Origin of the sequence: Vibrio sp. 1-Bac 57, from assembly GCF_037546855.1 — a bacterium.
Taxonomy (GTDB): domain Bacteria; phylum Pseudomonadota; class Gammaproteobacteria; order Enterobacterales; family Psychromonadaceae; genus Psychromonas.
In genome coordinates, this window is record NZ_JALAAC010000034.1 from 1 (window position 1) to 45,988 (window position 45,988).

A 45,988-nucleotide genomic window follows, 5' to 3' on the forward strand; every position below is an offset into this window, starting at 1 on the left:
GCCTTTCGAACAATGTCAACGTCTTATTTTAACTTAATTTCAAACCGAAGCTTGAGTCGTTATTTGCGCTTGTTTTGTTCTCAGTTCAAGTTAGTCGCTGTTGCGTCATCCCTTGTCTGTGCGGCGTATTATAGGGATCGCGAAAGCATTGGCAAGCGTTTATTAACGTTTTTTATGAATATTATTCCGAATGCTTAATTAACAAACAAATCGATTAAAATAGCACGTTTTACGATGCTATTTTGTACTGATCAATTTGTTTAGGCTGTTACTAGGATACAACTTAGAGGAAACGACTTTAGCGACTAGGGTGCCAACAAACAATGACAGCAAAGAAATGGCGATAACGAGAGGTTCACTATTGGTAAACAAGTAGCTAATTGAGCTACCTAGGACAAATGCTATCAAAGGAATAATATAAACAATCATTGAGCTTTTAACGATATCTTTATTTTCAATTAATAATTGTATCGACTCGTTAATTTCCATTCCTTCTTTATACGGCATCGATAAATGATGAGAACGATCACTTAATCCTTTTGCTACAACACCAACTCCACAATTATCATTACTGCTACATGATTTACAAGCTGACTTTGAAATACACTCTACCACCGCTGTCTTTTCACCATTAATTATTTTGATATCAATAATGCGGCCGGTTTCTTGAATCATTATTTTGCAGCCTTAATCGATGCAGCAATTTTCTCAGCAGTAAGCAGTGGAATTTCACCTATGACATTCACTTCAATATTTTCTTGTTGTTTTGTATATAGCAACGTCCCACCTCGCTGAATAATATTCTGCTGTTGTGTTAACGTACTCTTCTTTGTTGATATGTAAACAGAGACAGAAACAATACCGTCATTAATCATGATATACGAGATTGGATCTGTATCATGCAGCATTAATTTATGCTGATCGTCTTTTATAATTTTAAAACCCGGAGGCAACCAAGTTAACTCCCAAGGAGCCACATCTTTAACGGTTGTTTGAGGTAAGTGCAAAACATCAGGTGCTTTCTGATCACTCATCCTTTTAATCCAAGGATTAATTGATTCAGTGACATTCAATGAAACAACCATAGTTTGTTCAAGTATCAGGTTAGATTTGTTAATCGTTTCCAATCGTAGTGGTAAATAACTACCTAGATCCAGCCAAATAATATAACTATAACGATACATATCTTTGCTTGTCATTCTAATAGCAATAGATCTTTTACCTGCAATTCTACTTTTTCCTAAGATAAGGTATTCGTAGTTTTTGTTGCCGCTCTCAAAATTAAAGTTAGCAATATTTGCAAACACACTATGGTCTCGATTTGTCACTAAGCTATAAGCTTGATTACCCTGTTGGTAATAACTTATTTTACCGTCAAATTGTAAGGACTCACGTATTCCGCCATTTAAATAACAAAAATAGGCAATACGTTGTCCGTCAAGAACACCATGAATAAGTTGCTTAGGCTCTATTTGATTTTGTGCAGTATTAAGATAGAGCAGCTCATAATTTAATTCTTTATAAGCTTGCTGCATCTTTTTTAAATAAGTTAACGCTGATGGTTGAACTTGTTTTGTTATGATTTGTTGTGTCGCTTCTTCTTGATTCGCATATAATTGCGGCGAAACTAAGAATACAATTACTGAAAATAGTACAACTAAAAATGATCGATGTTTCATCGTTTACCTTAAGGCTGTACTTGCAACTGCAGCTGATGATCTTTAAGCAGCGCTTCTAAATGTTCATTACGCTCTTTGATATCACTTTTAGTTTGTACGGGTTTAGCTTGTAAACTCACTGGTGCAGCAGCGCCACCAAAAGGTACGGTATTAAGTACAGGTGTCACACTTGGATCTGTTGCTACATTTTGATTGATCATTAAACTACTGACCACCACAACGCCAGCGACTGAAGCTGCAATTGCATATTGCCCAAAGCGTTTCATAAAAGGCACAACATTGCTTTCTACCTTTTCAGGTGTAGCAACCGGTACAATTTTATTATCTTGGGTTTCATTAACAATGACCGCCATTACGCTGTTGGTGATATCAATTCGTAAATCCAAGCCTTCGCTTTCATCACGCATTACATCGCCGATTAATTGATATCTTGAAAACTGTTTCTGTGACTCAGTATCATCAAGAATATGTTTAATCACCATGTCATCATGCAACTCATTATCAATGAGTGTTGATATATCTTGTGAGTATTCTTTCATTATTAATTCCAATTAATGTTCTAATAAAGGTTTTAACTGTTTATCTATCGCTTCACGTGCTCTGAAAATGCGAGATCTAACGGTACCAATTGGACAACTTTCAATTTGCGCAATTTCGTCATAACTCATACCTTCTAGTTCACGTAATGTAATTGCTGACTTTAACTCGTCAGGCAAATCTCCAATCACTTTTAAGATCACTTGCTTTACTTCCTGAGAATGTAAAATAGCCTCAGGGTTTGCATCATCTTTTAAAGCTCCACTGCCATCATAGCTATCAGCCTCTTCTGCATCGATGTCTGATGCTGGCGGGCGGCGGCTTTGACTTGTTAAATAGTTCTTAGCTGTATTCACTGTTATTCGAAACAACCAAGTATAAAAAGCACTATCACCTCGAAAGTTAGGTAATGATTTATACACTTTAATAAACACTTCTTGTGATACGTCTGGTATATCACCAGAGCTACGTACGTAACGTGTTAATATATTAGCCACACGCGTCTGGTACTTACGTACTAATAATGCAAATGCTTGCTGCTCACCATTTTGTATACGCTGTATTAATTGTAAATCTAATTCACGCTCATTCATTGAGCTTTTCTACCTATATTTATAGTGAGCTATCGATTCTCACAGTTATGACTTTTATAAAAAAAGAAAGTTCCAAATAAATTCAAAACAAAGGGATTTTTGGATAAACTCCATAAGTACTCGGAATTGTTAGTTAATCATTTTATCCAAAATAGAGCATATAATGCCATGGCAGAAAATAAAACAACAACTGAACATCAATATACTTGTGACGTTTTAATTATCGGAGCAGGCGCAGCCGGTTTATCTTTGGCATTAAAAATAGCCACTCACAGTAATGTGAGAGTATTAAGTAAAGGTAAGCTTTCAGAAGGATCAACCTACTATGCACAAGGAGGTGTCGCTGCTGTTTTCTCAGATGATGACAGTACCGACTCGCATTTTGAAGACACACTTGTCGCTGGCGCAGGCTTATGTGACGAAGACGCTGTTCGTTTCACGGTTAATAACGCGAAAGAAAGCATGCAATGGTTAATCGAGACAGGCGTCAATTTTGATACCGAGGTCAATGACCAAGAAGAAACACAATATCATCTAACACGAGAAGGTGGTCACTCTCACCGACGAATCTTACACGCAGCCGACGCCACTGGCCGAGAAATCGAAGAGTCTTTACTCGCTGCAGTCAAGAAGCACCCTAGAATTACTTTAATGGAAGGCTTCAACGCCATTGATTTGATCACCACTCGAAAACTAAACCTTCCCGCCAATAGAGTATTGGGTGCTTATGTATGGAACCGTACAGCAGAACGTGTAGAAACAGTAAAAGCACATTTTGTCACCCTCGCAACCGGTGGTGCAAGTAAGGTATATCAATATACCAGTAATCCTGATGTATCAAGTGGTGATGGTGTCGCGCTAGCTTGGCGTAGTGGTTGTCGCGTAGCCAATATGGAATTTAATCAATTTCATCCCACTTGTTTATATCATGCCGACGCTAAAAATTTCTTACTCACTGAAGCATTAAGAGGGGAAGGAGCATTATTATTGCGTCCTGATGGCACTCGATTTATGCCAGACTTCGATGAGCGTGGCGAGTTAGCACCGCGCGATATTGTTGCACGTGCAATAGATTACGAGATGAAGCGTTTAGGTGTTGATTGCATGTACCTCGATATTAGCCATAGACCTAAAGAATTTATTGTTAAACACTTTCCTACAATATATCGCCGCTGCCTACTACTCGGTCTTGATATTGCACACCAACCAATGCCAATTGTCCCAGCTGCGCATTATACCTGTGGCGGCGTGATGATTGATCATCATGGGCAAACTGATATCGATGGCCTATATGCCATTGGAGAAGTAACGTATACCGGCTTACATGGTGCAAATCGATTAGCCTCAAACTCACTGTTAGAATGCATTGTATACGCGCATGCTTGCGCCAAAGATATCCTTAATCGTATCCCTTTTTATGAGAATAGGAAGTTTGCAACTATTCCAGATTGGGATGATAGCCAGGTTGAGAATTCCGATGAGCAAGTTGTGATTCAACATAACTGGCACGAATTACGTTTATTTATGTGGGATTATGTTGGTATTGTACGTACCGATAAACGCTTACAACGTGCATTACATCGTGTTGAACTACTGCAAAGCGAAATATCTGAATATTATAGTAACTTTAAAGTTGGCAATAATTTACTTGAACTAAGAAACCTAGTTCAAGTAGCCGAATTGATTATCAAAAGTGCAATACAAAGAAAGGAGAGTCGGGGTTTGCATTACAACTTAGATTATCCTGAGCAAAATGATGATCCAAAACCAACCATTTTAAATCCAGATAAAAATTAGTGCTAACTGGTGCTGTTGATAAGCCGGGCAAGTAATCGATACTCGCTATCAGTGACACTATCATGAAACACAATAAACCACTTCCTAGGTTTATTGTGTTTGGGTTTGTTGTGTTTATCGCTCACTAATAATGGATCATTCACTTCTACACATAATAATAAGATCCAGCCATTATAAAATGAGCGCGCACTTATATCGCCGGTAACCTTAATGGGTTGATTAACTTCAATCTCACCGCTTTCAGATAATCGACTTGAAAAAGGCAAAAAGGGCAAGGAGTAAACAATATAGAAGGCCGTACTCAAATAAGCCAATAGACATAAAAGACTAACCCACCCTATTCCCCATAACAGGATAAACAAAAAAGCGATGGTCAAGAAAAAGATCATCGCCAAGGCTTTGGCGATGAATGAGGGTTTATTATGAATATTATATTTTAACGCGTTTGAGGATAACATCGACAATTTCTGCAAGTTCAGGATCAGGGCAAACTTCATGCCCCATAAACCAAGCAAATAGTTCAGGGTCTTCACATGTTAATAAACGATGAAAATATAATTTATGTTGATCGCTTAACTCGCTATAAGCCTCTTTTACAAAAGGCATGAACAATACATCAAGCTCTAACATACCACGACGACAAGCCCATAATAAACGAGAAAGAGAAACCTCTTCTGGCATGACTGATACTTCCTTTTAAAAATATGAAAAAATGGAGGAATTTTTTATAAAGTGCACAACATCATAACAACAACATTTTATTAACAGCAACTACTGACAAAATAGGTTGTGAGCTATAACATTGTAAAAAAACAAATTCGTCCAATAATGAGGCCAAACATGCTAACACTTAGTCAACTTGAGAACATTAGCCAACTACCCGACTTAGTTCTTTGCCCACTTAATAGCTGGGATTTAATCAGTGTAACAGGTGAAGACCGTGTTGCCTTTTTACAAGGCCAATTAACCTGTGATTTAGAAAAATTAATCCCCGGTGAACAAACTTTAGCTGCCCATTGTAACCCGCAAGGTAAAGCATGGAGTGTTGCACGGGTTATTATTTTAGAAGACCGCATTTTATTAGTTCAACCCAGCTCCGTATCAACAGTACAATTACCGGAATTGAAAAAATATGCCGCGTTCTCAAAAGTAACCATACAAAAAGAAACAGAGTACCAAGCATTTGGTTTAGCGGGATGTAAATCTGCGCAATATATTGCAGAACAGGTAGATACTGCTGCGACTCATGATACTAGCCGATTACTTGATAGTGGCACAGTACTAATAAAGCAACCTTACCCTTCATTACGCTATTTAGTGATCATGAAAAATGATGCAGCCGAAGAATTATTACTCGACTTAAAAGATAAAGCTGTTGTCTTCGATGATAGCTTATGGAATGCCATGAACATTGCCGCAGGCACAGGTTTTATTCAAGCAGAAACGTCTGCACAATTTGTACCGCAAATGCTTAACCTACAAGCACTAAACGCAATTAGTTTTACAAAGGGCTGTTATATCGGCCAAGAAACCGTGGCTCGAGCTAAATACAGAGGAGCGAATAAACGCGCCTTATTTATTTTAACCGGACGTTCACCAGAGAGTCCAAAAACAGGACAAACAATCGAAGTATTATTAAATAATAATTGGAAACGAGTCGGTACTATTATTTCTGCATGCCAATATGGAGATGATCATATTGAGCTGTTAGCTGTTCTACCAAAAGATACCAATCCTGCAGATGTTTTTCAGGTGAAAGAGATTGAAGGCTCTACTCTTTATTATGCTCCACTTCCTTATCAAATTGATGAAGATTAAAAATCAAACTGCCTCTGGCATTCCGGAGGCAGTCATTATTTTCTGATACTTCAAGTTGTCAAAACCATACCTGTTACCATGCCAAATACATTATTTTTTTAAACCTGAGTGCTAACCAGTATATATTTCCAACAACATGAATTAATGCTATTATGGTCACACTTTTTTTATGGTGAAGTGTGATAAACACCAGTAATAATGGAACATAGCTTGAATCAAGAAATCATCCAATTACGTGACAAATCAGACGAGTTTTCTCGGCTACGCGTAAAATCTGCTTTAGCATTAATGAAAAAAGATGAAGCGGATGTTTTTCAAAGTTTTCCATTATTACTCCACTTTAATACCCCTTCAATGCCAGGTTATATCGAAGGCGATGTGCCGACCGGTATTTGCCAGTTTAGTCCAACCAAAAAACACCAACTATTAGCTCAACAATTATTTGCTACCGAATTGCCTGATAATGAAGCGACACATTGTGAAATTATTGGTTTATATGCGATGGGCAGCACGTCATCTATTGGGCAATGTTCTGAAAGTGATTTTGACGTTTGGATTTGTTATTCACATACACTGGATAAAAAACGTGTTGCCCTTCTTGATAAAAAAGCATGGGAAATAACTTACTGGGCGGAAAGTTTAGGCGTCGAATTAAACTTTTTCCTCATTCCTGATAATAAGTTTCGCGTTAATAATCAGTCAGAACTAAGTAATGAATCTTGTGGCACTTCGCAACATATGTTGCTCTTAGATGAGTTTTATCGCACTTCTTTGCGAGTTGCCGGTAGACGTATTTTATGGCGTCAAATCCCGCACCAACATGAAAAAAATTATGATGAATATGTGAAAGAACTTCATCAGACAGGGCAAATTAATATTGACGATTGGTTAGATTTAGGTGGATTACATCGCGTCCCCGCGGAAGAATTATTTGGTGCCACCTTATGGCAGTTGTACAAAGGTATTGATAACCCTTATAAAGCAACATTAAAAACTATTTTAATGGAGGCTTATTCTTGGGAATACCCAAACACAGAACTAATTTCAACCTCCTACAAAAAAAGTTTTCAAGAACAAGACTCCTATGATGAAGAGTTAGACCCTTATTGTTTAATGCTTAAGAAAGTGAGCGACTACTTAATCAGTATTAATGATTTACAACGTCTAGAATTAGTTCGTGTCTGTTTTTATTTTAAAACAGAAGAGATGATATCTAAGCCTTCTTGTAATGATAATAGCGCTTGGCGTCGTAGTATATTAAACAAGCTGATTAAAGAATGGGGTTGGACTGATAATCAAATAGCAGATCTAGACAATCGCAATAATTGGAAAATTCGAGAAGTACAACAAGCCAATGATTTACTGCTCGACTCGCTAATGCTCAGCTACAGTAATCTCATTAAATTTGCACGTGACAATAATATTAGCGAATCAATTAGTGCCGAAGATATTGGAATTTTATCACGCAAGCTTTATGCCGCACACGAAACATTACCTGGTAAAGTAGATATAATTAACCCAAATATTTCACCTAACTTGATGGAGAATAATCTCAGCTTAATCCAAATTCCAGAACACCGAAAAAACAAAGCGGGTTGGTATTTATTTAACAGTACGTTAGATACCTTTGAATTAGCAACGACTCCTTGTATTGGTTATTCTCCATATTTATCAAAATTAGTGGCTTGGAGTTATGTAAATGGACTTTATGATGAAGATACAATGCTGCATTTATACAACCAAGGCTCTGATTTAGTAGATAAAAACCTTAACCAATTTGGAAAAGATTTATATGCTGTTTTTCCTATATATGAACCTAAAGCAAGTGATAAAGCATTAAGTGCCCCCTGTGCGATTAAACATTTATCAATATTCTTAAATGTAGAAAAAGACCCGACACGGCACTGGCAAGACACTGAAGAAAGTGAGCTAAACCAAATTGATAATGTAATGGCTTATGGCGAGCATAAAGAGAGTTTAATAGGTAGTATCGACTTTATCTACCGCAACTCATGGAATGAAGTACGTACCTTACACTTTAATAGTCAATTCTCAGTTGTTGAAGCCTTGAATACCATTCTTTCAAAAATGCATCAAGATGCATCACCGCCAAATCAAATTGATTTATTTTGTTATAGCAGACACTTTAGCGAACAAATTTGCCAATCTTTTGGAAGTAAGTTAAATGAATTTATTCAATTACGCTTACATACTGTTCATACTCGCTCCGTACAAACATTATGGACCGGCGGTAGAAAATTTGGTTTTTACTTTGAACGTAAAGGCGTTTCACTACAGCACTTGGAAAGCGCAGTAGATATCTATAGCCACATTTCTAAAAAGAAACTATCAGCGAGCACGGTCAATTTAAAAAATACACATTTTGATCAAACAGCCAATGTGATCGAATCGCATATCAGTGAAGGTTTAATTCAATTCTTTTTTGAAAACTATAGTAATGGGTTTAATGTTTATATTGCCAATGCAGAAAATGATATTGAGACATTTTTAAACTTCGCAGGATCTAAAAACGAGTTTGTACAGAACGTAAATCGTTTTTATGCTTCCAACAGCCATGTTTCCAATCAACAAGATGATCAAATTAACTTTAACTTGCCACAGTTTTATGACATTACTCTCAATGAAGATAAAACCTTATCTTTAAATCCATTTAAAAGCGTAACACTGACAACTTCTAATGAAGATTTACTGTCTGCTCTTAGTAACCAATAACCCACTGTAAAGTTAAGCGTTCACTCCCTGCTCCTATTAATATAAAATCACCATTAGATTGCTAGACTTCTAGCCCTCTTTACGTTCAGATTGCTATGTTAAAAATCTCAGGGTAAAATGAAGCATATTTTTTAAAAGGTTATTATTATGTCAACAAAATGGAATGGTGAATATATTAGCCCTTATGCTGAACACGGCAAAAAGAGTGAACAAGTAAAAAAAGTGACGGTATCAATCCCTACTAAAGTCCTTAAAATATTGACCGATGAGCGAACTAGACGTCAAGTGAATAACTTACGCCACGCAACTAATAGTGAGTTATTATGTGAAGCATTTTTACATGCATACACGGGACAGCCCCTACCCGAGGACGATGAACTAGATAAAACACAAACAGCACTGACAACAGATACACCAGAAAAAGAATAAATATCTGATTATTAATAAATAATACCCTAACATACTGCTTCTTCTTTATTCAGGGTTGACCACTGAACTTTAATTATCAAGATATAATATGACAGTCTCAATTTAACGTTCGCCACCTTGCTGAGAACTGGCGAGAAGTTTTGTAAAAAAATAAACAATATCAACCTAAAGTTGTTCTCTTCACATGCACTAAAATAATTTACCCATTATCATTTTTGTTAACTACAATTATTGATGATAATTCAGGCCATAGTCATTAGCCGTAATAAGAACCATAAATTTATGCGGAGCGATGAATTATTTAATCAATTAAGCTTTAATGGAACAAAGTCATCAATAAGTCTATTCAATTAATAGAGATGCTATAAAGGTGGGTAATAGTGCAAGATTTTATTCAATATATTATTTTTGGAGGAGGTTTATTTGCCGCCCTCTCTCTTTATTATTTTACATTCCATCAATCACCTAATTTAGATAATTGGCAAGATCTGCCTTATTTGGAAGATTATTTAAAAAACCATCCCGATTGTGAAATTAAAGGCCAAAAAAATGCGAAATGCTGCTACTGCCATTCAGGTAAGGTGCAATATAAAGCAGCAAAATCAAATAAAGAACATCATTATCAACACTTTTGTAGTGCCTGTAAAAAGAACTTATTTAGAAGCCGTACGTTAAGCTAATTCAATTTTTGATACTTAAAAAAAGCCTCGATTAAATCAATAATCAAGGCTCAGTTTATAAAAATTAGGAGTAAGTAATTAAGTTAGAGACGCAACAGCCTCTTTAACCAAAAGACCAATTTTATCCCATTCACGGTTATCAATTAAATCAGCAGGTACCATCCATGTACCACCACAAGCAAGTACTGCATTAATATCTAAGTATTCATTAATATTTGCAGGTGAAACCCCGCCCGTTGGCATAAAGCTAACAGGATAAACAGCAGTCAATGATTTCAACATTGCAACACCACCTGAAGGGCCAGCAGGGAAGAATTTTAATGTTGTTAATCCCATTTCCATTGCTTGCTCAACCAGAGATGGGTTATTAACACCAGGGATAATTGGCATTTTACGTTGCTGACAGTATTTAACCGTAGTTGGATTAAAACCAGGACTAACAATGAAGTCAACACCAGCGTCAATCGCTTGATCAACAGTTTCACTATTTAATACCGTACCTGCACCAATCAACATATCAGGAAATGCTGCACGTAAATTTTTAATTGCTTGTGCCGCAGCAGGCGTACGGAAAGTTATCTCCGCACATGGCATACCATTTTCAACTAATACTCTACCTAGCGGCACTGCATCCTCAGCATCTTTAATTGCGATAACAGGGATAACTTTTAGAGCTTGTAGTTTTTCATTTAATGTTGTCATTTTTAATCCTATTGAATATTTTAATAAACTTTAATCGACAAAAGGTGCTGTATATTGCACATCAATTAACGCACCTTTATGCTGAATAACAGTGCCTGCTAACTGATGACCTTTTTCAGCCGCAGCAATACTTGACTCGCCTAATATACGTTTTGACATATAACCGGCAGCAAAAGAGTCACCTGCAGCCGTTGTATCAATTACATTTTCAGGTGCAATTTTAGTCGCCGCAACACTAATAGAATCATCAGCAGTAACAATTAAACATTCACTGCCTCCTTGTTTGATGACAATCTCTTGCACACCTAAAGCACGGGTTCGTGCTAAACAATCTTCTATACAAGTATCACCAAAAAGCGCTTGTTCATCATCAAAAGTTAATAAACCAGTATGAGTAACAGATAAAATACGTTTGAAGCTTTCTGCTGCTTGCTCGGTAGAATCCCATAATTTAGGTCGGTAGTTATTATCAAAATAAACTTTACCACCCGTCGCTTTATAACGACTCAATATATCGTAAAGTTTTTCACGACTCTGGGCTGGTAAAATAGCTAAGCTAATACCTGACAAATAAATAGCATCTTGTGTGAGTAACTGTTCAATTAACTCATCACTTGCCGTTTCCAGCCAGTATTTTGCAGCGGCATCGTCACGCCAGTATAAAAAGCTACGTTCACCAGTATCATCCGTCTCAACCATATATAAACCAGGTTGCTTAGTAGCAGAGCGTTGTACAAACTGAGTATTAATGCCTTCTAAAGACCAACTATCAATCATTTCTTGACTGATTTTATCCTGACCTAACGCAGTAACGTAACTAACATTAACGGCTTTACCTACGCTTAAGCGCGATAGATAAACAGCGGTATTTAATGTGTCACCGCCAAAGCTTTTACGCCAAACACCATTAATTTCTTGCAATTCAATCATACATTCGCCGATTAAAGCGATATTTAGCTCACCCATTAGTCACCTCTTTTATAAAAAATGGAACCATTACTACCCTCTACTCATTAAAACCATTACTCATCTCAGAGTTCTTGCTGGTTTTATTTATAAAATCAGCAGTTTATTTTTAATAATGTAAAAGCATATTATGCACAACTGACTTTTCTGTGCTCATCCATATTATGGTATTGGTTGGAGCAAACTATTTTCAATTGCTTAACTCAACCAGATCTCTGTTTCTGTTCTTTAAATAGGGTTCAAATTGTACATTACACACCCTATTTTGTAATACAAAAAGACACTATGTGTGATCCAGATCATCTGCGAATATGACAATTAAAATAAACACTTTAAGATCAAAAAGATAAAATAGACTAAATTATAAAAGTTTAATCAGCCAATTAAATACATCTATAAAATTTATAACCAACCCATTGAAAATAAGTAGCAAAAAAATTTAAAGAAAGAGAATTAATAATAATTTTACGGTGACCGTTATACATTTAAAAGTGTAAAAATAGAGATCTCATTCTTAAAAACAAAAAAAACTTGTGATTTAAAATCTTATTTGTATTACTTTATAACATGAATTTTTTACTTAAATATGCAATGAGGTAATAATGTCTAGCAACGTCAACGCAGTGCTTATGGACCAACAAGAAATCAAAGCAATCCAACAACAACTTAGCAAGCAAAGCTTAATGGGCCGCAGCCTTGATGCACTTATTATCGACACAGATAACTATCTTACACAACCAATAGACGTACCAGGGCACAGCCCTGCTGGCGGTTACGCACATAATAAACATCAACAGAATTACAAGTATATTGATCAAGCAGGTCGTTTATTTTTGATCACTGGTGAAGAAAAATATGCACAATTTACAGCAGACCTCTTAACTCAATATGCACATAAATATCTAGCACTAGGGTTTCAAGTACAAAGAAACACTAATCCACCAGGGCGCTTGTTTCACCAAATGTTAAATGAACATGTCTGGTTATTATATTCGAGCTTAGGTTACAGCTGCATTAAACACTGGTTAACCGAAGCACAGCGCAAACACATTGTTGAACAATTATTTGAACCCATGCTAGAAGTTGCAACGGTTAGATATGACTTTGATTTTGATCGCATTCATAACCACGGTGTTTGGGCAGTGGCTGCAACAGCTGTATGTGGCGTAGCAATTGAACAAGATAAATATATTGATTTGGCTTTACATGGTTTAGCTGGCGATGACATACAAGGAGGCTTCCTTGCACAGCTAAGCAATTTATTTTCACCTTCAGGTTATTATATCGAAGGTCCTTATTATCATCGATATGCTATTCGTCCTTTATGTTTATTAGCTGAATTAACTCAACGATACCGTCCAGAGTTGGATATATTTAACTTTAAAGGTCAAGTGATTGGTAAAACCATTCAATCATTATTATCGACGGCTTATCCAAACGGTGTGTTTCCATCATTAAATGATTCATCGAAAAGTATGGATATTAAAGATGAAGGTGTAGTGATTGCTGTGAGTTTATATGCAAAACATTATTCTGAAGATAAAAACCTTTTTGGTATTGCTAAAATTCAAGATCAAATCTGGGTGAGCGGTTGTGGAGCTGCGTTATCACAAGCATACGAAGCACAGGACTCAGTTGAATTACCTTGTTTACCAAGCGTTGAATTAAGCGAAGGCCCTGATGGTGATAAAGGTGCACAAGGTTTTATTCGCATGCAAACTGCGACTGGTGACATCAGTCAATTAGTAATGAACTACGGACAACATGGTATGGGCCACGGTCACTTTGATACGCTAGGCATGACTTACTTCAATAACAACCAAGAAGTACTGCGTGATTATGGTTTCGGTCGTTGGGTTAATATCGAGCCTAAGTTCGGTGGTCGTTACTTAGATGAAAATAAATCTTATGCGCGCCAAACGATTGCTCACAACTTAGTGTCTATTGATGCAAGTTGTCAAAACAACTTTGATGTTGATACAGCGGATAGCAAACACGGTATTCCTCATTTCTTTGTTGGTAAAGGTAAAGTACAAGCAATGAGTGCTTATGCTGATGACTTTTATCCGGGTGTTGAGCAACAACGTTCATTAGTATTAGTTGAGCATGAGCAATTAGCACAGCCACTACTTATCGATTTATTCCGCCTAAGCAGTGAAAAAGCACATCAATACGATTACTCGTTACAATACCGAGGCCAAATCATTCGCACCAATGTTGAACATAAACAACACGTAGCTTTAAACCCAATGGGTGATGATGCAGGCTACCAACATTTATGGAATGAAAGCGAAGGTCCAGCACAAGACACTACCTTAGTTAGCTGGTTACAAGGTAGCAGTTACTACACATGGTTAGGTGCAGCATCAAGCGATGATACGGTTTACTTCACACGCACAGGCGCTAACGATCCGTCATTTAACTTACGTAGCGAAACCAGCTTAATACTTCGCCGTAAGAACGCTAAAAACAGCTTATTTGCTAACGTAATCGAAACACACGGTTACTTTAATGAAGCAATCGAAGCAAGCTTAGATGCACGGGGAAAAATTCACACTATTAATATTATTGGCTTTAATGAGCAAGCGACCGTTGTCGATATCATTGGAGAAGGTATTGCATTAACCGTGATGATTAATAATGACCGTCATGTAATAGCAGACAGCCAAACCACTATCGAATTTAATAATCAAACATACAGCTTCCAAGGTTTTGTTGCTGTAAAAAGTAAAGAGGTTTAATCATGAGTTACCAACCATTACTAATGAGCTATGAACAAGCAGCTGACTTACGTCAATACGTAGGCTCTGACTCACTGATTGGTCGTTCTATTGCAGAAGAGATTAAAACACTTGAAGCTTACATGCCGATGGGTATCGAAATTCCTGGACACGGTGAAGCAGGCGGTTACGAACATAACCGTCATAAGCAAAATTACATTCATTTAGATTTGGCGGGTCGTTTATACCTGATCACTGAAGATAAACGCTACCTTGATTATGCAACAACTATGTTGGTTGAATATGCAAAGGTTTATAAACACCGTGAGCTCAACATTAGCCGTGACTCAAATAAACCAGGTCGTTTGTTTCACCAAACATTAAACGAAAATATGTGGATGTTATATTCATCATGCGCTTACTCTTGTATTCGCCATAAATTAACTGAAGATCAACAACAGTTAATTGAAAATGACTTATTCAAAGTCATGCTTGAGATGTTTGTGGTCACCTATGCAGAAAACTTCGATATCATTCATAACCACGGTTTATGGTCAGTGGCGAGTGCAGGTATTTGTGCTTATGCCATCAATGACCAAGCGACGGTAGACAAATCGTTATACGGCTTAAAAGGTGATAGCGTTTCGGGTGGTTTTATTGCCCAGTTAACACAATTATTCTCGCCAGATGGTTACTACATGGAAGGTCCGTATTACCATCGCTTCTCGTTACGTCCCATTTTCTTATTTGCAGAAACAATTGAACGTCGCCAACCACAAGTCGGCATTTATAAACTAAAGAATGAGGTTATTAAAACAACAGCTTACGCTGTTATGTCAACAGCATTCCCAGATGGTACCTTACCCGCATTAAATGACTCATCTCGTACCATGGATATTAAAGATCTTGGTATTTTGTTAGCAACAAACATCTGTTTTGACCGTTACGATCAGAATGAAACCTTACTGGCTATGGCTAAACATCAAGGCCATGTGTGGGTTCATAATACTGGTGCAACCCTTTCGAATGCATTACAGAACAATGCAGAGGTACCTAACTTTAACTGGGGTAGCTTAAGCTTAACTGATGGTGCAAAAGGTGAATGCGGTGGCGTTACCATTCTACGTCATCGTGATGCTAAATCTGATGATAGCATGGCGTTACTTTGGTATGGCCAACATGGCAGTGATGCAAAACTTCACTCTGCATTAGATCATGGACATTTTGATGGTTTACACCTAAGTCTGTTTAACAATAATCAAGAATTCATTAATGATTACGGTTATGGTCGTTGGGTTAACATCGAGCCTAAATTTGGTGGTCGTTACATTCCAGAAAACAAAAGCTACTGTAAACAAACTATTGCACACAATACCGTAGTAGTTGATCAAATCAGCCAAAACCAAGGTAGTACAGCGATTGCTCAACAGCATAATGGCGAAAAACACTTCACACTATTATCTAATAAAGCGTCTAATGAAACAGGCGATGGTAAGCTGCAAGCAATGAGTGCTTTTGCACGTGATTTCTATACCGGTGTTGACCAACAACGTACCGTGATCATGCTTGAGTCAGAGGAGTTTGAAAAACCGCTTATTATCGATCTATTCCGTATGATCAGTGAAGAAGAGCACTGCTACGATTACCCAGTTCATTATAACGGACAAATCATCCGTACTAATTTTGAGTATCAAGCACATAAAAGCTTAAGCACAGTGGGTGATGGCTATGGTTACCAACATCTTTGGAACCTTGGTCAAGGTAAAGTAGAAGGCTCATCATTAACCACTTGGTTAATGGGCAATAGTTACTATTCATTAATCAGCAGCGCCAACAAAGACAGTGAAGTTATTTTTACTCGTACTGGGGCAAATGATCCTGATTTCAACTTACGCAACGAGCCAATGTTAATGCTTCGCCAAAAGGCAGCCAATCACTTATTTGCCAATGTGTATGAAACACACGGCTACTTTAATGAAGCGATAGAAGCGAGCCTAAATGCCCGTGGACAAGTTGTATCCATTGATGTGTTATATTCAAATAACAATGCATCGGTGATCAATATTAATTTAGTTGATAATAAGTATATTAAAGTTTGTGTCAGTAATCTTACCGATGTAGATAAACATACTCAAAATAGTGTGGTCATTAAAGGTGAAACGATTACCTGGACTGGGCCTATAGCAATATTTAATGATTCGATCACGAAGCGTTAATAGCTATGAATAATGAAGAATATACAATGGATATTTATTACGATTGCTAAGTACCTTAATACAAAGCAAAAAACCGCTATTAGTCATAAACTAACAGCGGTTTTTTGCTTCGTTACCAGCCAGCTATCGCTACTTGTTAAGCAATATTAGCTAAGTAATATTAATTACTAGTAGGAAGACGATGATTAGTGTTTTTCAATAAAATCGCATTTGCTTCGCGCGCTTTATCTGCATCACCAGCCATAATGGCAGAATAAATGGCACGATGCTCACCAATACAAGTGCCGCCCTTCTCTGAAGAATGACTGATAAAACTTCTAAACATGGTACATAAGACGTTAGCAAACGGTAAATAGAAGCTATTACCCGTTGATAAGAAAACAAGACGATGAAACTCCATATCCACTTCCATCCATTTTTGCGCATCGAAGTTTTTAGAAATATAATCCATTTGTTGAAAAGTAGCAGATAACAAAATTCTTTGTTGTGCCGTTGCATTTTTTGCAGCAAGAGCCGCAGCTTCAGGTTCAATGGCTTTTCTTAACGCTAAAAACTCTTGGTAAACGATTTCGTTATCACCAAGGTCGATAACCCAATCCAGTAATTGAGCATCTAAAAAGTTCCAATTGTCTCGACTTTTAACACGCGTGCCAACCTTAGGTTTAGATTCTAATAAGCCCTTTGAAGTTAATAATTTAATAGCTTCACGCAAAGCTGTACGACTAACACTAAATTGCTCACACAGGACCATTTCACTTGGAATAATCTCATTTTGAGCCGCTTCACCAGATAAAATTTTACGTGCAATTTCACGTGCAACTTGAACATGTAGGCTGCGTTTTGATCCTGCAATCTGTATGAATGGGTTATGCATAATTTCTCTTTTCATTTAACAATCAAGGTTTATTATAGGATAAATATAAATGGTTAGATATAACTAACTAAGCCAACAACTGTCAGCTATTAATGTTATACCTTATCAATTTTTATCTCATTATTTAATGACTGATATTATCTATTGACGGATTATCTATTGATGATTTGGCTATTGATTAATTAGCTACTGCAGATACTACACCACTTATCTATTCACAACATATTTTTTGTGGACTTTAAGCTTGATTCAGAGAATCATGATTAAAGAGTGTAGGCGAGATCAAACTTATAGGCTCATTACTTCTCAAAATGAATTGCTCTCAAATATTCAAGGTCACAATATAAGTCCTTAAATATGGCAAATTTCTAATTGTAAAACACTAAAAAGAATGAAGGACAAATAAATGGACATAGCTAAAAACAAAAAACCAGCCTAAAAAAGCTGGTTTTTTATTCTGATAATAGTGATTCACTATTTATCCATATGCACATCCATTTGTGGAAATGGTATTTCGATTCCGGCTTCATCTAAGCCGTTTTTAATCGCTTCCATCAATTCAAAACGAACAGGCCAATAGTCAGGTCCATTAACCCATGGGCGAACCACTAAATTAACACTTGAGTCACCCAACTCCGCGACTGCAACTTGGGGTTCAGGAGACTTTAAAACCGCATTATTGGCTTTAATAACAGCTTCTAAAACGGCTTTTGTTTTTGCTAAATCTGCGTTATAGCTCACTCCGATAATTAAATCAATACGACGAGTAGGCTTACGAGAATAATTGATTATATTGCCACCTAAAATAGCTGAATTAGGTACCACTACATACTTATTATCTGCGGTAGTTAATGTTGTTGAAAATATCTGTACAGATTCGACAACACCCGCTGTACCAGCTGCTTCGATATATTCCCCAGCTTTAAATGGACGCAAAGCAATAATCAAAACGCCCGATGCAAAGTTAGATAAAGAGCCCTGCAATGCTAAACCAACTGCTAAACCAGCCGCACCAATAATCGCTACAAAGGAGGTAGTTTCAACGCCAATTCGCCCTAATGCAGCAATAACAACAAATGCAATAATGACATAACGTACCATATGTGAAACAAAATCAACGATCGTACTATCTAACTTACGCTTTGTTAGAATCTTATGTAATGTGCCAGCGATAAAACGAGCAACCATCAGACCTAAAACAAGTGTTGCAATGGCAAAAACAATATTCATACCATAAGCAATAATAAGCTCTTGATTATCTGCAATCCACTCTACGCTGTTGTTTATTACGTCTACATTTTGTTCAATCGTATTGGCAACTGCATCAACTGCCGAGGCAACACTTCCTTCCTGTGACATAGTATGACTCCTCTAATTAACTTTGTAATAACTGCTTATGAAAAAACAGCCATTGACTTTTAAAATGTTGAGTTGGTTTTTGTTTAAATTGAGAACGAACAAATTGATTAATACGACCTTCTATATAAGCCAATAACAAATTAGCTAAGACACCTTCATCCATATCAAATTTTTGACCATCTGATGTAGGGCGCTCTCGAAGCGTTTGTTTTAATTGGGTTTCAAGTTTAGAAAAAACATGTTCGATACGAAGTTGTAATCGTTCATTTTCACCTAACAATGCATCACCACTTAAAATACGTGTAATACCGGGATTTTGCTCTGCAAAGCCCAACAAAAAATGCACAATATGTTCAATTCTCACAAAGGTATCTTTCTTTTGCTCTTTGATAAGATTGATATGACTAAAAATAGCGCTTTCTGTGAAGTCAATCAACCCCTCAAACATGCGTGCTTTACTTGGGAAATGACGATATAAGGCGGCCTCTGATACCCCTACTTCTGCGGCTAATTTAGCCGTTGTGATACGTTGACCCGGTTTTCCTTCAAGCATAATAGCTAGCGCACTTAAAATATCATCCTTTCGGTTTGCTTTTTTATTATTGTTTTTTGCAACCATCTTAATAACTTCCTTTGTTATCTTTACTTTTCTTTTTATTGTTATTGTCATTATCTTTTTTGTAACTATCTATCTGAATGCACAACGCCACTTTTACCACGATCTGTTTCCTCAAAAATATTCACCCCACGTCACTACTATTTTTATAATAATTAAAAACTAACGGCATCATCATCTAGTGGTTATTAGCTTGAACGCTAATTAACTATGGGTGCAACAAAGCCATTAAATCCATTAGTTTACGCTATGTTTATGGCCAAACCACTAAAAGCGCAATAGCGATGGGCAGCTATATGAATTGCAATCTCTGTCTAACTCAACGATGTTGAAATATAACTTAGGCCCGATTACGATAAAACTAAAAAAACGCATCACTTGTTTTAGCAACAAGTGAGTTTAATTTGTGTCGTTACTCGGGTCTTGAGAAGAAGATTTAAACTGCTCACTAATAACTTTAAGCAGTTGAATAGCAACTTCTTTCTTGCTGCTTAATGCAATATCAAAACGTTGTTTTTTAGAAAAAACAGTCAATGCATTATTATCGCTATTAAACCCTTGATCACTTATTGAAACATCATTAGCAGCAATTAAGTCTAAATTTTTACGTTGCAATTTACCTAATGCATAAGCCTCTACATCATTTGTTTCAGCAGCAAAGCCCACGCAAAAAGGACGATTAACTGCCATCGCCACATCAGCAATAATATCTGGATTTTTAACCAAGGTTAATGTGATTGAGTCAGTATCACTTTGTTTCTTCATTTTTTCGTCATGGACTTGCTGTGCACGATAATCAGCCACTGCAGCACAAGCAATGAATATATCTGCATCAACAATTGAAGCAAGTGCAGCTTGATGCATATCAATCGCACTTTTTACATCTATACGTTTAATACTAGAAGGTAGAGTTAATTGAACTGGTCCAGCAATTACGGTCACATTAGCGCCCATATTTAACGCAGCCTGCGCCAGTGAAAAGCCCATTTTTCCAGAGCTATGATTACTAATATAACGCACAGGATCGATCGCTTCTTGGGTTGGTCCCGCAGTGATCACAATATTAACACCTGCTAAAGATTGATCCGCAGGCGCAAAAAAATCACAACATAATTGAACCAAGTCAGGAACTTCAAGTAAGCGACCAGGACCAACATCTCCACACGCTTGTAAGCCTTGAGCGGGCCCCCATATATGTAACCCACGTGCTTTTAATACCTTTAAGTTTTCTTGGGTTGCAGCCGCTAAATACATCTGTTGATTCATGGCAGGAGCAATCGCAATAGGCGATGGACTCGCTAAACATAACGTTGTAAGCAACTCATCGGCCATGCCAGCGCGTAAACGAGCAATCGCATTAGCAGTGGCTGGGGCAATTAAAATTAAATCAGCCCATTTGGCTAATTCAATGTGCCCCATACCGGCTTCTGCTTGGGGATCTAACAAATCATCGTAAATGACATGCCCGGAAACAGCCTGCATTGTTAAAGGGGTAATAAACTGTTTAGCTGAAGCAGTCATTACAATGCGAACTTGCGCGCCTTGATCAATCAGACGACGGGTTAATTCAGCACTTTTGTAAGCAGCAATCCCACCACAAACACCCAACAGTATCTTTTTCCCTTCAAGGGGTAATATTGACAACATAAGCTTCTCAACAAAAATAATAAAAAATGGGCGTTACAATAGCATAAAAATATTACGCAATATGTGACAACTTCAACTAGATTTAAGGCTCTTATCTTTTATTGAGGTATTCAGATTTGACATCAATAAAACAATGGCCAAAACAAGAGAGGCCGCGTGAAAAATTAATTCAGCAAGGTGCAAATAGTTTAACTGATAGTGAATTATTAGCTATTTTTTTGCGTACTGGTTGCCAAGGAATCGATGTTGTTACTTTATCTCGTCAATTATTAACTGATTTTGGGTCTTTGCGCGCTTTATTTTCTGCCTCTGAAAGCGATTTTTGTGTGCATAAAGGATTAGGACAAGCTAAATATGTACAATTGCAGGCCGTACTAGAAATGTCACGTCGTTATTTACAAGAACCTTTGATGAAAGGAGACCCTTTAACCAGCGCGGCACAAACACAACAATTTTTAAATGCAAAAATGCGAGATTACCCCTATGAAGTCTTCGCTGCATTATTATTAGATAGCCAACATCGTGTTATTCGCTTTCACGAATTTTTCTTTGGAACGATCAATAGTGCCAATGTACATCCACGTATTATCGTGCAAAAAGTATTGCAGGAAAATGCTGCAGCCGTCATTTTAGTCCATAACCATCCTTCAGGTGATCCAACTGCTAGTGAATCAGATAAAAAAATAACTGAAAAACTAGTGAATACACTGCAATTAATTGATGTTAAAATATTGGACCATTTCATCATTGGTGATGGAAAATACACCTCATTTGCGGAAAAAGGGTGGATTTAAAGCATTTATTGTCACAATTGTTGATCTTTTAATCTCAATCATGTATAAAATGCGCCCTCGACGCCTTTGGCGACGGCTAAAAAAGGTGTTCGACTATTTTGCTCGAGTAAAACTAATATTTTTGGAGATTTCGACATGTCTAGAGTATGTCAAGTTACAGGCAAGCGTCCAGCTGTTGGTAACAATGTATCACACGCGAAGAACCGTACACGACGTCGTTTCTTACCTAACCTACAAACACACCGTTTTTGGGTTGAGAGTGAGAACCGTTTTGTTAAATTACGCCTAACTACTAAAGGTATGCGTATCATCGACAAAAAAGGTATTGATTCAGTTTTAACTGATATCCGTGCTAATGGCGTTAAAGTTTAAGGAGCTTACAAATGCGTGATAAAATTCGTTTAAATTCAAGCGCTGGCACTGGTCATTTTTATACTACTGATAAAAATAAAAAGAACATGCCTGAAAAGTTTGAAATCAAAAAGTTTGACCCAGTAGTACGTAAACACGTTATCTACAAAGAAGGCAAAATCAAGTAATTTTGATTTAACCTTAAAAAAACCCAGTTTATACTGGGTTTTTTTATACCTACAAAAAAGGAATTAGCATGCGTTTATCCAAAAAAGGCTGGAATAATGTACTTATTTTTGGTGTTTTGCTGATCATCTTCATCTTTAACTTCAGCCAAGAATTACGTTTATCTTCCAAAACATCGCAGCGTCATGTCATTGCTAATGACTTAACCATTGTAGAAATTGACACTCCTGATTATGTGATAACTCGTGTAGGCCGAAATTGGCAAAGTAAGCCCAATAGAGGCATTTCCAGTGAACAACTGCAGAAGATAGTGAATAACTGGCAAACAGTTCCTCTTGATGTGTTAACGCTCCAAAGCTTACCTACTTCAAGCTTTATTATTAAATTTTTTGTCGCTGAACAGGTACAACCGATTATTGTGCAACTCCACCAGCAGCAAGATGACCAGTATATTTTACAAGTCGATGAACAGCTTTTTCTGTCATTGCCTGCTAAACAGCTAGCACAATTTTTAGGTCAGTAGCCTTCTAGTAAAAAAAATTGACTGTATTTTTAATTAAATTCGAAACTTAATTAATTATGATTTACGGCTTAAATCTCGTGCAAGTATCAGTGATAGACCGATCATTTGTAAAAAAATAGACCAATTTCGTAAACTCGATATAGATTTTTTATATGCACCTTCTCTCTCTTTATAATCTAGATTGGTTAAAAAGCGTTGATCGATCTGCTCTCTTATAAGGTGCTGGTATTGATTGATTTCTTTATTTACAAACTGAAAATCATTTAATTCTATGATGCTAAGTTTACGTTGTAGATGAGCGGAAAAAATAGAAGATAATACAGGTATCAGAGAAGGTTTAATTTCCCCCTGTTGAGTTAACAATAATAAGGTATCTCTTTTTTGTTCAATGGCTTCCATTTGAGACCACAACAATTCAATTTGATTACTGTTTTCAGAAGCACGCATATTAAGTGCGGATAACTTTTCGTTTTTTTCTTCAATAAAAAAATGTGTCACTAATGCGGATGATATATTAAACACCAACCCAATCATTACGATCGCCCAAGTAGGAATATTCTTCATATTATTTCCTTTTAGCATTAACTAATTTTATTAATTGCACTTATTATGCGAATCTAGGGTTTTAATTAATTTTATTTAATAACGAGATCAAAATGCCAGAATTACCAGAGGTAGAAACTAGTCGTCGAGGCATTAGCCCACATATTGTTGATCAAAAAATATGTGGTGTGATACTCCGCCATCATCAATTACGTTGGCCAATTCCTAGTAACTTATTAGCCCTATTAAAAAATAGAGTTTTACTAGCAGTAGACCGACGAGCTAAATATCTATTGCTACGCTTTGAAAATGGCACCTTACTGATCCACCTTGGTATGTCTGGTAGTTTGCGTATTTGCAAATTGGGTGACGAGCCTCAAAAACATGACCATGTTGATTTTGAGTTTCAGCATTGTTTATTGCGCTATACCGATCCCAGACGCTTTGGTGCCATTTTATGGTTAGGCGAAGCACCACAAGAATGTCCCTTATTAAGCATACTAGGTCCAGAACCATTGTCCGAGGAGTTCACGGCAGAAATGCTTTATGAGCAAGCTAAAAATAGAAAAATACCGGTTAAGCAATTTATTATGGAACAAAAAGTGGTGACTGGTGTAGGTAATATTTACGCAACGGAAGCCTTATTTAATGCAAAAATAAGCCCCATTAGAGCGGCCAATAATATTAGTTTAAAGCGTTATCAACGATTAGTTATTGCCATTAAAAAAATATTAGAAGAAGCGATTAAACAAGGTGGAACAACATTAAAAGACTTTGTTGGAGGAGATGGTAAACCAGGCTATTTTCAACAAACGTTACATGTATACGGTAAAACAGGGGAATTATGTCCTAGCTGTGATAAGCCATTAACATCAGTGAAATTAGCAGCCAGAAACAGTGTCTATTGTAGTCACTGCCAACATTAAAAAATAAAGGCTTGTTGCAGCTCCTGTAAATAATTAAGCTATGCAACAAGACCTTTTATTATCTATCTGAATAGATTATTTATAATTAATTTCACCTGCAGCATCATAATCAGAAACGTTTAAAGGTGTATGTGACTCAAGATAATCTTTTAATACCTCAGCATCTACAAATCCAGTATTTACAAAGCCAGCATGATTTGTAATTTTAGGATATCCATCGCCACCAGCTGCATTAAAACTTGGAATGGTGAAGCGATACGTTTGCATTAAATCAATGGCTTTTCCGTGGATTTTCACTTCACTTACAGAGGTCTTACTAACAACCATACTAATGCCATAGAATTGAGCATAGGCGCCTGTATCAACAGGTTTAGTTGCAACTGCATTAAGATATTCTATGACTTCAGCACCTTTCATATCAACGTACGTTAATTGATTTGCAAAAGGTTGTACTTTTAAAACATCTTTATAGGTAACGCTACCCGCTTCGATTGAATCACGCACACCACCAGAATTCATCACACTAAAATCTGCCTTAGCTCTTTCTTTATGTGCTTTAGCAATTAATCGACCAAGGTTGGTTTGTTTAAAACGTACCACATTACGGTCACCTTCAAGTTTGCCATTAATTTCGGCTACTTGGTTATTCAACTCAACCTGACCTTTTTCTTGGTAAGGAGCCAAAAATGCTAAAAGTGCTGGATCTTGTGTGATCTGTGATTGAATCAAAACACGTTTTGATTCGCCATCCACTTTTACTTTTTTCACTAAATTAACAGGAATTAAGCGGTAACTGACTAATGCTAGTTCGCCGTTTTTAAATTTATAATCTGCGCGTCCAACATATTTACCCCACTCATGAGCTTGGACAATGTAGGTACCATTTTGTTTGTCTGGTACACAGTCGTCACCGGGTTTAAATTGACTATTAGCAACATTCACACTCTCCATACAGACAGGCTCTTGTGAGTGCCCACCCACGATCATATCAAGTGCACCTGCTGGTAATGAACGAGCAAGAGTGACATCTCCAGGTGCATTAACACCAAAGCCTGCATCTTGATAATGCCCCATATGCGTGACAGCAAAAATCAAATCGGGTTGTTCATTTTTTTCAAGTTCAACGATAACCTTAGCGGCTTCTATTTTTGGGTCACGAAAGTCAATACCGCTAATGTATTCTGGATTACCAATTTTAGCCGTGTCTTCTGTTGTTAACCCTATAACTGCGATCTTTACTCCTTGTTTAACAAAAACCTGATAAGGCTGGAATAAACGCTGACCTGTTTTTTTATTATAGATATTCGCCGACAGCATTGGGAAGTTTGCCCACTGTCCCTGTTTTTCAAGTACAGATAACGGATTATCAAATTCATGGTTACCTAATGCCATTGCATCATAACCAATCATACTCATGCCTTTAAAATCTGGCTCTGCATCTTGTAAGTCAGACTCTGGTACTCCTGTGTTGATATCACCGCCCGAGAGTAATAAAACACTACCTCCTGCCCCTTCAACTTCTTGACGAATTTGATCAATTAAGGTTTTACGCGCAGCCATGCCATACTCGCCATGGCGATTTTGCCAAAAGCGACCATGATGATCGTTAGTATGTAGTACGGTTAAATCGTAGCTTTTATCGGCTTGCCATTGTTGTTGTGGAGCAGAAGCACATCCCCAAAGAGCAGCACTGAAAAGAGTGGCCAATATGATCGGCTTAACGCTTGTTCTCATAATCATTCCTTTTTTATGTATCAAGTGACTTGGTGTTTACTATCTACTATTGAAGATGGGGTCGACCACCAGCACGATAAGTAATTTTCAGAACCTGATTAAAACAGAAGAGACCTTTGTCATTACAAAGGTCTCTGGTTTAATTTTATAATACCAATATGCCTGAGCATGCGTTCAAATATTGAGCAGAGAAAATGAATCAACTTAAGGCAGAAGTGATGCATTTTTACCAACAATATTAATCAACTAGCGGAATTGGTATAGCTAGAAGTAGTGTATGCAACTATGACAATGCTTAACAGCATTGTCATAGAGAAATGATACAAAAAGAGATAAAAGTCCCAAATGAGCTGATTCTAGTTGGGACTTTTAGACAAATAACAGCGTTTTTACTGTTGGTCGATAAATGCTTGTTGCACACATGCTGGTGCTAATAAGCTAATATCACCTTGATGTTTAAAGACTTCTTTAACGATGGTTGAAGATATAAAAGCAGTTCGAGCATGCGCAGGTAATAAAATAGTCTCTAATTCAGGATTCAGAGTGTGATTTACTTGCGACAATTGAATTTCATAATCAGCATCAGTCCCACCACGAATACCACGAATTAATGCCTGTGCTTGATGCGTTTTTGCAAACTCCGCCAACAAACCATTGAATGGCACAATCTCCACACCATTAAGGTGTTTAGTGGCTTCGAAAAGCAAATTACAACGGGTTTGTAAATCAAACCAAGGCTTTTTGCTACTATTGATAGCCACCGCAACAATCACCCGATCAGCTAAACAACTCGCACGAGTAATAAGATCAAGGTGGCCATTAGTAACGGGATCAAATGATCCTGGAAAGACAACTGTATTCATTATTTATCCTCTAGAGGTATCGTATATTTTTTTTGCTCATTCTCTTGCTCAACCATCGGCCAATAAAACTCAAACCAAGGTTCTGATTGTTCAGCCCTTAAACTCGCTTTTGGAAATTGAATCGAAAAATGACTGTGCTTAAATGCTTTTAATGAAGTTGTTATTTCAACATCACTGGCGAGCCAAAAGCACACCAAGAAAACAAAAGGGTAACCGAAAAAAAGTTTAAACATATTTAATGACCGCTTTTACTGTTTAAAATAGTGATTTAATAATGACTACTTAAATGACAACCTTCGCGTTATGCAATACAAAAAACTAATCAGAAGCGATTCAGATTAGTTTTTGAAGCTATTCAAAAATTATTTTTTCACCTGATTGCTTAGTGATCGCAGCAGATAAGAAGCTTAAAAATTCCGCCCCACTTCGGTCATCAATCCAGAAGCCATCCTTAAAATCATAATGATGACCATTTTCTAATGTAGCTAACCACACTTGATGCAATGGTTGTTGGCGATTAATAATCAACTTAGTTCTATTCTCAAACTCTAAAGTTAGCAAAGCACCATTTTGGTCATAATCTATATCAGCGCCTGATGCTTCAATGTTATCTTCGATTTTTTGGTACAACATATCCGCTAATTCAAGAAATTCGCTATCCGTCATTTACTTCTCCTTTGCTTTTTACCGATGAAATGCGATTATAGAGGGCTAAAAATATTTAACTAGGAGAAGGTATGAAAAAACTGAATTTATCGTTAATAGCCCTGCTTTTTTCAAGTTTATTGATAGGTTGTGGCATGAAAGGCCCACTTTATAGAGAAGCGCCACCTGCACCTAAAGAACAACCAGTGCAAACCAATGCAACCGAAGCAGAAACAACAGATGCCTTAAATACTTCACAATAAAACATGCATGAAGGCAGTGACAATAACCAATAAACTACAGAATCAACAAAAGGATTTCAAATTGGATCATTTTAATTACCATAGCGATGGCCGTCTATTAGTCGAAGACACTGCAATTGAAGATATCATCAAGAAATCAGGTACGCCTGCGTATGTTTACTCTCGAGCGACTATTGAGCGTCATTGGAAAGCTTTTGATAATGCAGCGGGATCTCATCCTCATTTAATTTGTTACGCAGTTAAAGCAAACTCAAACCTAGGTGTACTTAATCTAATGGCTCGCTTGGGTTCAGGTTTTGATATTGTATCGGTTGGTGAGTTATTGCGTGTTATTCAAGCCGGCGGAGACCCTAAAAAAGTTGTTTTCTCTGGTGTAGGCAAAACTGAAATTGAAATATCGACTGCATTACAAGCAGGGATCCATTGTTTCAATGTTGAATCTATCTCTGAGTTGTACCGTATTAATGAAGTCGCTGGCTGTTTAAACAAGAAAGCCCCTATTTCGATTCGAATTAATCCGAATATTGATGCAGGTACGCACCCTTATATTTCTACGGGATTAAAAGAAAATAAATTTGGTATTGAAATAGAACAAGCATCGACGGTTTATAATATTGCTAATGAATTGCCTTTCTTGGAAGTAAAAGGTGTAGATTGTCACATTGGTTCTCAACTAACTGAAATTGAACCATTCTTAGAAGCATTAGATAAACTACTTATCTTAATTGATAGCCTAGCAACACAGGGTATTACAATCGAACACTTGGATTTAGGGGGCGGCTTAGGCGTTCCATATAATGGCGAAACACCGCCACAGCCAGCACAATACATGCACGCTATTATTGAGCGTATGAACGGCCGTAAACTCAAACTTATTTTCGAACCAGGCCGTGCAATCATGGCCAATGCTGGTATTTTAGTGACTAAAGTTGAGTTCTTAAAATTAAACGACCATAAGAACTTTGCGATTGTTGATGCTGCTATGAATGATTTAATTCGTCCTGCATTATACAGTGCGTGGCAAAATATCATTCCGCTTAATAATAAATTAAACGATCCTGAAACACGTCCAAGTCGAGTTTACGATGTTGTTGGTCCGATCTGTGAAACCGGTGACTTTTTAGGTAAAGATCGTTCACTAACCATTGCAGAAGGCGATCATTTAGTGATCCGTAGTGCAGGCGCTTACGGTGCAACCATGAGTTCAAATTACAACTCGCGTTGTCGCCCAGCAGAAATAATGGTTGATGGTGATAAAGCCTTTGTTGTCCGCCAGCGTGAAAAACACATTGAGCTATGGCGCGGTGAGCATGTTTTACCTTAGTTATAACTTATGCGCTATCTCAGGGAGTCTTAACTCCCTATTTTAATAGGTTTTATTGGTAAAAGTAGAGCGAAGATGAATATTGAATTTTCTAAAATGCACGGCTTGGGTAATGACTTTATGGTTATTAACAATGTCACGCAAAATGTCTTTCTATCTAAAGAGACGATCTGCAAATTAGCAGATCGTAACTTTGGCATAGGCTTCGACCAATTATTAATGGTTGAACCTCCCTATGATCCAGACTTAGACTTTCATTACCGCATCTTTAATGCTGATGGTAGTGAAGTAGAACAATGTGGTAATGGTGCTCGTTGTTTTGCGCGTTTTGTTAAATTAAAAGGATTAACCCACAAACGGGTGATTAACGTCAGTACAGCAAAGGGTAAAATTCAGCTAAAAATAGAACAAGATGGCAATATTATTGTGGACATGGGCAAGCCTATTTTAGAGCCAGCAAAAGTACCTTTTGAAGCACAGAAAGAAGAAAAAACATATATTCTACGTGTTGAAGACCACACTGTGCTATGTGGCGTGGTTTCAATGGGTAACCCACATTGCGTTGTACTTGTTGATGATATAAAGACAGCTCCAGTTGAAACATTGGGCCCTTTACTAGAAGTACATGAACGCTTTCCAAACAAAGTGAATGTTGGTTTTTTACAAATAATAGACCGTGATTTTGCAAAGCTACGCGTATGGGAGCGTGGCGTAGGTGAAACCTTAGCTTGTGGCACCGGCGCTTGTGCGGCAGCTGTGGTTGGTCAATTACAAGGTAAATTAGATACACATTGTCGTATTGAATTACCCGGTGGTGAGCTCCGATTTTTTTGGCAGCCAGGACAAAGTGTGCGCATGAGTGGTCCCGCTGAGTTTGTGTTTGATGGGCAAATTCAAATATAAACAGATTCTGTTATTATTTTATAACGCACCATCGATAACGTTTACTCTAATGATGTAATGCTAAAACAACGATATTAAAAAGTGCACGGTTAATTCATTTGAGAATTGGTTTATGCACTTTTTTATTATCTAGGATTGACCATGAGCTCCTTATTGCCAGATACACAACGCTATTTATTACATATTGCTAGCCAACGTGGCTTAAGCCCTGTCACTATCAATAACTACCAACGCCATCTTAATGAGTTTATTGCATTATTAAAGCTTCAAAATATACACACATGGCAACAGCTTGATACACACCAAGTACGCTTATTAGCTAAACAGTTACATCAAAATGGTATTAAAGCACGCTCCATTGCCACCAAACTTTCTGCATTACGCTCTTTTCTAGAATACCTAGTTAAGAACGATCAACTTACCTTTAATCCCGCTAAAGGTGTTGCAGCACCAAAATTAGATAAGCCGCTACCTAAAAACATCAGTGTCGACGATATGGATCAGCTATTAGATATTGATGGCGATGATCCACTTACCATTCGAGATCATTGTATGATGGAGCTCATGTATTCTTCTGGGTTAAGGTTAAGTGAGTTAGTGGGTATTAACTTAAAAGATATAAAGTTATCGGAAAAAGAGATAATGGTCACCGGTAAAGGCAGTAAACAGCGCTTATTACCTATCACTAAAAGTGCCGTTAGTACCATTAGACTATGGTTAAAGATCAGACCTGAATTTGCGGAAGCCGGTGAAACAGCACTATTTTTATCTAAACAAAAAAGACGAATTTCAGCGCGTAGTGTGCAAATGCGGATGGAAAAATGGGGACTACAGCAGGCATTACCAAGCCACGTTAATCCTCACAAATTGCGCCATTCATTTGCAACGCACATGTTGGAATCCAGTGGGAATCTGCGTGCGGTACAAACCCTACTAGGCCATGCTGACCTAGCCACTACACAAATTTATACGCATTTAGATTTTCAACATTTAGCAGAAGTGTATGACAAAGCACACCCTCGCGCTAAGCGTAAAAAATAATATTATTAACAGGGATAAAAATGAAATTTTATAGACCCCTTCGCCCTTTCAAAGCAATTAGCTTTGATTTGGATGATACCTTATATGACAACCATCCGATCATCATAAAGGCGGAAGCGGACTTCCTTGTCTATTTGCGTACAACCTATCAGCAATTAGCAGAGTTAGATGCCCGTAAATGGGCGTTATATAGAGATTTACTGGTAAAAGAAAATCCGGCATTACAACATGATGTATCGCTATGGCGTAAAGAAATAATTCAACGCATCATGGTGGTTTATGGTATTGCAATGGTTAATGCTATTAAGTATGCCGATAGTGCATTACAGGTATTTCTGCAATTACGCAGTGATTTCACGGTGCCAGAAAAAAGTATTAAATTATTACAACAACTCGCATTGCACTACCCTGTGATAGCATTAACCAATGGTAACGTGAATGTGGAACAGATCGGTCTCCATGATAAATTTAAATTTGTGATAAAAGCGGGCAATGGATTACGCAGCAAACCACATTTAGATATGTTTCAACAAGCAGCATCAAAGTTAGATATCAAGGTAGAGGACATTTTACACGTGGGTGATCACTTGATCTCAGACGTATATGGGGCACAAAATAATAAAGCACAAGCAGTTTGGTTTAACCCTAACCATACAAAACTTGATCGTGCCAAGTTACTACCGACTTTGGAAATGAACGACCTACAAGACTTATTAACTATTTTATAGCCCGCTATTTATCGTTCAGGTTAATAGTTCAGCGACTATCAATAATCATTACCACGGTATTTCAGCAGAGGTTCTTTGGCATATACTACAACATAGAATATTCACATTTATGCGATGTTTCGGTATAGTTCCTTTCTACTGAATAAATAAACAGGCATTTTTATGGACGTATCTTACCTTATCGATGATTTAAATGATCATCAACGCGCTGCCGTATCAGCACCAGAACAGAATATGCTGGTATTAGCCGGCGCCGGTAGTGGTAAAACACGTGTTTTAACCCATAGAATCGCATGGCTTATGCAAGTTAATCAAATACCTACCTACGGTATTTTAGCGGTTACCTTTACCAACAAAGCAGCAAAAGAGATGCGTGGACGTATTGCTGACATTTGCCCACAGCAAATTGGCAGTATGTGGATTGGTACTTTCCATGGTATTGCCCATCGTTTATTGCGCTTGCATCATCAAGAAGCTAACTTACCAGAGCAGTTTCAGATCATTGATAGTGATGACCAACAAAAAATGGTTAAACGTATTATCAAAAGCTTAGGGTTAGATGAAAAATACTACCCACCAAAAGAGCTGCAGTGGTATATCAACGATAAAAAAGACGAAGGGTTACGTGCTAAACATATCGACCCAGGTTTTGGCGTACAAGATAAGCATCGCTTGCAAGTCTATCAAGCCTATGAAGCCGCTTGCCAATTAGCTGGATTAGTGGACTTTGCAGAATTATTATTGCGAGCGCATGAGTTATTATTAAATAACGCCGCACTATTGCTTCATTATCAACAGCGTTTTCAACATGTTTTAGTTGACGAGTTTCAAGATACGAACAAATTACAATACGCTTGGTTAACACTATTAACTGATAACAATAATTACCTAACCATTGTTGGTGATGATGATCAGTCCATCTACGGTTGGCGCGGCGCAGATATTGAAAATATTCAACGTTTTTTAAAAGAGAAAACGTCACCCGTTACTATTCGTTTAGAGCAAAATTATCGCTCTACAGGCAATATCCTAAAAGCCTCAAATCAATTAATTCAAAATAACAGCGATCGTTTAGGAAAAGTTCTGTGGACTGACGGGGATGATGGCGAGCCAATATCCATCTATAGTGCCTTCAATGATTATGATGAAGTGCGTTACGTCACCAGCCAGTTGCAAACATGGGAAAAGGCAGGTAACAAACTCAGCGAATGTGCCATTTTATACCGCAGCAATGCTCAATCGCGTTTATTTGAAGAACAATTAATGGCACAGCAAATTCCTTACCATATCTATGGCGGGCAACGTTTCTTCGACCGCTTGGAAATTAAAGACAGCATCGCCTATTTACGATTAATGAATAACCATCAAGACGACGCAGCATTCGAACGAATTGTTAATAAGCCTAAACGAAAAATAGGTAATACTAGCTTAGATAAAATAAGAATTTGTGCCCGTGAGCAAGGTTATACGCTATGGCAAGCTAGCCAATACTTAATTGAAAACAAACAATTAAGTCCTGCTGCTAAGGCGTCATTAAGTGGTTTCTTAACTTTAATTAACCGCTTTAAAAATGAAACCTCAGAATTACCTTTATTCCAAATGGTGGATCACATCAATAAACACTCAGGTTTAGAGGCGATGTATGAAGCTGAAAAAGGAGAGAAATCCCGTAGCCGAATCGAGAACTTACAAGAATTAGTCTCAGCGACTAAAGGATTTGTTATTCCAGAAGAAGAGCAAGAGATGGAAGAGTTGACTGCCTTTTTAGCTTACGCAGCTTTAGAATCAGGTGATAATCAAGCCGATGAGTTTGAAGATGCAGTTCAATTAATGACTATGCATGCAGCTAAAGGGTTAGAGTTTCCACAGGTATTTATTGTTGGAGTAGAAGAAGGCATGTTCCCTGGGCAGCAATCAGCCACCGATGAAACACGAATGGCCGAAGAACGCCGCTTATGTTATGTAGGCTTAACACGAGCAATGACGAAATTAACACTTTGTCATGCAGAAAGCCGCCGTTTGTATGGACAAGAAAAATTTCATGCACCGTCGCGTTTTATTAGTGAGCTTCCAGAAGAAAATATCGAATATATTCGGTTAAAAACTCAAGTTCGTAGAGCGCAACCGGTTATACAGAAGCCCAAGCTAGCCATCACTCAAGATATTCAGGGATTCAAACTAGGACAACAAGTGATGCACCCCAAATTTGGAGAAGGGACGATTACAGCGCAAGAAGGTAGTGGTGAAAATAGTCGTTTACAAGTCCACTTTATGGGTGTGGGTAGTAAATGGTTGATGACAACCTATGCTCGTTTAGAGGTCATATAATCAACGCTAGTATCCAAATTAGTGGCTAAATAATGCGTATTGCTTGATAACGGGCATGAATGTCTCGATTTTGCTATGTAGCGCGAGTATAACGCTTATCTACATTGGCGATTTATCTAACGTAATCAACAAAGTTAAAGCAAGATCAAAACTGTGATTATGATTCAATAAACAAGCAGTTTTGATCTTTATAACATGCTAAAAAATAAAAACTAATTACACTGGTTTAGTGCCTATTTTTAATAGTTACGCTAAGCACATAATACAGGGAGTGAATTATGCGTTCTAAACTGATCAAAGACTTTTTAGTTTATATTGAAGACTGCCATAAAGCCTTAGCCGATCTTTATCAGCGATTGGGTGTAGAAGCCAGCGATCGAAAAACGAAATTATTGTTAGAATACATGAAAAACAGAGAGCAAATCTCTCACCTAAATTTACATCAATATATTAAACTCGCTCCCGTTAGTTTATTAGATACTCTGCTAGATAATTTCTTCGACCAAAGTTTCCCCCAACGCTGTAAAGAGCTTGAACTGAAAACAGATTTAGAGCTAGAAGACATTGTGACCTTAGCAATACAGTTAGATATGCAATTAATTGAAGCAATGAAAGCGGTCGCTAGTAACAGCCCAACTTTAGAAGCAGAAACGGCTATCGGGCAATTAACCAGTAAAGAAGAAGAAATGCTGTATCAAGTTGTCATCGCCAGTCATGAATTTGAGTACTTATAGTTTCATCTGCCGCTAATATTAAAAGTCTTCCCAATATTGGACTTTTAAGGCTTGTTATTAACTTCCTCGCTAGTCTTCACCAACGATAAACGGTAGAATCTGACTACTTTATTTGTCGAATCAATTGGTGAGTTACCCATGAAAGCATTAATCCAAATCCTACTTGAACAAGCAGTTGCTTCTTTACAGACACAACAAATTTTACCTGCCGATGTTCAACCCCGTATAACCATTGATCGCACCAAAGACAAATCACATGGCGACTTTGCTAATAACTTAGCATTAATGCTAGCAAAACCAGCAAAACAGAACCCGCGCGGACTTGCCGAGCTAATTGTAAAAAACTTACCGGCTTCAGAGCTAGTGATTAAAACAGAAATTGCAGGGCCTGGTTTTATTAACTTTTTCATCAACCCACATTACATCGAAAAACAAATCGATAGTGCTTTTGCTAATGAGCGTTTAAATGTTGAATTAACGAAGACACCGCAAACGGTAGTTATCGACTACTCATCACCTAACCTTGCCAAAGAAATGCACGTAGGTCATTTACGTTCAACAATTATCGGTGACTCAGTAACCCGTACACTAGAGTTTCAAGGACACAATGTTGTCCGTCAAAACCATGTTGGTGATTGGGGAACTCAATTCGGTATGCTATTAGCATATATGGAAGAGTTACGTGCAAGAGGCGAAGAAATTAATAAAAACCTTGCTAACCTAGAAGTATTCTATCGTGCAGCAAAAGGCCGTTTTGATGAATCAGAAGACTTTGCTAACCGTGCTCGTGATTTAGTGGTTGCATTACAAAGTGGCGATAGCGAATGCTTAGCATTATGGAAAGAATTTAAAGATATTAGTATTGCACATTGCCAAGAAGCATATGACCGTTTAGGTGTCAGCTTAACGTTAGATGATGTCCACGGTGAAAGTGCTTACGATAAAGACCTAAGCGTTGTAGTAAGTGACTTAGAAAAAAAAGGCCTATTACAAGAAAGCCAAGGTGCTAAATGTGTTTTTTTAGATGACTTCAAAAATAAAGAAGGTGAGCCACTTCCAGTTATTATTAAGAAAAAAGATGGCGGCTTTTTATATGCTACTTCTGATTTAGCAGCGATTCGTTACCGTCAATCAGTATTAAATGCCGATCGTGTTTTATACTTTGTAGATGCACGCCAAGGATTACATTTCCAACAAGTATTTGAAGTGGCACGCTTAGCAGATTTTGTTAAAGCAGGCACGACACTTGAACATATGCCATTTGGTACTGTCATGGGTGAAGATGGCAAACCCTTTAAAACACGTGCAGGTTCAACGCCTAAATTAGCTGATTTACTAACAGAAGCAGAACAACGAGCTTATCAATTAGTAAAAGAAAAGAATCAGGATATGGCAGAAGATGAATTACGCCATATAGCATCAGTTGTTGGTATCTCTTCTGTGAAATATGCGGATTTATCAAAAAATCGTACCAGTGATTATACCTTTAGCTTTGACAGCATGTTAAGTTTTGAAGGCAATACAGCTCCTTATTTATTATATGCTTACACTCGTGTTGCAAGTATTTTTAATAAAGCGGGGATCGAATTAAATAGCATTACAGCAAACGTTTCTTTTACTGAAGAAAAAGAGATCGACTTAGCGAATAAGCTGATGCAGTTTAATGAAATTATCGACCAAGTGGGTCAGCAAGGCATGCCACACTTTTTATGTGCTTACCTGTTTGAGTTAGCCGGTTTATTCTCAAGCTTTTACGAAGCTTGCCCAATATTAATTGCTGACAATGAAACACAAAAACAAAGCCGTTTAAAACTGGCTGCTTTAACGGCTAAAACGCTGCAACAAGGGTTAGCGCTGTTGGGCATTAACACACTGGAACGTATGTAATAATGGCCAAAGTAACACGCAGAAAACCCGCTAAACGGGGAGCTAATAAAAGAAATAACAAACGGAAGCCTAATCCACAAGGGTTTCCGTATATTGCTTGCTTTTTTGCACTCGTGTTAATTGCTTTTATTGGCTATTTTGTTTTTGCTGTTGATAAACCGACTGCTCAAGTAAAACCTAAAAAAGCAACGGTCAAAAATGAAGAAGTTCTGCCCGAAAAGCCTCAACCGCAGTGGGATTACGTTGATATATTAAAAACCAAAGAGGTTAAAGTAGAGATCCCTGAACAACAAAAATCAACTCAACCTTATCAAATGCAGTGTGGTTCGTTTAGACAACAAGGGGATGCAGAATCTTTAAAAGCTAAAATAGCCTTCCAAGGATTAGAAAGCCAAGTTAAAAAAACGGGTAATTGGTATCGTGTGATATTAGGTCCTTACGAACGTAAGCGTTTAGCTGAAAAACAACGTCATAAACTACAACGAGCCAAAATCAACGGCTGTCTGATATGGTTCTGGCGTTAATCATTTAATAGGAGAACTTAGGTTCTCCTTTTCTTTATCTATTTCCCCTTGAATTCAATAAAAACCACCCCATTTTATATTTATCAGCCAATATATTTGGCCATTCATTTAGTTAATAAACAACAAAAGGGTTCAATATGACGACTATTGTTTCTGTACGACGCGGTAATCAAGTGGTTATCGGTGGTGATGGTCAGGTATCACTCGGCAACACCGTAATGAAAGGCAATGCACGCAAAGTACACCGTTTATACAATGATCAAGTCATTGCAGGTTTTGCTGGCGGTACGGCGGATGCTTTTACTCTTTTAGAACGTTTTGAAGCCAAGCTACAAGCCCATCAAGGTAACCTTGAGCGTGCCGCAGTGGAATTAGCCAAAGATTGGCGTACGGACCGCATGTTAAGAAAACTAGAAGCTTTATTAGCGGTTGCCGATAAAAAGCATTCATACATTATTACTGGTAATGGTGATGTAGTTAGACCTGAAAATGACTTAATTGCAATTGGTTCAGGTGGTAATTTCGCACAATCTGCAGCAATGGCTTTATTAGAGAATACTGACTTATCCGCACAAGAAATAGTTGAAAAAGCCTTAACTATTGCAGGCAATATATGTGTATTTACTAACACTAACCAAACGATTGAATGTATCGACATTGATGCTGAAGAAGCAACAAAAAAATAGGAATACACATGACTAATAATATGACTCCACAACAAATAGCACATGAATTAGATCGCCACATCATTGGCCAAAGCAAAGCTAAACGTGCTGTTGCTATCGCATTACGTAATCGTTGGCGTCGAATGCAATTAAATGAAGATATTCGCCAAGAAGTAACCCCTAAAAATATTTTAATGATCGGTCCTACAGGTGTCGGTAAAACTGAGATTGCACGCCGTTTAGCAAAATTAGCGAATGCACCTTTCATTAAAGTTGAAGCAACCAAGTTTACTGAAGTAGGTTATGTCGGTAAAGAAGTTGAAAGTATTGTTAAAGATTTAGTTGAAGCTGCAATTAAAATAACCAAAGAACAAGAATTAGCAAAAGTAACAGCAAAAGCAGAAGATTTAGCTGAAGAACGTATTTTAGATATTCTTATTCCACCTGCTAAAACAGCAACAGAATGGGATGTAAATAAATCAGATGTAATTGAAGAAGGTCCTGCTAGACAATCTTTCCGTAAAAAATTACGTGAAGGTAAACTGGATGATAAAGAAGTTGAGATTGATGTGCCTGCACCACAAATTGGTGTAGAAATAATGGCTCCTCCTGGTATGGAGGAGATGACAAATCAACTGCAAGGCATGTTCCAAAACCTAGGTAATAAGAGCGAGTCTAAAAAACGTAAAATGAAAATTAAGGACGCATTAAAAGCATTAGTAGAAAACGAAGCGTCAAAACTGATTAACCAAGAAGACTTAAAAGAAAAAGCAATTTTCGCTGCAGAAAACAATGGCATCATCTTTATAGATGAAATTGATAAAATATGTAAACGTGGTGAGTCATCTGGTCCTGATGTTTCACGCGAAGGCGTACAGCGTGATCTGCTTCCTTTAATTGAAGGCTCAACAGTGCAAACTAAACATGGCATGGTGAAAACAGACCATATGCTATTTATCGCTTCAGGTGCTTTCCAAGTAGCAAAACCGTCTGATTTAATTCCTGAATTACAGGGGCGTTTACCTATTCGTGTTGAATTAGAAGCTTTACGTGAAGAAGATTTAGCACGTATTTTAACTGAACCGAAAGCGTCTTTAAGCGAACAATATCAAGCTTTATTAGCGACTGAAGGAGTGACTATTACTTTCACTCAATGCGGTATCAATAAAATAGCGAAGTCAGCATGGCATGTGAATGAAACGACTGAAAACATCGGAGCACGACGCTTACATACCATGATGGAACACATTATGGATGAGCTATCTTATGAAGCCACTGAACGTTCAGGTGAATCTATTACTATTGATGAAGCCTATGTTGCTAGTATGCTAGATGAAGTCGTTCAAGATGAAGATTTAACTCGTTATATATTATAAAGTAAGCATTCATAATATATAAATAAAAAGGCTCTGGTACCTATCGGTATCAGAGCCTTTTTCATTTCATAAACTAGCCAATGCTAATAGTATTTAATCAACAATTATCTATTTTTCGCGAGTTTAAAGTCGTATAACGACCCTTTTATGATTAAAGTATTAAAAAGGACTTTCTTTATTTAACGTTTCGCAGAGAGAAATAATTTCAAGCGCTAAAGATGATTTGATCACTTGTTGCTGTCTATCTAGTTGCATTTTATAAAAAGTTAAATCGATATCATCTTGCGCGATAGCCACTAATTCAAAAATACTCATATTCATATTTTTAGCTAAATGAAGAGATTTAATCTCATTAGCAATTAACTGATCAGTAAAGTGGTATTCGGCACTATCGTTACTGAGTAAATTTTTTAATTTTATAATGCTTTCTATATCTTGATAAATAGCATGAGGTATCACCCCTAATCCAAATAATAGCTTTAAACGAACAGACAACTCACCTAAAGGCCCTGAATTATGTAGTAGTGGGCCTACAACAGATTGAACAGCAAAATCATTTTTCAGAAAAATACGTTCAATTAATCCTTGAATAAGTTGTTCAAATATATCCACAGTAGAGATAAAAAAACCACGAGCTGTCAGGCTCGTATTTAGACATTCTAGTATTTCAGTTTCTTGCAGTTGTTTTGACATAAGCTCAGCTAGGTTAGGTTGTACGAGATAGCTCTCGTACAACTATTTTTTTTAAGCCATCGCTAGGTATAGCTGTTCTATTTTGATCGCTTCATTACCGTCTGCTGGTAAACCAGTGTATTTAGACAGTGTTGCAATAAAGCCAATCTCTTCTAATGATGATTGTAATTCAATTGCTTGTGGGTCATCGCTATTTTTATATTTAAATGCAGCAGCAATACCTTTTAATAACATATCATTAGCAGTAGCGTATTCAATAGTGCCTAATAGAGGTTTAACTAAACGGTCATTCTCACCTAACTTACGGATAGGTTGACGGCCTACACGGTCAATTTCATCATGTAGATAAGGGTTTGCAAAGCGACCGATAATTTTCTCAATGTAAGCATTGTGTGCATCACGCTCAAAACCATAACGGTTAATCAATACTTCACCACTTTCTTGCATTGCTTGTTTTACCTGAGAACAAATAGCATCATCATCAATAGCATCTTTAACTGTTTCATGACCTGCTAATGCACCTAAATAAGCAGTCATGATATGACCTGTATTTAAGGTAAATAGTTTACGTTCGATGAAAGCCATTAAGTTATCAGTTTTCTGCATGCCTTCAATAACAGGTATTTCACCTCTAAATTGTTGCTCATCAACAATCCACTCACTGAAGCTTTCCACTGTCACTTCAAGAGGATCATCAGATTCAGAAGGAGGTACAATACGGTCTACGGCAGAATCAACAAAACCAACTAGGCGCTCTGCTTGCTCATGGTATTTTTCATCTAAATGTTTATACACTTCTGTTTTAAGGAAAGTCGTACCTCGGATCATGTTTTCACATGCGATGATATTAAGGAATTGCTCGTTTTTTGCATCAAAACGTAATGCTAAGCCTTGTGCAATTTTGTTAGCGATAATAACTAATACATTAGGGCCAACGGCTGTAGTGATTAAATCTGTTTCACTGATAAGAGCAACTAACTCTTCGCTTGTTGAATTAATTGCATTAACACCAGAAACAACTTCTGTTTTACATTCTGCACCAACTACTTTTACATTGTAAGTATTCAGTGTATTTAGCAAATTAATAACTTTTTCATCGACATCAGCAAAAGTAACTTTTATGCCAGCATCTGCTAATAATTTACCAATAAAGCCACGGCCAATATTACCCGCGCCAAAATGAATTGATTTCATTGTTTTTTCCTTATGAAAGTAATCTAAAACGAAAAACGCTGGTAAAAACCAGCGTTTTAATTAAGTCTGATTTGACTAACTTAATATACTTAATACTTTTTGAACATCTTTACTATTGATCAATGTTTCGATAGCTTCTGGGTCATCAAGAGCATTAGTTATAGTTGTGATTACGCTAATATGTTCATCATTCTTAGCAGCAATACCAATAACTAGTTTAGCGATATCATCTGCTTCATCACCAAACAGTATACCGTCTGAATATTGACATACGACAATACCCGTTTTTATAACACTTTCTTTTGCTTCAATCGTACCGTGTGGTACTGCAATTGATTCACCAAGATACGTTGTTACTAGTTTTTCACGCTCAAACATACCTTCAATGTAAGCTGGTTCTGCATAACCTAATTTTACAAGTTGCTCACCTGCAAATTGTATTGCTTGTTGTTTGTTTTCAGCTTTCAAACCTAAATAAATATTCTTTTCAGTTAATTCAAATACAGGTTTTGCAGTAGGTTCTTCAACAACTGCAGCAGGTTGACTGCTTGCTGCAGGCGTTCCTGATGCTGCGATTATTTCAGCTACTAATCCATCATAAAGAGTACTGTCTAAGAAGTTAGTTAGAGATAAATGCTTAGCTTGAGCTGCATGCTTAATTGCACGAGGCGTTAAATCTTTATGCGTAATAACAATATCAACATCACCAGGAAGGTTGTTAATTGCACAGTTAGTAACACTAATATTTAATCCCGCAGATTTAACTTTTTTGGCTAATAAACTTGCACCCATTGCACTAGAACCCATACCAGCATCACAAGCAACAATGATTTTATTCACGTTAGCCATATCTACATTTTCACTACCTTGAGCCGCTGCTGCAGGTGCATTTTTAAGATTTTTCATTTGGTTAGAAGCTTCAGCTAGTTTATCGCCTTCATCTTCACCTAAATCTTTTTGCGTTTTCATTAATAAAGAAGCAACAAGGAAAGATACAGAAGCAGATAAAACAACAGATAAGATAACACCAATTAATGACGCTTTAGGTGTTAGCAATAATACAGCGAAGATAGAACCAGGTGATGCAGGAGAAAGAAGACCAGCATTAAATAATGTTAACGTGAATACACCAGTCATACCACCTGCAATAACAGCAAGGATTAAACGAGGGTTCATTAACACATATGGGAAGTAAATTTCATGGATACCACCAAAGAAGTGGATGATTGAAGCACCACTAGCAGTTTGTTTAGCAGTACCTTTACCAAATACCATGTATGCAAGTAATAAACCTAAACCAGGACCAGGGTTTGCTTCAATTAAGAAGAAAATAGATTGACCTAATTCAGTAGATTGTTGAATACCTAATGGCGAGAAGATACCGTGGTTGATTGCATTATTTAAGAATAATATTTTAGCTGGTTCAACAAAAATAGAAGTAAGAGGTAATAAACCTGCTTGAACCAAGAAGTTTACACCGGCAGCAAGACCTTCAGAAAGAACGAAAACAGCTGGACCGATTAAGTAGTAAGAAATAATAGCTAAGATCATCCCGATAATACCAGATGAGAAGTTATTCACTAACATTTCAAAACCGCTCTTAATTTTACCATGAACAGCTTTATCAAATTTACTGATTGCCCAGCCACCTAAAGGACCAACAATCATTGCACCGAGGAACATTGGAATTTCAGTACCTACGATAACACCCATTGTAGTAATCGCACCAACTACAGCACCACGATCACCACCAACTAATTTACCACCGGTGTAACCGATTAATAAAGGAAGAAGGAATTTAATCATTGGGCCAACTAAAGCAGCTAGACCTTCATTAGGGAACCAACCCGTTGGGATAAATAGTGCTGTAATAAAACCCCAGGCAATAAATGCCCCAATATTTGGCATAACCATGTTTGATAGGAACCTACCAAAGTTTTGTACTCTGATTTTACTCTCGGATGATATCATGTCATTTCCCCGTTCAATTTTATTATAAGTAATGTTAAGTAACAGTTAATTAAAAACCGTTATATTCCGTTTGATACAATTAATTTAGCACATTCACAAAAATATAAAACATAGCCTCATTTCATGTGAAGATGATCACTAAAAAGAAACCAAAATGACTACTTTTGATACATGAGTCACTTTAATAAGATGTACTATTGCTACAAATCAAATATAAAGGTGTCAATGAGCTGAATTTAGTGATTTAAATCACATTTGTTATGATGCGCAAAACACCACAAACGAGACCTATGTCTCGTAAAATCGTATTTAAAATGCAATTACAATTAATTAGAGTGACGTAGATCTCTTTATTAATGCTAATAATTATACAGTGTAATTTAATTACATAATTTAAAATTCCAATATCAGCATCCTAAGCACTGTATTTATGATCAAAAAACACACAAACAGTATGATGTTTGCACAAAAAATGATCGCGTAAAAAACAAAAATATCCCTTCCTCTTATAGGGTATATAGCCCAAAAAACACCTTCTGTGCTGTGCATAGCAATCGGGTAAATCAATATATAATTCGTGATGCCATGCAAAATAAATGATAACTATTAAAGCCATGAACGAAATGAACATCTGTCGACTTAATTCGAGCTTTACACAGTGCTTGAATATCTGCTAATCAGTTCTATAAAAATTAGCGCGTACAGGCGTTTGTGAAACTATGCAGATACGCCAAAAGACTATTACTAAAAACAAAAATTTTTAGTAATAGTTAGATGGTGGGTTATATAAAGACTTGGCATTAATAATATGAATGCAATGCAAATAGGTGCGACTTTTATCCTCTATAAAAGAATTTCATCATCAACTAAGTACTAAAAATGGTCACTAGATGGCTACTACTGTTTATATCGAGGTCAAAAATTCATTGCCACCAAAAGTCTAAAACAAAAAAACAGTGAGTAAGTTAATAAGGATTATTCTGATACTATGTGGCTTACGAAGGATCAACATTACTCATAATCCATAGCTGCCGCGATACTACCATGGCCCGCAGTGTTCCTTTGATCACGACCCAATACTCTCGTATAATACAATTTCCGATAAATATGTGATCTAATTAAGGTTCTTACAAAGGAGTTAGTATGAGTCACAATTTTACTGAATTAATTAATGCGACAACCAATGCGAGACAACGATTAAAATTACTCGCAGTCTCGCATTTCTTAGAGGGGAAAAGTAGAACTGATATTGCGGCTTTTTTAAAGGTAAGCCGTAGAAGTGTCAACAATTGGATTAAAGCATACCTTCATTCTGGGTTAACAGGTTTGGAAGTAAAGCCTCGCAGTGGGAGACCTCATCGACTCACGCCAGAGCAGCTTGCTAACATAAAGCAATATGTGATTGATAATGCTATCAAATCAAAAGGTGGCCGTTTACAGGGAAAGGATATACAAGAATATATTCAAACAACGTTTGGGGTTACCTATCAAAAAACCAACATTTATCATTTACTACACAAATTAAACCTAAGCTGGATAACGACACGCTCTAAACACCCAAAGCAATCAGAAGAAGCACAAGTCTCTTTTAAAAAAATTCCAAATAAAAACGATCCTTAAGATCCCTGGGCATGTTCATTTAAAAGATGTACGCATTTGGTTTCAAGATGAGGCTAGATTTGGTCAACGCAATACAACAACTAGGATATGGACAGAAAAAGGCACCAGACCGAGAGCCGTACAGCAGCAACAATTTGAATATGCTTATTTATTTGGCGCGGTCTGTATCAATACAGGTCAAACCGAAGCATTGGTGATGCCTTTCAGTAATAGTGAAGTGATGAAGGCGCATTTACGCTTAATTTCTGATGCAACCCCGAAGGGAAAACATGCTGTCGTAATAATGGATCGAGCTAGTTGGCATCAATCGTATTTAGCGGAAGAGTTTACTAATCTAACTATTATTCACCTTCCTCCCTATTCCCCTGAGCTAAATTCAATCGAGCAAGTTTGGCAATGGATGCGAAACAATGAAATCGCAAACAGGTGCTTTGACGGTTATAACGATATTGTCAATAAATGTTGTGATGCTTGGAATCGCTTCAGTGAAGACAAAAATAGAGTCATCTCACAATGTTATAGAGACTGGACTAATCTGGAAACTTAATTATCGGAATTGGTATTATAACGATATTGTCAATAATAAATGTTGAGATGCTTGGAATCGCTTTAGTGAAGACAAAAATAGAGTCATCTCACAATGTTATAGAGACTGGACTAATCTGGTGGAAACTTAATTATCGGAATTGGTATCACTAGGGCACACAGAGCTTAGCCCGCTCATAAGACGATGCTGACCGCATCATTCACCCCTATCTATCGCACTAAAGGATGGCCTCTGCGTGGCGCTTTATTTATCCCCTGCT

General features: G+C 37.2%; 43 protein-coding genes and 1 pseudogene. 24 read left to right on the forward strand and 20 right to left on the reverse strand.

Annotation, left to right across the window (positions count from 1 at the left end):
* Positions 1–237: 237 nt before the first annotated feature.
* From MT391_RS16890 to rpoE, 4 genes are read right to left on the reverse strand one after another with little or no spacing between them, the layout of a single operon-like run.
* Positions 238–675 (reverse strand): SoxR reducing system RseC family protein, encoded by a 438-nt coding sequence (locus MT391_RS16890; protein ID WP_028869469.1) that lies wholly within the window; start codon positions 673–675, stop codon positions 238–240.
* Positions 675–1,679 carry a MucB/RseB C-terminal domain-containing protein gene (locus tag MT391_RS16895; protein ID WP_028869468.1) on the reverse strand — a complete coding sequence of 335 codons (1,005 nt, stop codon included), beginning with the start codon at positions 1,677–1,679 and terminating at the stop codon, positions 675–677. The genes MT391_RS16890 and MT391_RS16895 overlap by 1 nt, the downstream gene beginning before the upstream one ends.
* Before the next feature lie 8 nt (positions 1,680–1,687).
* A complete protein-coding gene (locus tag MT391_RS16900) occupies positions 1,688–2,218 on the reverse strand; it encodes a sigma-E factor negative regulatory protein (RefSeq protein ID WP_028869467.1) in 531 nt (176 codons plus the stop codon).
* Between the two features lie 12 nt (positions 2,219–2,230).
* Complete coding sequence (gene rpoE / locus MT391_RS16905; protein ID WP_028869466.1) at positions 2,231–2,809, reverse strand: RNA polymerase sigma factor RpoE; 579 nt, start codon at positions 2,807–2,809, stop codon at positions 2,231–2,233.
* Between the two features lie 168 nt (positions 2,810–2,977).
* Between rpoE and nadB the strand changes: the two genes are divergently transcribed.
* Complete coding sequence (gene nadB / locus MT391_RS16910) at positions 2,978–4,606, forward strand: L-aspartate oxidase (RefSeq protein WP_028869465.1); 1,629 nt, start codon at positions 2,978–2,980, stop codon at positions 4,604–4,606.
* A gap of 2 nt (positions 4,607–4,608) precedes the next feature.
* On the opposite strand, the gene MT391_RS16915 is transcribed toward nadB, so the two are convergent.
* Positions 4,609–5,064, reverse strand: a complete 456-nt coding sequence (locus MT391_RS16915; RefSeq protein WP_028869464.1) for a protein YgfX — start codon at positions 5,062–5,064, stop codon at positions 4,609–4,611.
* Entirely contained in the window at positions 5,036–5,287 is a 252-nt protein-coding gene (locus MT391_RS16920; protein WP_028869463.1) for an FAD assembly factor SdhE, read from the reverse strand. The genes MT391_RS16915 and MT391_RS16920 overlap by 29 nt, the downstream gene beginning before the upstream one ends.
* A gap of 159 nt (positions 5,288–5,446) precedes the next feature.
* Here MT391_RS16920 and ygfZ point away from each other — a divergent pair, with 159 nt between their 5' ends.
* The 4 genes and pseudogenes from ygfZ (at position 5,447) to MT391_RS16940 (ending at position 10,266) form a co-directional block, all read left to right on the forward strand.
* Positions 5,447–6,424, forward strand: a complete 978-nt coding sequence (gene ygfZ / locus MT391_RS16925; RefSeq protein ID WP_028869462.1) for a tRNA-modifying protein YgfZ — start codon at positions 5,447–5,449, stop codon at positions 6,422–6,424.
* Between the two features lie 210 nt (positions 6,425–6,634).
* Positions 6,635–9,157: a class I adenylate cyclase gene (locus tag MT391_RS16930; RefSeq protein WP_051369196.1), complete on the forward strand. Its 2,523-nt coding sequence runs from the start codon at positions 6,635–6,637 to the stop codon at positions 9,155–9,157.
* A gap of 147 nt (positions 9,158–9,304) precedes the next feature.
* A pseudogene (gene metJ, locus MT391_RS16935) lies at positions 9,305–9,544 on the forward strand (met regulon transcriptional regulator MetJ); the annotation flags it as partial.
* Between the two features lie 422 nt (positions 9,545–9,966).
* On the forward strand, positions 9,967–10,266 hold the full coding sequence (locus tag MT391_RS16940) for a hypothetical protein (RefSeq protein WP_051369195.1): 300 nt from the start codon (positions 9,967–9,969) through the stop codon (positions 10,264–10,266).
* Between the two features lie 78 nt (positions 10,267–10,344).
* On the opposite strand, the gene MT391_RS16945 is transcribed toward MT391_RS16940, so the two are convergent.
* Together MT391_RS16945 and kdgK are read right to left on the reverse strand one after the other, a co-directional pair.
* Positions 10,345–10,968 carry a bifunctional 4-hydroxy-2-oxoglutarate aldolase/2-dehydro-3-deoxy-phosphogluconate aldolase gene (locus MT391_RS16945; protein WP_028869460.1) on the reverse strand — a complete coding sequence of 208 codons (624 nt, stop codon included), beginning with the start codon at positions 10,966–10,968 and terminating at the stop codon, positions 10,345–10,347.
* 30 nt (positions 10,969–10,998) lie between these two features.
* Entirely contained in the window at positions 10,999–11,934 is a 936-nt protein-coding gene (kdgK, locus tag MT391_RS16950) for a 2-dehydro-3-deoxygluconokinase (RefSeq protein ID WP_028869459.1), read from the reverse strand.
* Between the two features lie 602 nt (positions 11,935–12,536).
* Between kdgK and MT391_RS16955 the strand changes: the two genes are divergently transcribed.
* Together MT391_RS16955 and MT391_RS16960 are read left to right on the forward strand one after the other, a co-directional pair.
* Positions 12,537–14,675 carry a heparinase II/III domain-containing protein gene (locus MT391_RS16955; protein ID WP_028869458.1) on the forward strand — a complete coding sequence of 713 codons (2,139 nt, stop codon included), beginning with the start codon at positions 12,537–12,539 and terminating at the stop codon, positions 14,673–14,675.
* Positions 14,676–14,677: 2 nt separating this feature from the next.
* Positions 14,678–16,870 (forward strand): heparinase II/III domain-containing protein, encoded by a 2,193-nt coding sequence (locus MT391_RS16960; RefSeq protein WP_028869457.1) that lies wholly within the window; start codon positions 14,678–14,680, stop codon positions 16,868–16,870.
* A gap of 160 nt (positions 16,871–17,030) precedes the next feature.
* Here MT391_RS16960 and MT391_RS16965 read toward each other — a convergent pair whose 3' ends face one another.
* The 4 genes from MT391_RS16965 to coaBC all read right to left on the reverse strand — a co-directional run bounded on the left by MT391_RS16965 (position 17,031) and on the right by coaBC (position 21,357).
* Complete coding sequence (locus MT391_RS16965) at positions 17,031–17,744, reverse strand: FadR/GntR family transcriptional regulator (RefSeq protein WP_028869456.1); 714 nt, start codon at positions 17,742–17,744, stop codon at positions 17,031–17,033.
* 474 nt (positions 17,745–18,218) lie between these two features.
* Positions 18,219–19,103 carry a small-conductance mechanosensitive channel MscS gene (gene mscS / locus MT391_RS16970; RefSeq protein ID WP_084296294.1) on the reverse strand — a complete coding sequence of 295 codons (885 nt, stop codon included), beginning with the start codon at positions 19,101–19,103 and terminating at the stop codon, positions 18,219–18,221.
* A 16-nt stretch (positions 19,104–19,119) separates the two neighbouring features.
* Positions 19,120–19,722 (reverse strand): nucleoid occlusion factor SlmA, encoded by a 603-nt coding sequence (slmA, locus tag MT391_RS16975; RefSeq protein WP_028869454.1) that lies wholly within the window; start codon positions 19,720–19,722, stop codon positions 19,120–19,122.
* 396 nt (positions 19,723–20,118) lie between these two features.
* The gene (gene coaBC / locus MT391_RS16980) at positions 20,119–21,357 is read right to left on the reverse strand and encodes a bifunctional phosphopantothenoylcysteine decarboxylase/phosphopantothenate--cysteine ligase CoaBC (protein ID WP_169727666.1); all 1,239 of its coding nucleotides are present in this window, start codon (positions 21,355–21,357) and stop codon (positions 20,119–20,121) included.
* A gap of 125 nt (positions 21,358–21,482) precedes the next feature.
* On the opposite strand from coaBC, the gene radC reads away from it, so the two are divergent.
* The 4 genes from radC (at position 21,483) to MT391_RS17000 (ending at position 23,220) form a co-directional block, all read left to right on the forward strand.
* A complete protein-coding gene (gene radC / locus MT391_RS16985) occupies positions 21,483–22,160 on the forward strand; it encodes a RadC family protein (RefSeq protein ID WP_028869452.1) in 678 nt (225 codons plus the stop codon).
* 135 nt (positions 22,161–22,295) lie between these two features.
* Positions 22,296–22,532: a 50S ribosomal protein L28 gene (gene rpmB / locus MT391_RS16990; protein WP_028869451.1), complete on the forward strand. Its 237-nt coding sequence runs from the start codon at positions 22,296–22,298 to the stop codon at positions 22,530–22,532.
* An 11-nt stretch (positions 22,533–22,543) separates the two neighbouring features.
* The gene (gene rpmG, locus MT391_RS16995; RefSeq protein WP_025562982.1) at positions 22,544–22,699 is read left to right on the forward strand and encodes a 50S ribosomal protein L33; all 156 of its coding nucleotides are present in this window, start codon (positions 22,544–22,546) and stop codon (positions 22,697–22,699) included.
* A gap of 68 nt (positions 22,700–22,767) precedes the next feature.
* Positions 22,768–23,220, forward strand: a complete 453-nt coding sequence (locus tag MT391_RS17000; protein WP_028869450.1) for a hypothetical protein — start codon at positions 22,768–22,770, stop codon at positions 23,218–23,220.
* 54 nt (positions 23,221–23,274) lie between these two features.
* Here MT391_RS17000 and MT391_RS17005 read toward each other — a convergent pair whose 3' ends face one another.
* Positions 23,275–23,784 carry a hypothetical protein gene (locus MT391_RS17005; protein WP_028869449.1) on the reverse strand — a complete coding sequence of 170 codons (510 nt, stop codon included), beginning with the start codon at positions 23,782–23,784 and terminating at the stop codon, positions 23,275–23,277.
* Between the two features lie 92 nt (positions 23,785–23,876).
* Between MT391_RS17005 and mutM the strand changes: the two genes are divergently transcribed.
* Positions 23,877–24,689 carry a bifunctional DNA-formamidopyrimidine glycosylase/DNA-(apurinic or apyrimidinic site) lyase gene (gene mutM / locus MT391_RS17010; RefSeq protein ID WP_028869448.1) on the forward strand — a complete coding sequence of 271 codons (813 nt, stop codon included), beginning with the start codon at positions 23,877–23,879 and terminating at the stop codon, positions 24,687–24,689.
* Between the two features lie 75 nt (positions 24,690–24,764).
* On the opposite strand, the gene ushA is transcribed toward mutM, so the two are convergent.
* The 4 genes from ushA to cyaY form a co-directional block, all read right to left on the reverse strand.
* Positions 24,765–26,423, reverse strand: coding sequence for a bifunctional UDP-sugar hydrolase/5'-nucleotidase UshA (gene ushA, locus MT391_RS17015; protein WP_211235673.1), 1,659 nt, complete (start codon positions 26,421–26,423; stop codon positions 24,765–24,767).
* Positions 26,424–26,812: 389 nt separating this feature from the next.
* Entirely contained in the window at positions 26,813–27,286 is a 474-nt protein-coding gene (gene coaD / locus MT391_RS17020; protein WP_028869446.1) for a pantetheine-phosphate adenylyltransferase, read from the reverse strand.
* Positions 27,286–27,519: a hypothetical protein gene (locus MT391_RS17025; protein WP_028869445.1), complete on the reverse strand. Its 234-nt coding sequence runs from the start codon at positions 27,517–27,519 to the stop codon at positions 27,286–27,288. The genes coaD and MT391_RS17025 overlap by 1 nt, the downstream gene beginning before the upstream one ends.
* 118 nt (positions 27,520–27,637) lie before the next feature.
* Positions 27,638–27,952: an iron donor protein CyaY gene (gene cyaY / locus MT391_RS17030; RefSeq protein ID WP_028869444.1), complete on the reverse strand. Its 315-nt coding sequence runs from the start codon at positions 27,950–27,952 to the stop codon at positions 27,638–27,640.
* Between the two features lie 71 nt (positions 27,953–28,023).
* Between cyaY and lptM the strand changes: the two genes are divergently transcribed.
* The 11 genes from lptM (at position 28,024) to hslU (ending at position 39,704) form a co-directional block, all read left to right on the forward strand.
* Positions 28,024–28,194, forward strand: a complete 171-nt coding sequence (gene lptM, locus MT391_RS17035; RefSeq protein WP_156916131.1) for an LPS translocon maturation chaperone LptM — start codon at positions 28,024–28,026, stop codon at positions 28,192–28,194.
* Between the two features lie 61 nt (positions 28,195–28,255).
* Positions 28,256–29,518: a diaminopimelate decarboxylase gene (lysA, locus tag MT391_RS17040; protein ID WP_028869443.1), complete on the forward strand. Its 1,263-nt coding sequence runs from the start codon at positions 28,256–28,258 to the stop codon at positions 29,516–29,518.
* A gap of 75 nt (positions 29,519–29,593) precedes the next feature.
* Positions 29,594–30,421 carry a diaminopimelate epimerase gene (gene dapF / locus MT391_RS17045; RefSeq protein WP_182690357.1) on the forward strand — a complete coding sequence of 276 codons (828 nt, stop codon included), beginning with the start codon at positions 29,594–29,596 and terminating at the stop codon, positions 30,419–30,421.
* A 141-nt stretch (positions 30,422–30,562) separates the two neighbouring features.
* Positions 30,563–31,462 carry a tyrosine recombinase XerC gene (gene xerC, locus MT391_RS17050; protein ID WP_499499160.1) on the forward strand — a complete coding sequence of 300 codons (900 nt, stop codon included), beginning with the start codon at positions 30,563–30,565 and terminating at the stop codon, positions 31,460–31,462.
* A 20-nt stretch (positions 31,463–31,482) separates the two neighbouring features.
* Positions 31,483–32,190 (forward strand): HAD-IA family hydrolase, encoded by a 708-nt coding sequence (locus MT391_RS17055; protein ID WP_499499162.1) that lies wholly within the window; start codon positions 31,483–31,485, stop codon positions 32,188–32,190.
* A 162-nt stretch (positions 32,191–32,352) separates the two neighbouring features.
* Positions 32,353–34,518, forward strand: a complete 2,166-nt coding sequence (uvrD, locus tag MT391_RS17060; protein WP_499499164.1) for a DNA helicase II — start codon at positions 32,353–32,355, stop codon at positions 34,516–34,518.
* Positions 34,519–34,796: 278 nt separating this feature from the next.
* Positions 34,797–35,252, forward strand: a complete 456-nt coding sequence (locus MT391_RS17065) for a hypothetical protein (RefSeq protein ID WP_499499165.1) — start codon at positions 34,797–34,799, stop codon at positions 35,250–35,252.
* A 138-nt stretch (positions 35,253–35,390) separates the two neighbouring features.
* Positions 35,391–37,139, forward strand: a complete 1,749-nt coding sequence (argS, locus tag MT391_RS17070) for an arginine--tRNA ligase (RefSeq protein WP_499499166.1) — start codon at positions 35,391–35,393, stop codon at positions 37,137–37,139.
* A 2-nt stretch (positions 37,140–37,141) separates the two neighbouring features.
* Positions 37,142–37,663, forward strand: a complete 522-nt coding sequence (locus MT391_RS17075) for an SPOR domain-containing protein (RefSeq protein WP_499499168.1) — start codon at positions 37,142–37,144, stop codon at positions 37,661–37,663.
* Between the two features lie 137 nt (positions 37,664–37,800).
* Positions 37,801–38,349, forward strand: coding sequence for an ATP-dependent protease subunit HslV (hslV, locus tag MT391_RS17080; protein WP_028869435.1), 549 nt, complete (start codon positions 37,801–37,803; stop codon positions 38,347–38,349).
* Between the two features lie 8 nt (positions 38,350–38,357).
* Complete coding sequence (gene hslU, locus MT391_RS17085; protein ID WP_499499170.1) at positions 38,358–39,704, forward strand: ATP-dependent protease ATPase subunit HslU; 1,347 nt, start codon at positions 38,358–38,360, stop codon at positions 39,702–39,704.
* 159 nt (positions 39,705–39,863) lie between these two features.
* Here hslU and MT391_RS17090 read toward each other — a convergent pair whose 3' ends face one another.
* From MT391_RS17090 to MT391_RS17100, 3 genes are all read right to left on the reverse strand, one after another.
* Positions 39,864–40,397, reverse strand: a complete 534-nt coding sequence (locus MT391_RS17090; RefSeq protein WP_028869433.1) for an MltR family transcriptional regulator — start codon at positions 40,395–40,397, stop codon at positions 39,864–39,866.
* Positions 40,398–40,448: 51 nt separating this feature from the next.
* Positions 40,449–41,591 carry a mannitol-1-phosphate 5-dehydrogenase gene (locus tag MT391_RS17095; RefSeq protein WP_182690363.1) on the reverse strand — a complete coding sequence of 381 codons (1,143 nt, stop codon included), beginning with the start codon at positions 41,589–41,591 and terminating at the stop codon, positions 40,449–40,451.
* 75 nt (positions 41,592–41,666) lie between these two features.
* Positions 41,667–43,562 carry a PTS mannitol transporter subunit IICBA gene (locus MT391_RS17100; RefSeq protein WP_499499172.1) on the reverse strand — a complete coding sequence of 632 codons (1,896 nt, stop codon included), beginning with the start codon at positions 43,560–43,562 and terminating at the stop codon, positions 41,667–41,669.
* Between the two features lie 1,143 nt (positions 43,563–44,705).
* Here MT391_RS17100 and MT391_RS17105 point away from each other — a divergent pair.
* A protein-coding gene (locus tag MT391_RS17105; protein ID WP_499499174.1) for an IS630 family transposase occupies positions 44,706–45,729 on the forward strand; the annotation gives its coding sequence in 2 pieces (ribosomal slippage) (positions 44,706–45,160 and positions 45,159–45,729; 1,026 coding nt in all).
* Positions 45,730–45,988 lie beyond the last annotated feature (259 nt).

What these genes read in the sequence shown, in the direction of transcription:
- MT391_RS16945 (WP_028869460.1), bottom strand. Translation starts at nt 10,968, where the DNA reads ATGACAACATTAAATGAAAAACTACAAGCTCTAAAAGTTATCCCTGTT.
- MT391_RS16915 (WP_028869464.1), bottom strand. Translation starts at nt 5,064, where the DNA reads ATGTTATCCTCAAACGCGTTAAAATATAATATTCATAATAAACCCTCA.
- MT391_RS16895 (WP_028869468.1), bottom strand. Translation starts at nt 1,679, where the DNA reads ATGAAACATCGATCATTTTTAGTTGTACTATTTTCAGTAATTGTATTC.
- argS (WP_499499166.1), top strand. Translation starts at nt 35,391, where the DNA reads ATGAAAGCATTAATCCAAATCCTACTTGAACAAGCAGTTGCTTCTTTA.
- MT391_RS17025 (WP_028869445.1), bottom strand. Translation starts at nt 27,519, where the DNA reads ATGTTTAAACTTTTTTTCGGTTACCCTTTTGTTTTCTTGGTGTGCTTT.
- MT391_RS16960 (WP_028869457.1), top strand. Translation starts at nt 14,678, where the DNA reads ATGAGTTACCAACCATTACTAATGAGCTATGAACAAGCAGCTGACTTA.
- slmA (WP_028869454.1), bottom strand. Translation starts at nt 19,722, where the DNA reads ATGGTTGCAAAAAACAATAATAAAAAAGCAAACCGAAAGGATGATATT.
- mscS (WP_084296294.1), bottom strand. Translation starts at nt 19,103, where the DNA reads ATGTCACAGGAAGGAAGTGTTGCCTCGGCAGTTGATGCAGTTGCCAAT.
- ygfZ (WP_028869462.1), top strand. Translation starts at nt 5,447, where the DNA reads ATGCTAACACTTAGTCAACTTGAGAACATTAGCCAACTACCCGACTTA.
- rpmB (WP_028869451.1), top strand. Translation starts at nt 22,296, where the DNA reads ATGTCTAGAGTATGTCAAGTTACAGGCAAGCGTCCAGCTGTTGGTAAC.
- dapF (WP_182690357.1), top strand. Translation starts at nt 29,594, where the DNA reads ATGAATATTGAATTTTCTAAAATGCACGGCTTGGGTAATGACTTTATG.
- MT391_RS17075 (WP_499499168.1), top strand. Translation starts at nt 37,142, where the DNA reads ATGGCCAAAGTAACACGCAGAAAACCCGCTAAACGGGGAGCTAATAAA.
- MT391_RS17000 (WP_028869450.1), top strand. Translation starts at nt 22,768, where the DNA reads ATGCGTTTATCCAAAAAAGGCTGGAATAATGTACTTATTTTTGGTGTT.
- MT391_RS16920 (WP_028869463.1), bottom strand. Translation starts at nt 5,287, where the DNA reads ATGCCAGAAGAGGTTTCTCTTTCTCGTTTATTATGGGCTTGTCGTCGT.
- hslV (WP_028869435.1), top strand. Translation starts at nt 37,801, where the DNA reads ATGACGACTATTGTTTCTGTACGACGCGGTAATCAAGTGGTTATCGGT.
- rpoE (WP_028869466.1), bottom strand. Translation starts at nt 2,809, where the DNA reads ATGAATGAGCGTGAATTAGATTTACAATTAATACAGCGTATACAAAAT.
- mutM (WP_028869448.1), top strand. Translation starts at nt 23,877, where the DNA reads ATGCCAGAATTACCAGAGGTAGAAACTAGTCGTCGAGGCATTAGCCCA.
- MT391_RS17055 (WP_499499162.1), top strand. Translation starts at nt 31,483, where the DNA reads ATGAAATTTTATAGACCCCTTCGCCCTTTCAAAGCAATTAGCTTTGAT.
- MT391_RS17090 (WP_028869433.1), bottom strand. Translation starts at nt 40,397, where the DNA reads ATGTCAAAACAACTGCAAGAAACTGAAATACTAGAATGTCTAAATACG.
- cyaY (WP_028869444.1), bottom strand. Translation starts at nt 27,952, where the DNA reads ATGACGGATAGCGAATTTCTTGAATTAGCGGATATGTTGTACCAAAAA.
- MT391_RS16900 (WP_028869467.1), bottom strand. Translation starts at nt 2,218, where the DNA reads ATGAAAGAATACTCACAAGATATATCAACACTCATTGATAATGAGTTG.
- uvrD (WP_499499164.1), top strand. Translation starts at nt 32,353, where the DNA reads ATGGACGTATCTTACCTTATCGATGATTTAAATGATCATCAACGCGCT.
- nadB (WP_028869465.1), top strand. Translation starts at nt 2,978, where the DNA reads ATGGCAGAAAATAAAACAACAACTGAACATCAATATACTTGTGACGTT.
- kdgK (WP_028869459.1), bottom strand. Translation starts at nt 11,934, where the DNA reads ATGGGTGAGCTAAATATCGCTTTAATCGGCGAATGTATGATTGAATTG.
- MT391_RS16965 (WP_028869456.1), bottom strand. Translation starts at nt 17,744, where the DNA reads ATGCATAACCCATTCATACAGATTGCAGGATCAAAACGCAGCCTACAT.
- MT391_RS17100 (WP_499499172.1), bottom strand. Translation starts at nt 43,562, where the DNA reads ATGATATCATCCGAGAGTAAAATCAGAGTACAAAACTTTGGTAGGTTC.
- rpmG (WP_025562982.1), top strand. Translation starts at nt 22,544, where the DNA reads ATGCGTGATAAAATTCGTTTAAATTCAAGCGCTGGCACTGGTCATTTT.
- MT391_RS16955 (WP_028869458.1), top strand. Translation starts at nt 12,537, where the DNA reads ATGTCTAGCAACGTCAACGCAGTGCTTATGGACCAACAAGAAATCAAA.
- MT391_RS17065 (WP_499499165.1), top strand. Translation starts at nt 34,797, where the DNA reads ATGCGTTCTAAACTGATCAAAGACTTTTTAGTTTATATTGAAGACTGC.
- MT391_RS17095 (WP_182690363.1), bottom strand. Translation starts at nt 41,591, where the DNA reads ATGAAATCAATTCATTTTGGCGCGGGTAATATTGGCCGTGGCTTTATT.
- MT391_RS16890 (WP_028869469.1), bottom strand. Translation starts at nt 675, where the DNA reads ATGATTCAAGAAACCGGCCGCATTATTGATATCAAAATAATTAATGGT.
- lptM (WP_156916131.1), top strand. Translation starts at nt 28,024, where the DNA reads ATGAAAAAACTGAATTTATCGTTAATAGCCCTGCTTTTTTCAAGTTTA.
- xerC (WP_499499160.1), top strand. Translation starts at nt 30,563, where the DNA reads ATGAGCTCCTTATTGCCAGATACACAACGCTATTTATTACATATTGCT.
- coaD (WP_028869446.1), bottom strand. Translation starts at nt 27,286, where the DNA reads ATGAATACAGTTGTCTTTCCAGGATCATTTGATCCCGTTACTAATGGC.
- ushA (WP_211235673.1), bottom strand. Translation starts at nt 26,423, where the DNA reads ATGAGAACAAGCGTTAAGCCGATCATATTGGCCACTCTTTTCAGTGCT.
- hslU (WP_499499170.1), top strand. Translation starts at nt 38,358, where the DNA reads ATGACTAATAATATGACTCCACAACAAATAGCACATGAATTAGATCGC.
- MT391_RS17005 (WP_028869449.1), bottom strand. Translation starts at nt 23,784, where the DNA reads ATGAAGAATATTCCTACTTGGGCGATCGTAATGATTGGGTTGGTGTTT.